The sequence below is a fragment of the Azospirillum sp. A29 genome (genome assembly GCF_042604625.1).
Taxonomy (GTDB): Bacteria; Pseudomonadota; Alphaproteobacteria; order Azospirillales; family Azospirillaceae; genus Azospirillum; species Azospirillum palustre.
In genome coordinates this window covers 55821-113491 of record NZ_CP170465.1, presented here as the reverse complement: position 1 = coordinate 113491, position 57671 = coordinate 55821, and the positions used below count along the sequence as shown (strand labels likewise).

The 57671-nt window shown below is 66.8% G+C and carries 34 protein-coding genes and 4 pseudogenes (2 of these 38 cut by a window edge); 8 read left to right on the top strand and 30 right to left on the bottom strand.

All coding sequences use genetic code 11. The annotated features are described in order from the left end of the window. The 21 genes and pseudogenes from ABNQ38_RS14790 to ABNQ38_RS14690 all read right to left on the bottom strand — a co-directional run. Positions 1 to 1719, bottom strand: the 5' portion of a protein-coding gene (locus ABNQ38_RS14790) for a DEAD/DEAH box helicase (RefSeq protein ID WP_377807937.1). Its footprint begins 930 nt before the window's first position; only the first 1719 of its 2649 coding nucleotides appear in the window; it begins with the start codon at positions 1717 to 1719; the stop codon falls past the left edge of the window. After that, positions 1716 to 3644, bottom strand: coding sequence for a hypothetical protein (locus tag ABNQ38_RS14785; RefSeq protein WP_377807936.1), 1929 nt, complete (start codon positions 3642 to 3644; stop codon positions 1716 to 1718). Before ABNQ38_RS14785 ends, ABNQ38_RS14790 begins: the two co-directional genes overlap by 4 nt. After that, positions 3637 to 4893, bottom strand: a complete 1257-nt coding sequence (locus ABNQ38_RS14780; protein ID WP_377807935.1) for a hypothetical protein — start codon at positions 4891 to 4893, stop codon at positions 3637 to 3639. The genes ABNQ38_RS14785 and ABNQ38_RS14780 overlap by 8 nt, the downstream gene beginning before the upstream one ends. A gap of 488 nt (positions 4894 to 5381) precedes the next feature. Beyond that, a complete protein-coding gene (locus ABNQ38_RS14775; protein ID WP_377807934.1) occupies positions 5382 to 6350 on the bottom strand; it encodes a hypothetical protein in 969 nt (322 codons plus the stop codon). After that, positions 6343 to 7092, bottom strand: coding sequence for a hypothetical protein (locus tag ABNQ38_RS14770; protein WP_377807932.1), 750 nt, complete (start codon positions 7090 to 7092; stop codon positions 6343 to 6345). The genes ABNQ38_RS14775 and ABNQ38_RS14770 overlap by 8 nt, the downstream gene beginning before the upstream one ends. 12 nt (positions 7093 to 7104) lie before the next feature. Then, positions 7105 to 7593 carry a hypothetical protein gene (locus ABNQ38_RS14765; protein WP_377807931.1) on the bottom strand — a complete coding sequence of 163 codons (489 nt, stop codon included), beginning with the start codon at positions 7591 to 7593 and terminating at the stop codon, positions 7105 to 7107. A gap of 1338 nt (positions 7594 to 8931) precedes the next feature. Next, on the bottom strand, positions 8932 to 12498 hold the full coding sequence (locus tag ABNQ38_RS14760; RefSeq protein ID WP_377807930.1) for an AAA family ATPase: 3567 nt from the start codon (positions 12496 to 12498) through the stop codon (positions 8932 to 8934). 9 nt (positions 12499 to 12507) lie between these two features. Next, positions 12508 to 13752 carry an exonuclease SbcCD subunit D gene (locus ABNQ38_RS14755; protein WP_377807929.1) on the bottom strand — a complete coding sequence of 415 codons (1245 nt, stop codon included), beginning with the start codon at positions 13750 to 13752 and terminating at the stop codon, positions 12508 to 12510. A gap of 543 nt (positions 13753 to 14295) precedes the next feature. Further along, the gene (locus tag ABNQ38_RS14750) at positions 14296 to 14649 is read right to left on the bottom strand and encodes a transposase (RefSeq protein WP_377807928.1); all 354 of its coding nucleotides are present in this window, start codon (positions 14647 to 14649) and stop codon (positions 14296 to 14298) included. A gap of 176 nt (positions 14650 to 14825) precedes the next feature. Further along, positions 14826 to 15071 (bottom strand): transposase, encoded by a 246-nt coding sequence (locus ABNQ38_RS14745; RefSeq protein ID WP_377807927.1) that lies wholly within the window; start codon positions 15069 to 15071, stop codon positions 14826 to 14828. 123 nt (positions 15072 to 15194) lie between these two features. Continuing rightward, positions 15195 to 15428 carry a hypothetical protein gene (locus tag ABNQ38_RS14740; RefSeq protein ID WP_377807925.1) on the bottom strand — a complete coding sequence of 78 codons (234 nt, stop codon included), beginning with the start codon at positions 15426 to 15428 and terminating at the stop codon, positions 15195 to 15197. Between the two features lie 166 nt (positions 15429 to 15594). Continuing rightward, complete coding sequence (locus ABNQ38_RS14735; RefSeq protein WP_377807924.1) at positions 15595 to 19857, bottom strand: AAA domain-containing protein; 4263 nt, start codon at positions 19855 to 19857, stop codon at positions 15595 to 15597. A gap of 204 nt (positions 19858 to 20061) precedes the next feature. Next, positions 20062 to 20226 carry a hypothetical protein gene (locus ABNQ38_RS14730; RefSeq protein WP_377807952.1) on the bottom strand — a complete coding sequence of 55 codons (165 nt, stop codon included), beginning with the start codon at positions 20224 to 20226 and terminating at the stop codon, positions 20062 to 20064. 16 nt (positions 20227 to 20242) lie between these two features. Next, a pseudogene (locus ABNQ38_RS14725) lies at positions 20243 to 21034 on the bottom strand (transposase); the annotation flags it as partial. Positions 21035 to 21042: 8 nt separating this feature from the next. Continuing rightward, positions 21043 to 21903, bottom strand: coding sequence for a tyrosine-type recombinase/integrase (locus ABNQ38_RS14720; protein ID WP_377807923.1), 861 nt, complete (start codon positions 21901 to 21903; stop codon positions 21043 to 21045). A gap of 98 nt (positions 21904 to 22001) precedes the next feature. After that, positions 22002 to 27083: a hypothetical protein gene (locus ABNQ38_RS14715; protein WP_377807922.1), complete on the bottom strand. Its 5082-nt coding sequence runs from the start codon at positions 27081 to 27083 to the stop codon at positions 22002 to 22004. Positions 27084 to 27344: 261 nt separating this feature from the next. Beyond that, positions 27345 to 31853 carry a hypothetical protein gene (locus tag ABNQ38_RS14710; protein ID WP_377807921.1) on the bottom strand — a complete coding sequence of 1503 codons (4509 nt, stop codon included), beginning with the start codon at positions 31851 to 31853 and terminating at the stop codon, positions 27345 to 27347. Positions 31854 to 31964: 111 nt separating this feature from the next. Next, the gene (locus ABNQ38_RS14705; RefSeq protein WP_377807920.1) at positions 31965 to 33722 is read right to left on the bottom strand and encodes an ATP-binding protein; all 1758 of its coding nucleotides are present in this window, start codon (positions 33720 to 33722) and stop codon (positions 31965 to 31967) included. Between the two features lie 11 nt (positions 33723 to 33733). Continuing rightward, a complete protein-coding gene (locus tag ABNQ38_RS14700; protein ID WP_377807919.1) occupies positions 33734 to 34762 on the bottom strand; it encodes an SIR2 family protein in 1029 nt (342 codons plus the stop codon). A 1057-nt stretch (positions 34763 to 35819) separates the two neighbouring features. Further along, a complete protein-coding gene (locus tag ABNQ38_RS14695; RefSeq protein WP_377807918.1) occupies positions 35820 to 36674 on the bottom strand; it encodes a hypothetical protein in 855 nt (284 codons plus the stop codon). Between the two features lie 359 nt (positions 36675 to 37033). Continuing rightward, a complete protein-coding gene (locus ABNQ38_RS14690; RefSeq protein WP_377807917.1) occupies positions 37034 to 38290 on the bottom strand; it encodes a replication initiation protein in 1257 nt (418 codons plus the stop codon). Positions 38291 to 38907: 617 nt separating this feature from the next. Here ABNQ38_RS14690 and ABNQ38_RS14685 point away from each other — a divergent pair. The 4 genes from ABNQ38_RS14685 (at position 38908) to ABNQ38_RS14670 (ending at position 43280) form a co-directional block, all read left to right on the top strand. Then, entirely contained in the window at positions 38908 to 39600 is a 693-nt protein-coding gene (locus ABNQ38_RS14685) for a hypothetical protein (protein ID WP_377807916.1), read from the top strand. 380 nt (positions 39601 to 39980) lie between these two features. Continuing rightward, positions 39981 to 40970 carry a helix-turn-helix transcriptional regulator gene (locus ABNQ38_RS14680; protein WP_377807915.1) on the top strand — a complete coding sequence of 330 codons (990 nt, stop codon included), beginning with the start codon at positions 39981 to 39983 and terminating at the stop codon, positions 40968 to 40970. Between the two features lie 247 nt (positions 40971 to 41217). Then, entirely contained in the window at positions 41218 to 41904 is a 687-nt protein-coding gene (locus ABNQ38_RS14675) for a hypothetical protein (RefSeq protein ID WP_377807914.1), read from the top strand. 317 nt (positions 41905 to 42221) lie between these two features. Then, on the top strand, positions 42222 to 43280 hold the full coding sequence (locus tag ABNQ38_RS14670) for an HIRAN domain-containing protein (protein WP_377807913.1): 1059 nt from the start codon (positions 42222 to 42224) through the stop codon (positions 43278 to 43280). Positions 43281 to 43565: 285 nt separating this feature from the next. Here the strand turns inward: ABNQ38_RS14670 and ABNQ38_RS14665 are convergent, their stop codons facing one another. Further along, the gene (locus tag ABNQ38_RS14665) at positions 43566 to 43883 is read right to left on the bottom strand and encodes a hypothetical protein (RefSeq protein WP_377807912.1); all 318 of its coding nucleotides are present in this window, start codon (positions 43881 to 43883) and stop codon (positions 43566 to 43568) included. A gap of 181 nt (positions 43884 to 44064) precedes the next feature. On the opposite strand from ABNQ38_RS14665, the gene ABNQ38_RS14660 reads away from it, so the two are divergent. The 4 genes from ABNQ38_RS14660 (at position 44065) to ABNQ38_RS14645 (ending at position 46848) form a co-directional block, all read left to right on the top strand. Beyond that, positions 44065 to 44922: a 3'-5' exonuclease gene (locus ABNQ38_RS14660; RefSeq protein ID WP_377807911.1), complete on the top strand. Its 858-nt coding sequence runs from the start codon at positions 44065 to 44067 to the stop codon at positions 44920 to 44922. A 41-nt stretch (positions 44923 to 44963) separates the two neighbouring features. Continuing rightward, entirely contained in the window at positions 44964 to 45818 is an 855-nt protein-coding gene (locus ABNQ38_RS14655; protein ID WP_377807910.1) for a phosphorothioated DNA-binding restriction endonuclease, read from the top strand. Positions 45819 to 46053: 235 nt separating this feature from the next. Further along, entirely contained in the window at positions 46054 to 46611 is a 558-nt protein-coding gene (locus ABNQ38_RS14650; protein ID WP_377807909.1) for a hypothetical protein, read from the top strand. Positions 46612 to 46698: 87 nt separating this feature from the next. Continuing rightward, the gene (locus tag ABNQ38_RS14645; RefSeq protein ID WP_377807908.1) at positions 46699 to 46848 is read left to right on the top strand and encodes a hypothetical protein; all 150 of its coding nucleotides are present in this window, start codon (positions 46699 to 46701) and stop codon (positions 46846 to 46848) included. Here ABNQ38_RS14645 and tnpB read toward each other — a convergent pair. The 8 genes and pseudogenes from tnpB to ABNQ38_RS14605 all read right to left on the bottom strand — a co-directional run. Next, on the bottom strand, positions 46845 to 47069 hold the full coding sequence (gene tnpB / locus ABNQ38_RS14640) for an IS66 family insertion sequence element accessory protein TnpB (protein WP_377807906.1): 225 nt from the start codon (positions 47067 to 47069) through the stop codon (positions 46845 to 46847). The two genes, ABNQ38_RS14645 and tnpB, sit on opposite strands and share 4 nt — an antisense overlap. Before the next feature lie 203 nt (positions 47070 to 47272). Then, a pseudogene (locus tag ABNQ38_RS14635) lies at positions 47273 to 47449 on the bottom strand (transposase); the annotation flags it as partial. 420 nt (positions 47450 to 47869) lie between these two features. Further along, positions 47870 to 48313: an AAA family ATPase gene (locus ABNQ38_RS14630; RefSeq protein WP_377807905.1), complete on the bottom strand. Its 444-nt coding sequence runs from the start codon at positions 48311 to 48313 to the stop codon at positions 47870 to 47872. Positions 48314 to 48318: 5 nt separating this feature from the next. Next, positions 48319 to 49500 (bottom strand): hypothetical protein, encoded by a 1182-nt coding sequence (locus ABNQ38_RS14625; RefSeq protein WP_377807903.1) that lies wholly within the window; start codon positions 49498 to 49500, stop codon positions 48319 to 48321. Then, positions 49497 to 54872, bottom strand: coding sequence for an AAA family ATPase (locus ABNQ38_RS14620; protein WP_377807950.1), 5376 nt, complete (start codon positions 54870 to 54872; stop codon positions 49497 to 49499). The genes ABNQ38_RS14625 and ABNQ38_RS14620 overlap by 4 nt, the downstream gene beginning before the upstream one ends. Positions 54873 to 56153: 1281 nt before the next feature. Next, a pseudogene (locus ABNQ38_RS14615) lies at positions 56154 to 56273 on the bottom strand (hypothetical protein); the annotation flags it as partial. Beyond that, positions 56254 to 56877: a hypothetical protein gene (locus ABNQ38_RS14610; protein WP_377807949.1), complete on the bottom strand. Its 624-nt coding sequence runs from the start codon at positions 56875 to 56877 to the stop codon at positions 56254 to 56256. The gene ABNQ38_RS14610 and the pseudogene ABNQ38_RS14615, both read right to left, overlap by 20 nt. A 383-nt stretch (positions 56878 to 57260) precedes the next feature. Then, positions 57261 to 57671 (bottom strand): annotated as a pseudogene (locus ABNQ38_RS14605) (IS5 family transposase) (its annotated part continues 344 nt past the right edge of the window); the annotation flags it as partial.

Here is a 57671-nt window from a genome sequence, read left to right as displayed (position 1 = left end):
GCCGGTCAGGGTCTTCTTCTCCTCCTCCTTCTTCGTTTCGTCCTCCCGGCGCAGCTCCGCGTAGGCGGCAAGCAGCGCGCCGAGCCGTAGGTCGTGGTGGACCAGGACCGGCTGCCCGCGGTCGAGACAGCGCACGACGTGGCGGGCGTTCACCATCGTCTGCAAGGCCTTCATTGGCGCCGTGAAGCGCCCGAAGACCAGGACCTTCTCCGGCGTGCCGGCGCACTCGGTGCCGAGCCAGTGCTCGATGCGCGCCAGCGCCGCGCGGACGCGGGGATGCCGCCACAAAGGATTGTCCCCGGCGTGGGCCGGGGTGGTGACCGCCTGCTGCGCCACATGCCGCCAGTACTGCGCGCGATAGGATTTGGCGGCGTCGGCGTCGGCTTGGGCCGGCGGCTTGGGCGGCGCATCCACCTCGACGTCGAAGCAGGGTAGGCCGCTGGGATAGCGGCTGTCAATGCGGCGGGACGAGGTTCCGTCGCCCGCCCCACGCGATGCCGCGCCCGCAGCCTCCAACGCCACGGCCGCATGGCGCCACTCCTCGGTCAGGCTTTCGAGGAGAATGGGCTCGACGCTGTACTGGCGATGTGGGTGGGCTCCCGTGGCGTCCAGCCGCGCGTCGCGCATCTTCTTCAGCAGCGCCAACATGTCCGGTTCCCGGATGCGGCGGCGGCGGCACACGATGCCGCGCAGAGCTTCGGTGAAGCGCGCCGACGCGGTCTCCAACCGCTCCAGCCGCTCGGGCACGTCCGGCGCCTCCGACGCCTGCCGGAGCGCCTTGCCGAAGCCGGCGATGGCCTCGCCGATGCCCGCGCTGGCGGTGTGGTGGCGGGGAAACCCCACGCGCTCCAACAGGTCGTGCCACTGGTCCACGTTCAGCTCTACCGGGGTGGCCGTCAGCGCGAGGCTGCGGCTCGCCTTCGACCGCACTAGGATGTCCTGGAGCAGCCGGCCCAGCAGCTTATAGGGTTGCTTGGCGTCGTCCCGGCTCTTGTGCGCTTCGTCGATGACCAGCAGGTCTACGGGGCCGATCAGCGATCCCATGAGTTTCCCGAGCAGCGGGCGGCCCGCCTCGCCCCGGATCTTTTCGGGAAGCCGGCGATGCTCTTCGTGCCAAGGCCGCAGGTCCGGCAAATCTCGCAGCATGTCCTCGACATCCTGGGAAAGCCATCTCGCCAGATGTTCGGCCGCCGCCCACTCCTCCTCCCGATCGGCGCAGCCCGCCTGCCAGCCCGTGGCACCGAACCAACGCTCTCCCAGGCACCAGCGGACCATCCACGGCAGGCGGTGCCGGGTCGGGCTGTTGGCGCGGATGACCGGGACGCGGAACTGATGCGAGATCAGCGCCAAGCGGTTCCGGGTCAGGATCGGGAAACTGCCGCCGAACAGGTCCTCGAAGCGGCGCAGGTGCCGTACGTCGCGGCGCGGGTTCATGGTGATGAACCGCTCGAACTCCGCCTCCCATTGATAGATCAGCCCCGGCGGCACGACGACCGCGGTCCGGCCGCCGCACTCCATCACGGCCGCCATGACCTCACAGGCGATGCGGGTCTTGCCCAGGCCGACCTCGTCCGCCACCAGCACGCCGTGATGGGGCAGGCGCTCGGCGATGAACTCCAGGCTGCGGCGCTGCGACCGCCTCAGCGATGGGTTGCGGGAACGCGTCCGCAGGGCTTCGGCGACGGCGGTCCACAAGAGGGATCGGTTGCGAGCGGTCACGGCATGGCCTCTTCCGGTGATAGCGCGTGGTGGATGCGGCCGAGCGGTGGCAGGCCGGTCAAGCCCCACGCCGCCCGCACCTCGTCGAGCATGGTCGCGTAAGCCTCGCGCGTCTCGTCGTCCGGCCAGACGGGCGGGGCGAAGCCGGGCTCCGCGAGGCAGTCGAGGAAATCGACCCGCAAGGTCTGCCACGCCTCCACATCCTGCCGCAGCAAGCCCTCCCGCAGGTTCCAGTGCAGATGCCGCACCCAGCCGGCCAGCGCCTCGGGGGGGATCCGGTTGTTGCGGTCGGCGATGCTTTCCACGAGCGTCATGGCCCGATAGACCGGCAGTCCGTCACGGCAGTCCGCTCCGTCCGCTCCCCTGCCAAGTGGGGTGGGCGCCGGCTCCGGCAAGTCGTCGTCGGGCGCGTCGTCCGGCCCGTCATCGTCCGGCGCGGCCGGGTACATCAGGAGCCGGTCCAACGCGTCGGAGAAGGGCAGGGGAGCGGCCGGGACGCGGCAATAGCTGCCGTCGGACTCCAGCACCGGCACCACCGCTTCCCCGCCCGCCCAGCGTATGGTCAGCACGGCCGGCATCGTGCCCGCCCATGGCAGGACCGGCGCGCCGGCGGCGAGCGGGACGGCGCCCCCGTCGGCGGCGATGACCAACACCGGCACCGGCGCTACTCCGTCCGCCCACTGCACGGTCAACAACGCGTCGCGGTGCACGAACCCGAGCACCGGCGGAGGCGGCAGCGGCGGTCCCTCGAAATCCTCCTGATCGTCGTCCTCGTCGGCTTTGAGGGGGCCGTCCAGCACCGTGCCGAGTGGCAGGTGGTGCTGGAGATCCGCCAGAGGCAGGCGCGGCACCGGCAGCAGCACAGCAGCCTCGATGTTGCCCCCTTTCCCGGGCGGGAGGATCATCCCCCGCCGGCTGAGATTCCCGGAACCCAGCAACAGCCATCCGTCGCTCAGCGTTCGCCCCCAGCGACGCCCGAGGAAGACGAACTTCGCGTGCAGGCTGGTGCGCTCATGCCCGCCGGGATCGGCCGGGCTGCGGACGATCCAACCGCTCGCGCGCGGCCCGCCTTCAGCGATCCAGCCGCGCAGGACACCGCAGGTGCCGGGATTGAGGACCACCTGCCTGTCCTCTCGGCGCAACTCGACGATGGCCTTGGCATTCTTGAGCCCGTCCACGAGGATCCGCAGCACCTGCGGTTCCTCGTCCCCGCTGCCGGTTCCGCTCTCGAAGAAGCCGGAGCCACAGACGAGCATGTTGCATCCGCCGGCCTGCCGCTCGCGCAGCTTGGCGGTAAATCCTTCGATCAGCGGCTGGTCGATGGAGGAAAGAAACCGTGTCGGCGCGGTTGGGCGCCCGGCCATCTCGCCGGCCCGTGCCAGCAGGGCGTCCGCAGGGGCGGAGCCGCTTGCCGGCCGGATCTCCAGGTAATTTCCGCGCAGCGTGCGGAAGAACCGGGCGACCGCCTGGAGATCGGCCCGGTCCGCCTCATCCGCCTCGGCGCCGACATCGATGCTCCACACCAGATCGAGCAGACGGTTCGCCGAATCCTCGGTCCAGTTGCCAGTCGAGACAACCAGGCGGAAACACTCCGTCCGGTCGCCGCGCCCGAACCCGAGCAGCGCGACCTTGGCGTGCATGGAATGGCAGGGCTTCGGCCAGTCGACCACAGCCCGTGCCGGCGCATGGTAAAGGCCGGCGGCCTGGTGCGGCGGTATCCGCGGCGCGCGCGGATCCAGGAACAGCTGCAATGCCAAGCGCCCCCGGCGCCGGCGCGTGGATTCCGTATCGCCGGTGAACGCCTGCAGCACCTGTTCTAGGAAGCGGGGCGTGGCGGAGTAGCCGCAAAGCAGGCCGAAGGTTCCGGTCATCCGCTCCGGCGGCGTGAACAGGTCCAACAGGTTGGGACGGGGGGTTTCAGTCATGGGCGGTCGCCTCCCTCACCAGGGTGGTGAACTGGTGCAGTCGCCACGGCCGCAGGGCTCCACCCCCAGTGTCGTCCGCATCCTCGTCCTCCAAGGCCGTCCGATCCGGATCGGCGGGACCAAACCCTGTGCGAAAGGCCGGTCCGCCGGTGATCTTCCGGTCGAAGGCAAGGAGGATGCGGCTGTCGCAGCGCACGAGCCCCAGCAGACGATCGGCCGGAGCAAGCGTTCCAAGCTCAGCGAACCGCCGATCGTCGCCATGCGCCTCGCCGTTCCGCCGGAAGGCGTCCAGCAGACGGCCGGACGCCGCGGCGAAGGCGTCGAGCGCCGCGGCAATCTCCGCGTTCGCCGCCAGCGCGTCGGCGGACACCGCGGCGTGCCGGTCGACCAGAGCCGTCGCGGTGGCTGACAGGGCGCGCACCGCCTCGTCGCGGGTCTCCTCGAAGAGAATGGCGGTGCGGATGTCACGGGCGTGGCGCCGGCCGTTCTCGTCCCTGGCCTCCAGCGCCTCGCATACCGCCTGGACGTCAACATCGCCGCCGGTCCGAAGCAGAAGATCCATCAGATGGCGGCGGCGCTGTTCAGGGTCCGACAGCTCGGAGCAGCTGCGCAAGCGTTCGGCAACGATCCCGCGTTCGGTAAGCGACGCGTCTCCCGGCCCTAGCAGCCGGCAGAGCTTCCTCATATCCGTGTCTTCGTCGATGGCGGCCTCACCGGCCAGCCAGGGCTCCAGCCAATGACGCAGGTGTCGCCCGTAGCGCTGGGTAAGAAAAGCGTTCGCCAGCGCCTCGCCCGACGGCGTGAGCGTCATCGTGGCGAAGCGGCCCGAGCCTTCGGTGAAACCGAGCCCATGCAGGGGCAACGCCCGCGTCGTGGCCTGACGGTAGGTCTGCACCACGTAGTTCGATCGCTGCGCTAGATCCCGGTAGGTCCAGCGCCGGGACCCGGTTTCGCTTCCGAAGCGCCGCCGCCCCTTGTAGCGCGGCGCGTCCTCGGCATCGCCCGTGACGACGAAGTGCAGCTTGCAGGCCAGCGCCTCGATGGCGTTGGCGTGGTCCTTGGCGCGGCCATGATCGATCCCCGCGAGTTGCAACCCGGCAACTGCCCAGCTGAGCTGGCGCACGAAGAGGACACCGCCCACCCCGGGGACCACACGTTCCTGGTGCCAGCGCATGGCGGCCCGCAGTCCCAGGCTGAGATCCATCCGCGTCGATGGCAGCACGGTAGGGGAGGGGACAAACCAATCCATACCGATCCTTTCTTCACGTGACCGGGTCAGCGTTGCACTGCGGCGCTGGGGAGCGTGGCGTTCGTAGGCTGCCAATCCCAAAAGCTTTCCCAGGGTTGTCCGGCATGTTGCTGATTCTACCGGGGTCGGGCGGCGCAAGGAAGTGTTCAATGATGTACGCTGGAGGTAATCTGCACCTCTTGGCTGTGAGGGCTGTTGCAGCGTTCCCGACCGAACGGGAATCGGGCATGACCTGATCCGTTTCTGCGGCTGAGATAGCGCCACGTCTGCAAAACCGCCGACGGTGGGCAGTCAAGCGGGGCGCGGGGCGTCCACCGAGGGCGAGACCGAGATGATAGACGATATCGTCGAGCCGCGCCGTTCGGCGGGCCCATGGTTTCAGAACATCCGGATCGAAGCCCTCAGCGAAAATCCGTCGACGACAGGTTGGGACATCGCAATGGAAGCGCCGCGCCTGAAGGTGCAGGGAAGCCCTGCGGATCACGCGGTCACAGGGTTGTTGCCGCGGGTGGCCAGTGCCGGTGCAGCCGCCACACCCTGGGGCAGATGCCCATCCGGCGGAGCAGCGGCGCGCCCAGGATGTTGATCATCCTGGCGATGACGGCCGGGGACAGTTCGAATGCCTGATTCTCGGCACGGCGGGCATCGCACAGGCGCGCGCCCGGCTGCTCGAGGATGTCGTTGCAGACCCCCTTGCCAAGGAACACCTCCCGGCCGTCGAGGACTAGCCGGCGCGGCACGCGGCAGCGAGGGCTCAGGACGATGCCGTTCGCCCAGGCGCTCAGCGCCAGCGCGGCGAACAGCCGCGGCCGGCGGGTGGACTGGATCGGCTTGCGGCGGATGTCGGTGGCAGCGCGGGCGAAGCATCGCCGCGGCCGCTTGGTGTGGTCGATGGGGATGGAATCCATGCTCATGCCGGGCAACTCGCGGAACCAATGCGCCCAGATCGCGTGGAACGGCCCCCTCAGCGTGTCGCCGCGCCGCGCCAGCGTCTCGGCCGAGAAGGCCGGCGGCCCGTCGCCACCCTCGCGCAGATTGCACAAGATCCCTTCAGGATCCCGGTCCCGGCGGCCGTAGCAGCGGATCAGGAACTGCTCCCGGCGCTTCGCCTCGATCTTGGACGCGCTGACGAAGTCGATCTCGTACAGGATCTCGCCACCCTGCCGTTCGATGCGGCGAATCTCCCGCAGGAGCATCCCGTTGCACGATGTCGCACGGTTGCGGTGATCAAGCGGCCGGTCGTCGGTGCCGGAGTAGCCGGCGTAGATTGGTACCCCGTCCGGGGCGCACAGTACATAGACGTAGTGGCAGGCGCCCGCCCGCGCGCACTCCATGCGGTGCATGGTGCGCAGCCACGGCTGGAAAACGTGTTCAGGACGCGCGGCGGTCCTGATGCGCGGAGGGTCCTCGGTCCAGATGCGTAGCCCTTCGAGGTTGGCTGCCGTGGGGTCAGGCATCGCGGCGTTTCACATCGGTCCGGTGCCTGGCCTGCTGTGCCAGGAAGTCGTCGACGACGCGCTTGGCGTCGGCCAGCCGCTGGTCCTTCGTCAGGCTGCGCTGGCCGTTGTGGTAGCCGTACACGACGTCGATCACCTCCGTGTCACCGCCCCTGGGCAACCGGAACGTTTTGCCCTGGATGTCGTAGCCAAGGGTCTCCAGGACGGCGTCGATGCCTTTCCACAAGCCGATGACGTGGCTCGGTCGAAGGTGTAGGAGTTGGTAGGCCGTGTAGGTTTCCCAGCAGCGCTGCGTTACGGCTTCGCCAACGGTGTCGAACGGATCGGCGCTGGCGGACGTGGTCTTGCACTTCACCACGTTGATGTACGCGATCTCCTCGATGTCGAATCCGAGGGTCTGGCGGTGCGAGGCGCTGACCACCTGCTTCCACTCGAGCATCGACGTGGGCAGGAACTTCATTAGGGCGTGGAAGGCCGCGGCGTCCGGTTCCTCACCCACCTGCCGCATCAACCGTTCCATGAGCGTGTCGTTCGCCGTCTGGGCGCCGTTGGACCCGTTGCCTGGGTTGGCGCCGACGATCACCAAGCCGGCGTAGCGCGGGCCGATGTAGTCCGGGCTGGGCGGCCGCTCAGGGATCATGGTGCCGCAGTCGCGCAGGCAGGTGTCCCGGTGTGCACAGGTGGCGACGCAGCGCACGGCGGCGTGGAACTCGGCCGTGATGGCCGGCAGGTCGGGCTCCACGGTGTCTGCTCCTCAAATCGTGGTCGGCGTGTGTGTCGACACCCAGTTTGCGACATACGCGTTCCTCCAGGGAATCACGCAGAACGGGGTGTCCTCTCCGACGCGCGTCTCCACCCAGGCGAACTGCTCCTCTCCGGCGTAGAGCGCCAGCACTGGGCGCTCTGGTGCTGGATTGGCACCGCTCTTGGTTCCCGTGCCGGTGCCGTAGCACAGGTGGATCTCGCCGGCGTCGCCGAGAGCCGTGCGATGATGTTTGCACAGGTCGTCGAGGACCGCGGCGACGCCGCGCGCCACTTTGGCGTCGGCTGGCGCCGTCGTGGACAGGGCGCCAGCCTTTGTCCGCAGCATGCCGGCGGTGCTGGCCAGGATGTCGGTCAACACCGAGACCTTGGTGCCGTAAATGAGGCGCATATCCCTGTCTTGGGTGAGCAGCCACGTGATGCCGCGGTTCACGGCATCAAGATCCTCGCCGTCGGACTTGCTGACGATGTACTTGGTCATGCTGCGTTTCTCCGATGCCACGCGAGTAGGCGACTATAAGGGTGTTGCGCCCGTATGGCGAGAGTGCGGTGACGCCACCACCGGAAGTGGAGTGGGGCGGATCGCCGCTGTGGTCCATGCTCACGCAGGCACCGCCAGTGCCGCCTCCCTTTGCCGTCTCGAAGGTCGACTGGCCACCAGTAATGGACCGGCTCGGCCGGGAGGATTGTGCGCCGCGCCGCACGCATCAAATCGGCGCTCCATGCACCTGAGTGGCCCATGTACGCCGCCCAGGCCGACGCCAGCGCGTCCCATTGGTCCGAGGTGTTGATGGGGGCACCCTCCGGGTGGCCGAGCGCGTCCAACAGCCATCGGCAGATGTCCTGCTCGGGCTCCCACGTTTCTGCCTCCGGGTAGGTCGCCTTGCGGAGCGCGAAGTGCAGGGCCTTGGGATGGGTCTCGGTGATCGGCATGGCGGGCCAGCGCTCGCGCAGGCGGATGGCGGCCGCCATGCCCTGGAACAGCATGGATCCCCGCAGGCTGTTGGCCGACTGAACGGATGGAGTCCTGCACTGCCACTCCTGGAACGCCCGCCCATGCCGTTCGGCGATGTGTAGGCCCGGCAAGGTCGGGGTTCCTCATTGGCGTGAAGACCCTCGATCCTAACCGCGTTCACCGCTCCCGCCAGCAGCGTCCTTTCCAAGCGGAAGGACGCCGATGCCGCCGTCGTGTCTTCGGCCGGGCTACGCCCGTCCTCCGTCACGACGGCGGCATTCCATTCTCATCCTGATTGACGCCGGTCTCACCGTGATTGTCGCGCCATACCCGACGTAGATCCGGCTCGAACCCATGGGGACCTCCGTAATCGAGATGGCCGCGGTGCCGGCCATTGCTGCCGTGTGGTGCTCGGAGCGACGGTGCCAAGGCACCCGTCGCCCGTCAATGTGCGGCTGGTCGGCCATGGCAGGTTTCCGTCGCCGGCTGTCGGGCACTCCGGCGACGGCTTCAACGGCGGGGCCGCATCGGTCAGCCGGCGAAGCCCCGCGGGGCGGACACTCCTGGACGAGTTCAACCAGCGCCTGGACGCGTTCGAGCACCCGCTCGACCGCGGCGGCCCGCGTGTCCCGCGACAGGTCGAGTCCGGCGGCGGCGAGGGCGCTCAGGTCGTCGTAGCCGTCGGCGAACGGCTTGTTTGTGTGTACGCCCAGCCGCATAGGGCTACGCTCCGCCGGAGTGGGTCAAGGCCCTGAAGGTGGAGCTCGGAAGCATTCCGGCCTGGTGGGGGTGATAGCCCGCGGCGCCGATCGCGCGACTTCGCGCGCGATCGGCCGGAACGAGAGACGCCCGACTGGGAACGGGCTACGCCGGCTCCAGGGCCACCCGCTCGCCCGCGAGGGAATGGACCTTCACGTTATGAGGGGCCAGGGCGCTCACCGCAGAATCCACGACATATTGGTGGTGGGTGAAGAGGATCACCTGGGTCTTCTTGCCGAGTTCGGCCAGCGCCCGGATGCCCGGGATCGTCCGTTCCTCGTCGCTCGTGATGAAGAGGTCGTCGGCGATGAAGGGGAGGGGCTCGGCCGTCTCGACGTACCGCTCGATCGCAGCGATCCTCAGGGCGAGGTACAGCTGATCCAGAGTGCCGTCACTCATGCCAGAGAGCTGCAGCTGGCTGCCATCGCGACGGTAGGCGACTAAGGAGGGGCGGGCCTCGTCGGCGTAGTCCACCGACAGGCGCGTGATTGGGTTGTCCGATGTCCCGGCCATCGCCGCGAAGATCGCACTGGCCCTGGTCACGAGCGGATCCTGGTTCGCGGCGCGGTAGCGCTCGATCGCTGCCGTCAGGATCACCGACGCCGCGCGCAGCCGCATCCACCGCTCAGTCAGAGCCCCCATTTCGGCTGCGGCATCGTTCATTGTCTGCACGGCGTCGCCGATGCCCTGCTGCTCCAGGAGCCGCTTCACCTCGTTCCGGGCATGGGCCAGCGCCTGGGCGACGGCTTCGAGCTCCTCCTGCAGCCGGCGCGAGTCGGCCTCGAGCTTGAGGGTCTTCGCCGCGGCGCCGTCGGCGTCGGTGGCGTCGGCTTCCTCTCGGAGCTCTTCTTCGCCCAGGCCGCCACCCTGGCTGGAGAGGTCTGCGAGGACCGCCTCCAATTCCTTGCTCTTCTGACGGCGGTCCGCGGCACGGCGGGACAGCGCGACCACGTCATCGTCCGCGGTCAACCCATACCTCAGACGCAGTCCGGCAACGTTCTCCGCAGCGTCCTCAAGGTCCAACAGCGCTTTGGCATGGGCGGCTTCGGCATCCGCCAGGCGGCGTTGGGCGTCGGCACGCCGGGCTGTCAGGCTGCCAGCGTCGCGGAGCCGCTCCTGGAGGATGGGGACGATTGTCGTCACGTCGGCCTCGGGATCGAGGTCGGCCGCCCCATCCCCGAGGTCCTTGATCAGGTTGCGGACCGCTTCCCGGTAGCTGCCGACGGCGTCCTGCAGTTGGTCGCGGCGCTTACGCGTCTGCGCCAGGTCGGCCTCGAGGACCTCAATGTCCCGCCAGACGTCCAGGGCCCCCTCCGCTTCGGCCACGGATGCTGTCGCGGCCAAGCCGATCTGGGACATGGTCTCGGACCACGCCGTCTGCCATTCGGCCATCTTCGCCTCGGCGTCCCAATGCGCCTTCCGCCGGGCCTGTTCGCCGCGGGCGCAGTCGGTCGCGGCCTTGCGAAGAGCGATGAGGACCGTCCAATCGTCCTTGGCTCGGGTGCAGGCGGCCTTCACCCGAGCCAGTAGGAGATCGGTGGTGGAGGCATTCGGGTCGGCGACCCCGAATTGCTCCGCCAAGGAGATCAGGAGATCGCGCGCGTCCTTCTCCTCCTGCGTGCGGGTATCGAGGGCGCTCGCCGCTTTGACCAGCGCCTGGCGGAGCCTGAGCACCGCGTCCTTCTGGGCCAGCCAGCCGCGCATCTCGGTCGGGGTCCCGAATTCGATGCGGGTCGACGCCCAGAGCTCCTCCCAGCGGCGGCGCGTGTCCTCATGGCGCCTTGCGATTTCGTCGAGGTCCCGGTCGTCCACCTCAATATCGGAGCGGGTCTTCGACAGCTGCGCCGTCAGGCTGGCGTACCGCTGGACCCGGGCAGCTTCGCGCTCCTTGCTGTCGACGAGGTGGTCGGCGGTCTGGACGGCGGCTTCGTAAGCCGTGGCGATGTCCCCATCGGAAGAGAACCCCGCGAGTTCCGAGTCGTCGATGGGGACATTGTCCACATGGCGGCGACGGATCAGGCGCCAACCGCTGTCGCGGTGGGTCCGGGCCGCTGCGATCGCGGTGGCTGTCGGGATCTCGCCGGCCGCCTTGAGAGTTTCCAGTTCCGCGGCGAGGCGTCGGGCCTCTTCCTCGTGCTCCTTGCGGCTGGACAGGGCGTCCCTGCGCTCCGTTTCAAGCGCGTCGAATTCCCGCTCGAAGCGGAGCACGACCCCGTCGGAGGGGAGCGCAAGGGCCGCGAGCTCATTCGCGCTGAGGGCTCCGCGCCCGAGGCTCGCCATCTGGTCGGAAAGCGCTTGCTGCGCGATGGCGACTTCCGCCCTCGCTTCCGAGACGCGTCTCGCTGAATCCGCGAGACCGTGGCGGCCGTCGAGCGTCGCCACCGCGACCGATGGGTCGGCCGGGGTAGCGGCGGCTGAGAGATCGGCTTCCGCGGCCTCGCGCCGCTCGATGGCGGACTTCAGCTCGGCAAGCGTGGACTGCGACGCGGTGTCCAGCCGCGTGTGCTCGGTGATGAGCGTCCGGACCTTTGAGGTCGCGGCGGCCGTTGGCATCAGCTGGACAACTTGGTCGGGGTTCTCGTGCGCGAGTCCCAGGCGGCGCAGGAGATCGGCCATCCGCTTGCGTCCTTCCATGAGTTCGCGCTGCCTGTTGGGAAGCGACCGCTCGTGCGAGCGGTATTCGCCAAGGGCGGTGATCAGGCCCTCGATCGCGGCCTTGTGCAGAGGCCAGACGCCGGCGTCGCCCAACTCCTCCAGGCTTTCGCGCGTGGCATTGAGGTCGTCCTGGCGGGCTTCGCACCTCTCCCGCGCGCTGCGCTCCTCCTCGACCGCGTCGCGCCAGGTGTCCTCGAAGCCATCCGGCAGGTCCGCGCCGCCCTCGAGTACCTGGAGAGCGTCTCGGAGTTCCGAAATGCGGCGGAGCAGCGGGAGGACGCGTCTGATCCGCTCGACGGCGTTGCGCTCGGAGGCGATGCGCGCGAGCTGGTCGACGATGGCCTGGCGCTGCTCCTCCGTTTCCCGCAGCTTGCGGGTCGCGGCGGTCCACGCTTCCGGCTTCATCGCGTCCGATCGGATCCGGCCCAGTGCATCCGTGAAGCGCTCGTGCGCGAACCAATAGGGCTTCCCGCCGGCCTTCCTGCCGCCAGGCGACCCGAGGCCATCGGCATCTTTGGCCAGCGCCTGGACGACATCGGCCAATCCGGTGGTTCCGCTTCCTGCTTCGAACAAGCTGCGCCCGATGTCGCCGTCGGCTTCCAACATGGCCTTGCCGCCGCGGCGGAGGCGCTCGTGGTTCAGTCCGAACAGCCGCTCGTATTTGTCGCGATCAACGCCGCCGAGGAACCGGGACAGAGCGCTGTCCGGGAATTCCCCAGACTCGTCCGGCTTGATGAGGGTGTTGCCCTTGCCCTTGCGGCGCTTGAAGGAGAGGCTCTGGCCCGCCGCGTTCACCAGCGTGGCTCCGATCCGGAGGGTGGGGCTCTCGTGCCGGAAGTTGTACGGCGTGATGTGGCCGAAGCCAAACAGCAGGTCGCAGATCGCGGACAGCGCCGTCGACTTGCCCGCTTCGTTCGGGCCGTGCACGATATGGACAAGGACGTCTTTGCCGGTGAAGTCCAGAGACAGGCCGGCGAACCGGCCGTACTTTTCGAGGCTGAGAGTCTGGAATTGCATCGTGGCCCCTCAGCGCGCGTCGAACAGATAGTGGCGCAGGGTGGCCCCGGCGCCTTCGAGAACGGCAGCCAGCTGGTCGTCGTCAAATTCGGCGAGGCCGGCGAGCTCCCGGGCCTTGGGCGGCATCCTGTCGAGGCCGCTCCGGAACTCCGCGGCGAGCGCCGCCGTCAGGGCCGGGTCGGCCTCAAGCTCCTGGATCGTGCGGAAGAGCTCCGCGAAAGCATCGGCCGACGCGGCGGCCGGGGCATTTGGTTCCGCCGTGCCGATGACGACCTTCTCCAGCCAGATGTCCCCGCCGCACTGATCCAACAGGCTGGTGCACTCCGCATGCATCTGCGCGATGTTGCCGGCGATCCGACGATGCGCCGCCGTCTTCCCTTCGATGGTCAGCCGGACGGCGAGCGTCCGCCCGTCCGCCTCATCGAGCGCGCGCGTCAGCTGCTCGCGGATACGGTCGAGGACGGTTTCGAGGTCGGCGCAATCGTTGACATCGGCGCGGACCTGGGCCCAGCGCACGACGTCGATCGGCACGTGCTCCACCGATGCGATCGATTGGGCGTCCGCCGTGATGAGGGTGAAGCCCTTGTTTCCCACTTCGTTCGCGTGGCGGCCCTGGAGGTTGCCGGGGAAGACGATCCAAGGATCCTCGCTGAGGACCGTCCGCTTATGAACGTGGCCCAGGGCCCAGTAATCGTAGCCCTTGCCGGCGAGATCTTGGACGGAACAGGGCGCATAGGGCGTGTGGCCGTAGCCTCCGTCGGCCGCGGTGTGCAGCATACCGATGTTGAGCAGTCCGGCAACCGGTTCCGGGTAAGCGTGCGCTAGGTTGTCGGTGACATCGCGCTTGGGGAAGCTTTGGCCGTGCACGGCGACCCCTAAGTCCTCAAGGATGTAGGTCTCGGGCTTGCGGTGTTCGAAGATCCTGACGTTCCTGGGGCAGGTCAAGGATCGCGTCATGAGGTTCTCCGCATCGTGGTTGCCCTTGATGATCATGACGCGGATGCCGGCCCGCTCGAGCCGGGCCATCTCGGCGGCGAAAAAGAGACCGGTTGAGAAGTCCTTCCAATCGCCGTCGTAGAGGTCGCCCGCGATCAGGACCAGGTCGACAGCCTCGCGGATGGCATAGTCAATCATCGCCGTGAAGGCGCGGCGCGTGGCGCCGACGAGATCGTTCGCCCTGTCTCCGGCCTTCGCTGCCAAGCCGGCAAGCGGGCTGTCGAGGTGAATGTCGGCGGTGTGGATGATCCTCAGCATGGGGCGCGACCTCCGGAAAGCGCCCGATCCTCGCAAAACGAGGGTGAGTAGACAAGAGCCCGCACAACGACAAGACGATATGACGCCGCGGGACATGCCTTATCGGGGAAGGCCATATTACTTCGACATTTTGCGGCACTCCCGGGCCGAGCCCTCCGTCCGGCCGGCGCGGCCGGACTGCGGCGGCGGCGAGGAGGTCACCCGTCGTCGCCTCGCCATCCGGGCCAGAGCGCCCGGATGGTGCCGGCAAACTGCGGATCTGCCTGTCGAGAGCGCCGCCTCGACGAAGCTGATCGCGACGATCTAGTGACAGTGCGGGGGGAGAATCTGGCGGTCCGGCATCGTCTCGATGTCGAGGTAGAGCAGGACGCGGATCGAAAAGATCAAGAAGGCCACCCGCGCCGCGATCGCCGCGCAGCCGGAACGCGACGCGGACGGATTTCGGGCGTCCGGACCTCCACGGCGACCGAGATTTTCGTGGCCTGCACCTTATCACTGTGGAAGCGCAGCGGTTCGCCCACTAACCCGCTTGAAGCGCCCGATCTAGGCCTCCACCAATGCTCGCAAATTGTATCCACTGTCGCGTTGCCAGCTTAACCGCCTGGTTTCGGCGGTGTCGCTGAACCCGGCGTCGACGCGCGGCGGCACGATCACTCCAGCTTTCGGGTAGCGCGCCGTCATGTCGGCGTAGATGCTGTTCCGGTCGTAGGCTCCGTCGCCCAGCAACGCGGTGACCGGGTCGGCCACCTGATCCAGCAGAGGGCCGGCCTGCGCGGCGTCATCGACGCCCCTGTCAGTCAGGGTCGCGGCGACAATCCGGCCGGTCACCGCATCCATGCCAATGTGCAGTTTCCGCAAGGGTCGCCGCTTCTTCGTGCCGTGTTTTTGATCACTCATTCGCCGGGTCCGCACAACGTCCATCCGGTGCTGTTCACCAGCAGACGGATTGCACCGCCGCTGGCCTGTGGCGCCGGCTAGGTGACGGTCCGTGCGCGCCGGCCGAGCGTGGCGTGGTCGGGCACCGGCAGATCCCGGCCGAGCAGCTGCAGGATCGGACCGAGCAGCCCCTCGCTCTAGCGCAGGGCCAACCGGAACACCGCACGAAGCATCAGCGCCGTCGTGATCGCAAGATCCGAGTAGCACGGCTGCCCGCCCGGCGTGGTCCGTGGTGCCGCCTTCCACGCCGCGATCGCCGCGTCCGTGAACCAGACGGTCGGGCTGCCGCGTTGCCGCAACGCCGCATCGTACCCGGCTGAATTGATCACGCGCTGCTTAGGTCGCGGAATATGGCGTCGGGCAGCATTAGCCTTGTGCGGCATCGGGAAACGATCGGGTAGCGGAACAGCAGCCCCTCCCTATCGCTGCCGGGCGCCTCGATGCAGAGCGCGACGAGGTCGAGGCACGCCAGCGCATCGGCGAGGTTGGTGCACGCGGGGTCGCGGTCAAGACTGGTGACGAGCGCCCACACCTAGGCCGTCGGCATCCTCCGGCTGCGCGGCGATCGCGGCGCGGGTGGCCTCCTTGGTCTCCTCGATCCGCGTCCAGCCACAGTTGACGTCGTCGAACCATCCCTCCGGTCGCGCTCCGAGGAACGAGCCGAACGGGTCGTCGAGGCTGCGGGTGTCGCGAAGCAGCGACAGCCGCGGAACGCCAGGATCGCTGGCGGTCAGCAGCAACGTCCCCAGGCGTGAGGACGGCGTCCCGCTCGGGTCCGAGCGCCGAGGCCAAGCCGTGCAAGAGCAACGCGGCTCATCGAGCTGGAGGTTCGTATCGAGGAGCGCGTCGTCGTAGCCAGCCCCGACGTCAGATGACGGCCGGGGCTGGTCGCTCTTGTTCAACCGGCTAGGCTTGGCGGAGCAACGGGTCCGAATCCACACTCATCTCTTCACCCACATTTGGAAGACGGACCTGCAGTGCGTCCACCGCGATACTGCGCGCTGTTCCGTCCTCATCACTGACGGTTACGTGGAATGGCGAACCCTCCAGCTGCCTGTCCGCGTACCGACGCAGATGCTTCCATATCCGCATCACCTCGAACGCTTCGGGAGTCGACGGCGTGTAGCTGAGGAGATCCTTGGAAGCGATGACGATGAGGCGCTTCTTCGACCGCGACATCGCAACATTGGAGCGCCGCAGATCGATCATGAAATCCTCGAAGCGCGTCAAGGCTGCTGCCGCCCCCGTTGCCGAATAGATGACTGTCGGCCGCTCGGCTCCCTGCATGGAATCCACAGTTCCGACACGCGCTTCCCCGAACTTTGCTTCCAATGCATCCTCTTGCACCCTGAATGGTGCGAGAATGACCGTCTGATCAAGCATCGCATCGGAGCCATTCTGGAACAGCGCGTCGATAATGGCGATCTCGATCGGATTGACTTTGTAATCGCCCGACCAGCGCACCGCGTCGTAGGTCAACAGGCACACACCCTCCCAGTCCACGGTGCCGCTCAGCAGTTCGGTTGCACTGGTGGGATGCGGCGCATGGCCCCGAGAACGTCCATGGAGCCGCACCCCATCGGCTTGGTAAATGGAAGCGATCAGACGCCAAGCGTCTTCCTGAAGGCGAAACGTGTAAGACAGCGGTTCTGGGCGGACATGATTGCCCACGAAATCATAGAAGCTGCCGTATGGCCGGTGAAGGCGTACAAGGTAGCGAAGGTCGGCGTCGCCGACGCCTTTCTCCACAGGGCCCAATTGCCGGTGATCACCGACCGCGAGCACCTGCCCGCGCTTGTGGTCGAGCAGGGGAAGCGCGAGGAGGGCATCCTGAAGCTTCGTCTGACTCGCCTCGTCGAAGACCATGTAGCGGAAGGGCTTCTCAACGATGGGGGCGTCTGCAGCCAGATTGGGCAGTTGCGCCGTGACACACCCGACGATGCGTATGGCGGCCCTGGCTCGGATTTCCGACCATGCATCCGGCTGCTCGTCGTAGCTTTCCGCCTGAACATGTCCCTGAACAGCGGCGATACGGGAATCGACAATCGAAAGGCGGCCTTCCGGCCCGGCGAGGGGCGCGTCGAGCAACTTATGGTCCGGCTTGATGGACCACCGGTCGATGCGGATGGCCGCTGCGGCTCGCCCTGTCGCTTCCCTATCACCGGTCAGCGGTGACGTCATCCGCCAAGCGCCTGCCAGCAGCGGGGCGACCATCGCACAACGGCGGAGAACGTTCGAAACCGACTGGTGGGAAACGCCGGTCACGAAAACTGCGGGGAGATCGTCCGGGGTACGTTCAACTTGGATTAACGCCCAGACGAGTATGGCCAAGGCGGCGAATTCTGTCTTCCCTGTTCCCGGCGGCCCCTGCACGAGGCCGAGGCGGCGGGGCAGCATTTCGATCACAACGCGCTGCGCGGCAGCCGCAGCGGTCTGTTCGTACGTTGGTTCTCCAGACCCCCCGGAGCGGTCCGGGTCGTACCCTTCGACGACTATTGTAATGGCCGCTTCAAGTGTCGCCAGGCTCTGGCCGACGGCATCGGCATCTCGGGTGCGTTCCAGCGCAGTCCGGAATGCAAGGAACTCGTTGTTGCACGCTTCACGTAGATGGGCGTAAGCCTTGAACGTCGTTTCAAGACGGTGCCGCTCCACGTCGGTCAGCTCGACGTCCTTCGGCGGCGCGTCGGATTTCCACCAGTCGAGCGCGCCCAACGTTGTGTCGAAGCCAGCGTCCGCGAGCTTCGCCAGCGCAGCCCGGACGCGCGGGTCGACCGGCTCGAAATCCTTGATGACGACGAGTCGCTTCACTTCCTGTCCATCGGTACGAAAAAGGGGCGTTCCCGGCTCAGCGCCCCGCCAAGCATGCTCCCGGCTTGGCACGCCGTTCGCCTGTGGCGACTGGCGCGGGATTGCCTTCGCCACGGCCCAACTGCCCAATCGCAGCTCTTCGATCTTCAGGTCTGTCAGTTCGATGCCTTCGTCGACAATGTCCTCGGACGACAAAATGTCCTGGTTGGGCGTGACCGGAACAGCCCGGAGGTCGGTGCGCAGTTTCAGCTCAGAGAGCTTTTGGGTGGCCTTCTTGCCAAGCGCCTTGAGCTGCGCCGCCTGAATTTCGTCCGTTCCGCCGACATCTCCAAGCGCAACCAGGGCCTCCGCGTCGACGTCGGCTTCCAGCCGAAGCCGTTCGTCGCCCCTTTTGTAGTTCGCCCATACCGGGTTGGTCAGTTCGATCGCCGTTCCCGAACTGATGAGTTCCTCGATGCTGTTGAAGTGCTTCGCATACCATGCGCGACGCACGTTGTCCTGCGAGCCTTCCAAGTACTGTCGCGCCGCTTCGACCAGGGGCCGTGCGGCATCCGTAAGTGGGGTCCGCACGGGGTTCGTCCGGTGCACGGGAACCGCGGGCATGGTATTGGTGCTGTGGAACTTCATCAGGGCGGCTTCAACTGCTGCGAGCGCGTCGAACCAGATCTTGATGAACGCCTTGCGGAAAGCCTCCTCCTCCTGTATGCGCTCGACCATCGTCGGTTCAAGGCGATCGAAGAAGTGCGGGTGCTGGCGCAGTCGCTGTCGCACGGCGTCCACGTCCAGCGAATGGTCCGCTTCGTCAACTCCCAAGCAGCACGCCAGAACCGGCCATTCCGCCAGCCAAGCAGAATCGGCACGGCCGGGCCAGTTCAGGAACGAAGCCTCGAGAAGCGAGACGCCGATGCTCGCTACGTTCGTTCTTTGCTGAACGTATGTCCTCAAATAAGTGACTCGCGGAAGGCGGGTGCCCAGATAGCCTTCCAACGCATCCCGCTCAGTCAGACCGGCGGCCAGCATGAGGAGCGGATCGTTGGACTGACCTTGCGCACACGCATGAAGCCGATCGACGAGAAAGGTGAAGTCATCCTCGGACCAGAAATACGCATGAAAGCATACATTGCCCGTTTGCGTATCCGGCGTCAGCGCCTCTTCCAGACATTGGGCTATCGTGATCAGCGCCTGCCGCTCCGACGCGTCATCCCAGAAGCCGCCCCAGGACCTGTCCAGAACAGTTTGCGCCGGCTCGCCGCGCGGCTCGACCAGCACGCGAACCCCCAGCGCGGCGATCCGCCGCCGTTGGGCGTCGGGCACGACCCGCAAGAACACCTTTCTCAACGGCTCTTCTCCAGCCGAGGGAAGGCGGCCACTTCCCCGGGGGAGTACTTCGTCGCGCCGCCGTTCACCATCGGCAGCTGAAGTGTAATAAGCGCTGCGCAGGCGATACAGCCGCTCGAGCTGTGCCTTGTTTCGGCGAAGGCCACGGCGAAAGGCGGCCTTGACCTTGGCGCTATCTACTACTGCTTCGGCGTGGGGTGCACCCTCCTGCACCAGGGCGTCGCGTTCGGCGGGCGGCAAACCAAGGACAGCCCAATCCAGCCAGCCGGTGATCGCTTCCTTGAAGCATGGCTCGATGTAGGGGCAGAACTCGCATCTTTCGGCAAAATGCGGCGCTGGCCGCTCCTTCTCGACCAGTTCGATCTGCTGGCCGATGATCGACTTGGCGTCGGCAAGCCCGACCTCCAGATCCAGTTCTGACAGGCTCGCTTCGAATACGCTCTCGTCCGTTACCTGATCGGTGTCCGCATCGCGTACCACGATGTTTGCCCGGACCTGCGCCCTGTCCGAAAGCTCATCCCGCACAAGCTTGACGTACAGTGCAGTCTGCAGCAACGCCGCGCTCCATACCCGGCCGGAGCTCTTGCACTCGAACACCGTGAGGCGGATGTGGCCTGCATCTTCGTCGGGTTCAGCCGTCAGCACATCGATAAGGCCGGAAACCTCAACGGTCTTCGAACCGACCACGAAGCGTCCGCGGGCAGGACATTGTGTCGTATAACATGGTCGCCCTGATTCCATGGCGCTTGCGATCAGTTCATGGGGTCCGTAGCAGTCCTTCTTGTCGAAGTGCCTCTCTTCGAGAAGATCTGTGAGCATGGTCTCGGTTTCCCGGCCCCGGCGCTCGGCATGAGTTTCCCCTTCGGCATCCACCTGATTGCCGCTGCCCGGTCCGGGCTGTTCAGCTGCTGTGAAGTGCAGAAAGCGCTCGCAATGCCCCAAAGACACATAGGCCCCGATTTTCGAAGGCTGAACGATCATCACAATCCCACGTATTGCCGCAATTTCGTTGTCTGACGGCATGGCCGTTATCATTTTGGGTTGAGTTCTGCAAAGGAATTTCGGTACGGTCGATGCCCCCCTACGACACCAAGGCTACGAGGAGGACCGGCACTACGTGGCATTGGAGCGCAAATTGGGAGTTTGGTGATCGAGGAGGACAGCGGGTACCGGCATTGTCACGGGAACCGAGCCGGGGTGCAGAACTCCCGGAATTCGCAGCTCTGCTTACGCTGCGACGGTCGCGGCCTGCCAGTCGGCCCTGGCCTGCGCCCGGAAGGTGCGCAGGGTGCGGCGGGAGACCAGGTGGCGTTGAAGGTTGAAGCAGTTGTATGCGGCGGCGTGCATGGAAGTGAAGCGCTGGGCGGACCCGGGCGACTTGAAGCGCTGCATCTTTCCCGTCGTCGCACCGGCTGTTGGCGATCGCCACCCGGTGGGTGTAGCGGCCCAGGTACTCCAGCACGGTTTCCGGTCCGCCGAACGGCGGCTTGGCGTAAACCACCCAGTCGACCCGGTGCAAGGCGGCCAGCTGCGCGGTAAACGCCTCCGGATCACCAGCACCGATCAGGGCGCCGGCCCGATGGGCGGCCGCCAGCTCCTCCAGAAAGCGGCGCCGGTACAGCTAGAACAGGACGCGCACCGGCAGGAAGAAGCCGGGCCGGCAGCCTACCCAGCGCTGCCCATCGGACGCCGGCCCGCTGCCGGGGACGATGCAGTGAAAGTGGGGATGATGCTGCAGGGTCTGGCCCCAGGTGTGCAGCACGGTCATCACCCCGAGCTCAGCCCCGAGATGGCGCGGATCGGCGGCGATCGTCCGCAGCGTTTCCGCCGCCGTGCGGAACAGGATGCCGTAGACCATCGCCTTGTTGCGCAGCGCCAGTTCAGCGACCGGTCCTGGCACGGTGAACACCACGTGGAAATAGGGGACGGGTAACAAGTCGGCCTGGCGGTCCGCCAGCCATTGTGCCTGTGCCAGCCCCTGGCACTTGGGGCAGTGGCGGTTGCGGCAGGAGTTGTAGGCGATGCGCACCGCGCCGCAGTCGGCACAGGCTTCGGCATGGCCGCCGAGCGCCGCCGTCCGGCACGCCTCGATGACGGCCAGGACGCGACGCTGCGAACGGCTGAGCTGGCCGGCATGGGCGGCGCGGTAAGCGGCGCCGTGCTGTTGGACGATGTCCGCCACCTCCAGGGCGGGCCGCATGGCCGGCGTCAAGCCGTGCCCGGGTGCCCCGTCGGCAAGCGGTCCAGCGGGCTCGCCGTGCGCGCGATCAGCGCCGGAGTAACCTGCGTGTAGAGGGCCGTCGTGGCGATGCGGCGGTGGCCCGGCAGCACCTGGATGATGCGCAGGTCGGTACCGGCTTCCAACAAGTGGGTGGCGAAGCTGTGCCGCAGCGTGTGCATGGTCGCCGGCTTGGTCAGCCCCGCCTTATGCCGGGCCACACGGCAGGCGTCCTGCAAGGTGGCGGGGCTGACGGGGCTTCCTTTCTGGCGGCCGGGGAACAACCAGGTTTCCGGGCGTTCCTCCCGCCAATAGGCGCGCAGAATGGCGAGCAGTTGGGGCGACAGCATGACATAGCGGTCCTTGGCGCCCTTGCCCTGCTCGACGCGGATGACCATGCGGTCGCTGTCGATGTCGCCGACCTTCAGCGTGGCGACCTCCGAGACGCGCAGCCCGGTGGCGTAGGCGGTGGTCAGCGCGACGCGGCTACGGGCCACCGGCACGGCGTCCAGGAACCGCGCCACCTCCTCGGCGCTGAGCACGACCGGCAGCGCGCGCGGCTCGCGCGCCCGGGCGATGCGCTCGGCCAAGGCCGGCTGCTCCAGGGTGATGCCGAAGAAGAAGCGCAGGGCGCAGGCGACTTGGTCGATGTGGCCCCAAGACCGCTTCTGCTGGGTGAGGTGAAGCAGGCAGGTGCGTATCTCCTCGGCGCCCAGTGCGTTGGGCGGACGACCGAAGTGCCGGCTGAAGTTGGCCACTGCATAGACGTAGGACTGCTGGGTCGCCGGCGAGAAGTTGCGCAGCGTCATGTCCTCGATCATCCGCTGCCGAAGGGGGCTGATCCGGGGCATCGTGGGACCTCCTGTCTGGAATCAATCCCATGCCCACATTCCGATGGGTCAGAGGTTCCCCTCTGCTGCCCCTATGCCGCGTCAGCGGCTTCGTTCAATCACTCCTCCAGCAGTTCGTGAAACAGCCTTTCGCTGGCTTCGTCCAGTCGGTCGATCTCGTCTCGAGGGTAGTGCTCCCAGTTCGTGGCATTGAACAATCGGGATTCGATCAGCAAGTAAGATCGTGGATCGCGCTCCAGCACCCGCACGATATCCTCGCGGTGAATCCACTGCATGGGTGCGCTCAACACCGCCGCAAGGCGCGGTTGCCATCCCTTGATCCTGACGAAGCGGAGGTGTTCGGTGAGGAGCCGAAAGCCCCGCCAGAGTGAGATGTCATCCCCGTTGGGGGAGGCTGATGCTCTCGGCTGAAAGCGCTGCGTCCAACGGTAAAGCAGACCGGCCAAGACCGTGTCGATCTCCGGCGCGTTCACCCTGAGCGCCAAGGCGCACAGACCTTCGAACAACTCGTCCGTGCCGGACGACACGTGACGTGCCAGAAACGGGATCATGCGCGTATCGACATACTTCGATACCAGCGGCATCCCTTGTCCGCACAGGTATGGAAACAGTACATGCTCGTGCAGGGCAAGCTCGTCATAGAACCGGTTGCTATCGTTCTCGGCGCACAAGCAGGCCAGGAAATCCCGAACGTAAGTCTCCGCAAGGAAACCGGCCATCTGTTCTTCGTGCCAGGGGATTGGCAGTCCGAACCGGTTGGCCGCCGCTATCGCGGGCCTGATGAGCGCTCCCGCCGACCGGCTGCTCCCTGAGTATGACAGTTGCAGTTGCGCGACCTCGTGGCCATCCGCAGTGAATCGGATGCCTGGGACATAGGTTTCGATGCCATGGCTATGGTCGTTCGCCGGGTCCGCCAGCCTGATAAGCAGTTCGCACTGTTCGGCCGTGATCGATTTCAGCACCAGAGGAGGCGCCGCCGTGAACTCGGCATCCGCATCGGAAAGGACGCGAACCGCGTCGTCGTAACTGAGATACGACGCTGGTCTCGACATGTCCTGTTGGGCAAATGCATCCGGTCGACTCCGCAGCGGGGCCGCGCGCCGCTGGTCGATATCGGCAATGACGTTGTGCAGCCGCGCATTTCCTTTGCACGGTGATGCTTCGACCCGCGCCGTCAACCTCGATGCGAGCTCCGGATCCTCTCCTTGGGCCCGGAAACACTCCTTCACGCACTTCGTCGCGAACCAGAGGTGATCGGCGGCGGCAAGCTGTTCCTCGATCAGGTCGGGGCGCCCGCTGGTGCGCAACGAGCGCAGCACGGCGCTGTGCAGCATGGGGACGTGCAACTCGTCGAGGATGAGGTCGGGTGCCTTCGGGTTCGCTGGGCAGCCTTTCTCGACCAGCCGTTCGAAAAGCCAAGCCGCTGCCTCACTCCCGGAAGGAACGTCTTCCGTAAACAGCGCATCCTTCCAATACTCTTCTATAAGATCTTTGAAGAATCCGATGAAACCTTCTCTTCCCAGAGTAACGTACTCCGTGACAATCGGAGCCGCATCCAGAAGAATGGCGGACAAGGAGGCGTGGCAACGCAAACTCCAGCTTCTGTCGATTACAAGTGGAGAACGCTCCGCCAACACGACGGGCGCAATTCTCGTCATCGCCTCCTCATAGGGCAGCCGCCCCGCAGCAAAGACGGCAGCCCGCTGGACCTGCCAGTGCCGTGCGGGGTCACAGGCAATGGCTACGAGCCGGTCCGCCATGCTCACGTCGCGCAGCCGCATCGCAAGAATGCACTGCCAGAGCTGGATCACCGGCAAGTCAAGACGGCCTTGCAGATCCGACATGGACCGCGGACCTGAGGCCACAATCGCCGTTGCAAGCCCGACCGCCTGCTCCTCCGAGTCCTCGCGCGCGTAGCGATCAACCAGCCGCCTCAAAGCCGCGCGGGAACGCCGCGCCTGGAGCCCGATGAGAGCGCAGCGACGAACCTGCGGGTCTTGGTGATCCACCGCACCCAGGAGCATGTCCGTGGCTGCCGGGAGAGGTAGATTGCCCAAGCTGGCAAGAGCCCCGATCAGGGGAAGGCTACTCTTTCCATCCGCAGATCGCAGGGCCTCTTCAAGCAACGGGATGGCGTCTGGGAAGGGCGACTGTACGCACAACATCAAAAACCAGAATTCCAGGAACTTGAGCTTCTGTGGATCGGCTTCGATCATCTTCAATTTCCGGTAAATTTCACCGAGATCCGCACCGGACGACGCAAGGACGAAAAGAGATGACGCGCGGTCTTCGGGTGTGGCGTTGCTGTCGAGCAGGCGCGCCTCGTACCGGCTGCGGTCATACAGGGCGGGAACCAGCGCCGGAACTAGCTTGGCGAACGCAGCCAGTGTATCCGTCCTGGTCATCAGCGGATCGCACAGGGCACAGACCGAAGGCTCAGCCAGGAAAATCAGGACGCGGATGGCGTTCTCCAGGATCCGGCCCTCCATGGAGCCATCCTGGAGAATGTCGATGGCGTGCGTGCGGAGCGCCGCTCGCTGTTCCCACACCAAGTTTTCAAGGGAGCCCAGCAAGGCCGACCGCGCAAGGAACATGTCGGATGGCTTCGCGGAGGGCAGCGCCGCGAGAAACTCGACGGCGTCATCCCGGCTGTCGATCTTCAGTGAAATGAGGTGGCGTCGGCGCGCATGGCCCGGCTGCTCCATCATCTCCGAATCAGATACAAGGAATTGAAAGACGTGCCGTAGCGTCTCCCGGCGCCGGTCGAGCGTCAGAACACGGAGAAGCTGCCGCTTGGTCTCCGGCGGCTGCCAGTTGAAGAAGTCGATCGTCCGCGAATCAACAGGGACTCGCCGGCGAAGCATACCGATCGTCAGCGCGGCCAGCGCCGAATCCCTTGCGGCCGGATCGCGCACGGCGATTGCTGCATGAACGATGAGATCGTGCAAGCGCGAAGGGTCGGATGCGAGAATAGCCTCGACGATCGGCGATGCCCATCGGTGGTCACTGAACCGCTCCGGCTGCTGCTGGAGGAGTTGAAACAGTCGGTCGGCGGGCGCCTGCTCCCCCAGGCCGGCGAGTATCCTGGGCAGAAGCCAACCGTATTCGACGGGTTCGGCGCCCGCCCACGCACCAATGACCTCGTCGGCCGACACCAACTTGCGGCCGAGGACAAAGGAGGAAAGCGCTGCCCAATGCTTCCCGTGGAGGAATTCCTCGCGCGCCCGCACCTGCGCTTGATCCGTCTCGCCCGCCGCCTTCAGGTGGAAGATTTCCTCGGGAGCCAATCCCTGAGCGCCATACCAGGTCGCGAGCGCGCGATGGGTCGAGCGGCGGATACCTGGGGGGACCAGGTCTTCGAGCCCCGCGCGCGCTGTCTCGTGCATTTCGAACGAGTCCCCGTCGTGCGACCGAAGCAGTCCCTGCTCCAGCAACTCGCGAATGGCCAGTCCGACATGGTCGTCGGGGAAAATCTCGGCAGCGTCGCGGTGTCTGAATGGCAGAGCGAAGCACACCAGCTTTTCGGCAGTCCGCCGGGCATCATCGCTGATCCGGCGAAAGCGCCTCTGGTCCGCGTGCGCAAGCATGTTCTCGATGGGACCAGCGGCCATTTCAGCCATCTCCTCCATGGACGACGCCCGGGCGAGCGACCATGCCAAGCCGGCGGGCAGCCCTGCCGCCCGGCCAGCCGTCACACGCTGGTAGATGTCCCGAAGCACGCTCCGGTCGGGCTTGGGATGGCGGCGCGCGACCAGAGCCACGAACTCTTCATACCGAAAACCCGGAATATCCAGCCGGCCGATGCCGTGCGCGTTCCGGTCCAACTGGCTCAGGGTGCGCAGAGCGCTCTCCTGACCGAACACGGCGACCCGGCACACCGGGGATGACAGGCCGCAGACGAACGTGGCGAGATCGTGGGCGAAGGTATCGGTGCACGTGCCCTCGACCAGATCCAGCAGAAGCAGAACCGCTTGCGGAATGCCCGAGAAGGAACGCGCGAGCCGCGATAATATCTCCTCCCACGCCAGATGGCCGTTAACGGAAACAGAGAATGGTTCGCTGATGCCCGTGCGCCGGAGGTGGAAGGCCACACCCGTCAGCACGTCCCGCAGGCCGACACTTGGCCGGACTTCAGCATAATACACGAAGCGTTCCGGATCGGTGGTCCGTGACCGTTGCGCAACCTCGCCGGCGAGCTTCGTTTTGCCAGAGCCGGACAGTCCGACCGCCTCGATCGCTCGGCCGGAGCAGCGCGATGTGAAGCGTTTGGTCAGGTTCGGCCTGGCGACATGCTCCGCCGCGAGCGGCGGTGCCTCCTTGACGGGATTCATCGTCGGCCAGACGCTGCGCAGTTCGAACTCGAACTCCTCCTGACGGAATGTTCGCCCCGGTTGTTTGGAGATGTCGCTGATGAAGCCGCGCAGGTTCCGGAACAGCGTGTGTTCGATGACCGCCCGCTGGAGCGCGTATTGCTGTTCCAGCCGGTCGTAAACGCGCTGCCTGACGTCCTGCTCGGTGCCGTACGTGGGTTCGATCCGGATCCTGGCCAGCACGTCCGGCAGGCAGCTGTGCAGATGCGCGGACCTAGTGCGGTAATGTCGACCGATGTCCTCGGCGCCGATGCTTTTGGCGAAGCCGCAAAAGGCGTCGGCGATTAACGACGGGGTATGCGCCGGATCGATCGGAGGGGCGGCTGGGGCTCTCCAGTGCAGAAGCTTTTTCCGAACCTCCGCTTTCGGTTTGAGAGCGATGAGCGCTTCGTTGCGAGCAAGTCCGTGCACTGCCTTCCAGTAGGATCCACTCAAGGCCGTGGGAGCGTGCGCACCGGCATCGACAAGCGCTTGGACCGCAGGATCGACCTCATTGCCAAGGATCCAGACCTGCTCGTCGGCGTTGCCGGACAGACGCTTGATCGTGTTCGGAAGCAGTTCGGCGATCACATCCAAAAGCGTCCAGACCGTAGGCTTGGGATTTCCATCCTGGTCTTCGGACGGCTTTTTGATCTGCAGATAGCGTCGTCGCTTGAGCGCGCCCACCATCCACGTCAAATCGAGGTCGTCATCGCCCTCCGGTCGCACTTCCGCTTCTTCACCATGCTGATCGAAATGCCCGAAAATGCGGTCCAGAATAACAGTTGCTTGGTAATCGAACCCTTTGATTGCGCTAATTCCGCCGGACATGAAATGAATGCCCCAACCTGAACGTGTATGGTACACAGATAAATCTTCTCTTAGGACTATGCAAGCATAATTGCCGCGCCTTTGCTGTGAACCCTTCAAGGTTTCTCTCGGGTAACATGCGCCGGACTTTAGAGACGGTGCGTGTCGCCATCGCGACATGAGGGAGCAACCGTCAGCCTGAAGGGCAGCCGGGGCAATGCTGGCGTGCTGTCGGGCTGCGCAGCCATGCACCCGACTCCCCCAGGTTTGCGACGTTATCTCTCAGGCTCGCCTTCGCTCGTCGTCTTCAACCTTCCTCCGCCGCTCACCCAACCTTTCCTCGGCCCACAGCCTGTATTCTGGTGGGAGCGACCGCAACGCGGACCATAGGCACAGCGGATCGCCGTTACGGGTAAGCAGGCGCGGGTCTGCGACCTCGATCAGCGCCGTCAGCAGGCTCCAGCGGCGGGTGCTGCCCGCGTCCGGGATCGCGTCGAGAAGCGCGCGGGCCGCAGTCTGCCTCCGGTGGCGGTCCAGGGCTCTGAGCGCTGCGGCCTCGACGGGGCGGGCGCGGTCGTCGGCGAGGCGCGATAGCACCTCCGCCATGAATTCGGGCGTCTGCCAGCCGATGATCTCCGCCGCCGCTTCGCGAACTTGTGTCTCCGTTCCGGCGGCCATAGCGGTCAAGCGCTCGGCCAGCACCGTTGGATCCGCATGCTGCCGCAGTGCGAGAGCCGCCGCTGAGCGCATGGCTTTCGACCCCGACCCCGGCATCCAGCGCAGGAGCTCCTCCACACCGCGTTCCGCATCGATGCGCATCAGCGCCTCCGAAAGCGCGGTACGGTCGGGCTGATCCAAATGCCGGCGGGCCAGGGAGAATGCGTCCTCGGGATCGTCCCTTGCGATGGTCCAAATGGCGTCCAGCCACCCGCCGTGCTCCCCATCGCGCTGAACCGCGCACGCGTGCAGGCGCGGCCGAACCATAGCGTCTCCATTCTCGTGCAGCGTCCGCAGGATCTGCCCTTCCATGCCGAAGCCCAACCCGCGCTCCAGCACCCGGCGCAGGAACGTCAACGCGCCGGTCCGGCTGTCCTCATGGCGCGCGAGGATGAAGGCCAGTTCGGAATCCGTGTGGCTCAGGCTGTGGAGCGGGTGGCGTTCGAGATCCCGGACGAGTGCGGCGCGTCCCTCCACGCCGCCATGGCGCAGCAGGTAATTCAGGGATCGCAGGCGGTGCGGCGTGGCGAGCATGGCCGTCAGGCGCGGCAGCAGGTCGGGCGTGAAGCTTTCCAGCGCGTCCAGGGCGAACACCGCCAAGCCGGCTTCCCGGCTGTCGGGAGGATGCCGCGCGAGCGTCGCCGCGAGGTCCGGAAGCGCCCCGGCGTTGTTGGACACGCCGAGCAGGATCAACGCGCGCTCCCTCTGGGCAGGATCGTTGCTTTCCAAAGCCGCGCGTGCGTTCGCGACCACCGCCGCACTCAGGAGTGGGCGACCGCGGCGGAGATCGAGGATGGATTTCACGACCGGAGCCCCGTTGAGCACGAAATGGGCAAACGCGTCGTCCTCGCCGAGTGCTGCTAGAGCGTAGCCGAGAAGGCGTGCCTCCTGCTCATTGGAGGGCACGGTTTCGGCCATTGCGCGCAGCCGTCGGCGGACGGCTTCGGTCGGGCACCACAATGCCGCGCGCAAGCCGTCGATGCGGGCGAAGGGGCTTGGCCGCGCCAGTTCGGCGTCGACAAGCTGGCCGATTCCCTCACCACCGATCGCGAGAAGCACGTGGCGGTACGCATCGCCATCAGGATCGGCTCCCAGACACACGCGCCCTCGGCGCCGGGAGGCGCGCCGAACCAGCAGTGTTTCGAAGCGGCTGCCGCGCTGCTCTTCCAGCACGGCCAGCAGATCGGGCCGGTGGAGGGAAGCGAGGCAATTCAGCAGGTGGCCTTCCCCTCGCGGTTCCCAGTCGGGGTCGTTGTCGGCGATGGCCAGCCGCTCCTCCAGAGCGGCCACGATGATTCGAACGATGGGGGCGCTCAGGTAGATGCGGAGGCCACCGAAGACCAATGCCAAATCGCGTCGGCGTTCCCAGTCGCCATCGGCGTGGATCGCCAGCAGTTCGCGACCGACAGCCTCGCCGATGCGGTGCGCTAGTATGGGCAACCACCAATGTCTGGTGAGCATCAGTTCGTCGCGTGGCGCCGTGCGCATGTAAGCGAGCGCGTGCTCGGGAGCGAGGCGTGCCAAGGCCTGTAGCGCATGACCGTAAGCTCTAGGCTCATCCTCGCCGGGCGCCCAAGCTTCGAGGCGCCCGATCTCCCTGCGATCGCGGAAGATGCCGATCGCCTCGGCAAGGCACCGGCGGTTGCGATCCACCTTTTCCAGGAAGTCCGCCTTGCTCCGCCGCCAGAGCCCTTCGCCGATGGTGGGGTCCATGTTCGTCAGAAGGTAGACAAGCTGGTCAGCCCGTTCGCATGGCCCTGGGATCGTGATCCGGTACACGATCCACTCCGGGTCCGCCGGCACCGCACTCGCCAGAGCGTCGAAGCTCAGCTCCGTCCTATGGTGGTGCTCGGCCCAGGTTTCGTGCGTGTGCTCATCGAAGGCCCGATGGTGTTCCAGATGGATGGCCCATAGCCGGTCCAGCAGATCGGGGGCGGCAACGGTGCCGAGCGCGACCAGCGCCGCCGTCCTGGCTTCCGGCGTGCCGAGATCGAGCAGCTGCCGCGCGGCTTGCACGACGGAGGCCGGTTCGTTGCGGCCGATGGCGGCGAGGCACCGTCCGACGTTGCGGGGGAGCGACCAATCCTCATTCCTACCGAGCGGCTGCTGCACCAGCAGCACCAAGGCCGGGACGATCCGCGCGCCCAGCGTGTCCAGCGCCCCGCCATCGAACAGCCCATTGTCGCCGAAGTGAGAGTGCCGGTCCTGCACCAAGGCGAGCAGAACAGGCACCAGGCGCTCCGGCGCGATGCGGCCCGCCAGCAGCCAGAGCAGGTCCATCGGCACATAACGAAGCCTCCGGGCGGCAAAGTCCCGGCTCCAGTCCGCGTCGATGCGGGTGATGCGCCGCAGAACGGCTGTCAGCCCACCCATGTCCAGAAGACCGTCCTGGAAGAGGTCGGCCAAATGCTCGGCGACCGCCCAGTTCAGCAGCCTGTCGTGGACGGCCGCCACGCCGTCGGCCTCGTTCTGCAGTAGCCCGGCGGCGACCAGCCGCAGGCGCATGGCATCGTCCATTCCTTGGCTGAGCAACATCCGATACGGCCAAGGGTAGGCAGGCTGGTCGCCGAGCACCGTTCCGGCCAACTTCTTCATGGCCTCGACGTCGGCGCGGTAGTCGTCCTGGCCGCGCCGCTCCGCGGTGCTATGCTGCCAATAGCGCTCCATCAGCGCATACTCGTTCACCGGCACCCAACCCGAGCCGCTGCCGATTTCGCGGTAGAGCCACGCCATCAAGGGCTGACGCAACAGCTCAAGCACATCGTCCGGCAACCGGGTCCAGTCGCGCCCGGCCGCGGTCAAATAGCATCGCAACTCCGGCAGGGAGAACGGGTTCACCGGCTCGACTTGGGCATCCCTCAACGGTCGCAGCCCGCCGCCGATGCGATCCTGCGCGGAGAGAGCCACCCGGATGCCCATGCGCCGCCAGCGGGGCGCCGCCAGCTCATCGGCCAGGACTCGATCCTGAACGTCATCGACGCACAAGGTGAGCCAGAATCCGTTCTCGCCCCGCAGCATCGGCCCGACACGGCGGGCGACGACCTCAAGGTCGAGAGGCGCGTCGTAGCCGGGCAGCCAGACGCGCCGGACCACCTCCTGCTCGATGCGCGCCAGACCGAAGCGGGCCGGGAGAATTGTCACTGCATGGCCATCCATGGACAGCCGGTGCGCCACCCGGCAGAGCCGCCACGTCTTGCCGGTGCCGCTTTCCCCGGCCAGCGCCAGCAGCGCCTTGTCCCGCGGCCAGTCGATTTCGGCACGGCGCGCGTCGTCTCCTGGCACGTACCCGAGCGCCCGCATGTCCTCGGCGAGCCGTTCGCCCAGAAGGGAAGGCAGGCGCACGGCGTGCCTCACGCGGTCCGGGTCAAGTCCGGCGGCCCGGAAGAGCTCTTCGTGGGTAAAACGCCGGCCGTCCCTGGCAAAATGCAGAAGGATACCGATCAGTTCGTCTCGCTTGCTCCGCACGTCCTCCTGGTGTTCCGCTATGATCCGCAACAGCGCGTCGATGGCCTGGAGGGCATCGGTCTCCGTCATTCCGTCCTGGATCTCGAACTGCGCGAGGAGCCGCCACACCCTGGCGAACACTTTCGGGGACCGATCCAGCCTCTCGCCGATGTGGAGGAACAGCGCTCGGGCGGTGACTCGTTTCTGGCCGATCTTGTAATCGCGCCGGGTGTCATCCAGCGCCATCACGGGACGGTTCGGAACGGGGCGGTCGCGGAAGAGGTCAAGGAATGTACGGAACTCGGACAAGCCGACGGCGGCATCGGTGGAGAACACGCACTTGGCCGCGCCGTCCTCGACCGTTTTGAAGAGATCGGGCAGCACTTCCCGGATGAGATCACCCTGTCCCCAAGGTGTCGCTCCGCGGCGCATCTTAAACTGGATGACGGTGCGCCGCCCCGGCTGACAAATGCTCAGGTCTCCGCCGCGCGTGGGTTCCGTCTCCAGGATGGCCTGAAACCCATCCTGCTTGGGAGAAAGCCGGACCTGCGCCGCGAACGAGGCAGCAAACTCCAGAGTGCGTATGAGCTGATAGAGAAACCCGGCGATGGCCGTCTGTCCGCCCGTCATTCACGCCGATCCATAGGTGAGCCGCGTTGCATTCTAGGGGGACGGATGACAGAGGCCACGGCGGCATTTTACACGGTGGACTGGGTGCTGCAGCCGACACGACGGCTGTGGTCACGCGGCGCCTTGCGTCTGCCGCCGCCAGCCGCTGACCGCCTCGGCAGCGGCGCCCACGGGCGTCGCATCCGCCCACTTGTCCCAGAAATCGATGGTGCCGCTGTTGGGGGAGTGGGACGGCTTAGCGATGCGGATGCGGCTCGGCAGGAGGCTGGCGTCGCCGACCACCAGCGCCTCACCGGTGTCCAGGATCGGCAGCAGGTCGCCGAAGCTGCCAAGGCTGTCCGGCAACAGGCGCTTGATCACGCTCTGGTCCTCGCCGTTGGTCAGACGCATGGCCACCACGTTGTTGCACTGGCTGAGCACCGTCCGGTTGACCTCCGACGGCCGCTGGCTGATCACCACCAGCCCCACCCCGTACTTGCGGCCCTCCTTAGCGATCCGCTCGAAGATTCCGACGGAGATGTCGTCCGCCGCTCCGGCGCCCGCGCGCTCGGGAATGTACAAATGCGCCTCGTCGCAGAACAGGGCGATCGGATGCCGGCGCCCGAGCGCGGTCCACTGCTGCACGGAGAAGGCGAGCTTGGCGACAAGGCTCACGATGAGCGGCAGGATGTCGGAGGGCACCTCGGAAAAGTCGATGATCTTCAAACCACCCTTTCCGCCCGCCTGGTCCTGGCCGCCCGCGAGGAGCGCCGACACCAGCCGTTCCAGCCAGTCGAACGCCATCGCGTCGGCGCCTGGGCGGAACAGAAAGCCGAGGCGCCGATCCGACCGCTTGTTCTCCAGGCGAGCGATGAGGCGGCTGAGCTTGCCGTGGTAATCGCCCTGCTTCTCCTTACCGCCCGCGCCCTGCACCATCTCGGCGTTGAGCGCTGCGAGCTCATCGAGAACAGCGCTCAGATCAAAGGGAACCGGGCTGTCGATGGTGAAGTTGTTGAGGACGTCCTGATACCCGCCACGCTCCAGATAAGCGCGCTTGGCGCCGGTTATGGCGCGCTGCATGACCATGGTCTGGTTGGGCGCGTTCTGGTCGCTGCGGTCGACGAACATGGTGACTAGCGCCTCGTAGCCAAGCAGCCAGTACGGCAGGTAGAGGACGCCTTCCGCCAGCGAATCCGCTTGGTCGAGATCGCCCGGCCCGGCGATCCGGAAATGCCGAATGCCATCGGCCTGCAGCGTCTGGTACTCGCCGTGAATGTCGAAAACAATGGCGTTCGCGTTGGGCAGCGCCGCCACCTGTTCGAGCATGCGCGCCGTGGTCCAAGACTTGCCCGAGCCCGTGCTGCCGACAATGACCGCGTGCCGTTGGAAGAACTTGTTGCCGTTCAGGAAGGCTTCCGCGCGGTCGTCGAGGGTGTAGCAGCCCAGTGACAGGCGTTGCCCGTCGCTGGCGATGCTGGCGATCACCCGCATGAAGTTGGTCAGGCGCTCGCCTTCGACGGCGTAGCAGTTCGCGTCGATTTCAGGGACGGTCTCCAGCGTGCGCAAAAACACGTTGCGCTGCTCGCCGAGCCGGTCGACCAGGGTGCCGATCAGCGCGATGCGCACAAGATTCAGCTCCGGCGCCACCTCGTCCTCATCGGCGCCGATCTCGCCTTTGCCCCGGGCGCGCGGCGTCGCGGCGCTACGCGTGATCTTCTGAATGATGCCAACCAGATGCTGACCTGGCCGGCTGCTCTGCAGCACGGCCAAGCGGTTCACCTGCAACTGCCGCAGGCGATCAATGTCGGCGACCCTGACGACCACGATGGTCGTGTCGACGGACAGCACGCTGCCGAGAGCGTCGGAGTCCTTGAAGTCGAAGATGCTCACGCATGCTCTCCCTACATCACCATCTTGAGAAACTCGTCAAGGCGCCAGACCGCGTGATCCGGAATGTCGACGCCACCAGGGTGCTCCGCGCTGTAGAGGCGAGAACCCGTGCCACTCTCCTCCAGCGCCATGAAGCGCCGGCACCCTCCCCTGAGCAGGAAGTCCTTGGCCATGGGCGACACGGCCTTGGTGATCAGCACCAACGGCACCGGCTGGGCCCGGCAGCGCTCCAGAAGCTTCGTCTGGATGTGCCCGTCGTTGAACCCGTAGCCGATGCACAGGTATGCCCGCGCTGTGGAGAGTGCGGTGTCGACGCCCGCCAAGATGGTGCGGAACGGCTCGTCGTGTGTGATCCGGTACTTTTCGACGCCCGGCGTCACAATGACCGGGGTCATGCCGGCCGGCCGGCTCGGCAGGATCGGCAGCCCCACGGTGGTGCCTTCAGGATCACGGAACCAATCAAGCGAGCCATGAACCTTCCAGACGTTGACGGTGCGCGCCGGGCGCTGGTTCTGCGTGAACTTCAGAGGGTGGTCCGTTTGGCGCAGCCGCAGATACCCGTGGCCGAACCCGGTGTGGTGGCAGAGGCCGCCCGCGTCGGCGGCGTACTCGGCGAGCCGGTCGTAGTTCGGGGTAACCACGTTGACTTCGGTGTGGGTGCTCTTCAGAAGGTGCTGGAACAGCCGCGTGAGCGGCAAATGGTGGCGGTCGCGGACCACTTGGTCGAACACCGCCATGTCCGCCGGCGCCAGCAGATCCCAAGTCGCGGCGACGACATGGGAGGTCAGCGCTTCCGTCAGCGTCACCGCGGTCAGCGCCTCCTCGAGATCAAGGGTCGCCGCCGCGTTCAGGAAATCCTGCCAGAGATCGAGTTCGCGCGCTGCGAGACCGGCCGGCAACGTACTGGCCACGAGATGGTCACGCAGCTGCGGCATGCCAGGGAGCCGGTGCGCGGCCGACGCGCCGCTGCCAAGCACGATCACCGGCGCGCGTTGCACGCACTCCTGGGCGATCTCCAATGCAAGCTTGAATGCCGTCAACGCGACGCCTCCAATCTCCACCCCATGGAGACGAGAGCACCATCCAGTTCTTAACAACTCGTTACAAATTTACTACTGATGAATGCCGAGCGCCATCGCCTCGACAACCAGTATACGAGGGTATGTTGGTTGCATCTTTGTTCCTCGACGGCATCCCCGGCCGGCGCCGCAAGCCTCGCTGGCCGATGCTCGGCATCTCCGTTTCCCGCGAATCGGCCCCGTAGCGCCGCACCGCCTGACGGACTGGCCCAGGAAGGCACCCACGCAACCGCGCGTGTGCATCCGGCACCGACGATGCGGATGCCGACGGACAACTCGACGGTCGACCGACATCCAGGCGGTTTCCGGCTCCTCACCGTCGCGGATCGTCATCCGGCGACGGACATCCGTCTCCTTCCGAAGGATCGCCAAGTCGCTGCCCTCAATCCAAAGGGGCATCAGCGCAGCCAACATCACGCGGAGAAGCCTCCTCCGCGTCCCTGCGTTCGCTGTGCGTTGGCACCTGCAAATCTCAGTGATCTCAAGGGCGTAGGGAGCGCCCGCGACATCGCGCTGACGCTCCGCCGGAGGGTGCGGCGCACGCTCTCCAACCGACACCTCGACCACCGTCGTCTCGACGACGATCTGGAGAAAAGCCCGAACCGGTTTTCAAGCACGCCGCGCCCTACGTCTGCCCTATGCCCTTCATACCGGAGCCGATGAGCTTGGCCGCTCCTTGGATCAGGGGAGCGTCGTGTACAGCAAGGTTATGTCGGTTGAGGAGGTGATCAGTACGGTCGCTCGAACATCGCCGGCAGAGGTCCCGACTTGCCGAGCCGACGCCGACGGGTTTCAAGAAGCTGGTAATGATTCCGCTCCAGCACGCCATGCTCTGCCAGAGGGTGACGGCAATCGAAGAGTTCCGCAGCCCTCTGGCGGAGCGGACCGAAGCCCGCCTTGATGCGGACACTGTCGGGTTATGCGCGGAGAACTGTGGTTGGCCGCGCAACTCAGCCGGTGCTCAGTCGCGATGCAGCGCCACAACGTTGCCACCAACCGTCACTTGGACGACCGGAGCTTAGGGCGCGCCCTCACCCGACCAAGCAACGATGGTGGCGGGGATGGCCGTGACCTTGCCGGACGGGCAGCGCCGCGGGTGGCTGCGGCGCCAATGCGGCTTCGGCGTCCGACGTCCGCGCCCGCCAGTACCGGCCGGCTCGTCATCAGCACCATCGGAGGGTGCCGCCACCGTCTTCGGCAGCAGCAACCGGACCGCCTCGAAAGCGGGGATGGGTGCCGTGCCGCGGCTCACCCGTGCCTTGTTCATCGCCGTGGGCGCCGCAACGGCCTCACGCTCCACGGCCGGTAAGTTGATCACCGCCAGCAGCGCAGCCAGGAAAGAGCCGGCGGTCGACAGCGCGGCACGGCAGTAGTCGCCCGCGTCCGTACCGTCCGGCGGCTGGCCCCAGAGGAGCATCCACCGCTCGCCCATCCGCAGTTCGCCCGTGCCGAGACCGCCGAGCCACGTGCCGAGGTCGTTCGTGCCGGTCGTGTAGAGGGCAAACAGGATGTGGCCGGTGTCGGGCTCCTGGACCGCATGGATGATGTAAATGTCGACGAGGTCCATCTCGCCGGTGGACGGATCGGCCATGTCGGGCAGGGTGACATCGATGAGCATGGCCGGAAAAGGCAGCCGCAGCTCGCCGGCCTGCTGCAGGTCCATCGCCGTTTCGAACAGCGCGCCGTCCCAGAAGGCGTCGATGTCCTCCTGCATCACGTACAGCGGCATCTTGCGGAAGGCGAGAGCCAGCGTCGCGCTGTCGCGCAGCAGGCGCGGACGGTTCAAGCCGGAGGCGTTGACGATTCGCTTCGCCGCCTGACGCAGGGCATCGCAGACATGGTGGACATGGGTCGGCTTCATGGCGGTGCTCATGCGGCCTCGCTGAACCAAGCGTCGGTCCCGCTGACGCGGTTCTGGACGGGCGGGCGGGTGGACGCGCCGCAGACGCCATGCGTCACGGGGAGCGACATCGAGAAGTGCATGTTGAGACGGAGCCTTCCTGGTCGGAGGGACCGATCCTGAGGACCGGGGCGGGCGTCGCGCGCCGCCACGCTGGGATGTGGTTCAGCTCCGCGCTGGACTATCCCGCCCGGCGCTGGGCAGCCATGCGTGGGGCGCGCGACGGCTTGCCCCCGCCTCCATGGCCACGCAGCCGTCGGCCCTCTCCATGCCGCACCCCGGCGCCTCCCCCGAGGCGCGCCGCCAGGGGACTATCTGATGGGCCTGAACGCCTAGACCTTCGGAGGTAGAACCGCCACCACGCTCTTGAGATGCCGCTGGACGGTGCGCTCCGCCATGCGCAGCGCTGCCGCCACCGTGCCGACGGACACCGGCAGGCCAACCGCACGCCGCGCCCGCACGCAAGCCTCGATCGCATCGCACGTCCTCTGCTGCCGCCGTGCCGCGGCATACCGCCCACCCGCCGCCATCCGGTCGGCCGGCGGCAGCGAGCGATCCGCGTTCATGACGCCGCGATGGGGTCGGATCGCCGTGTCCGCGCGCCGCTGGAGCTTCCCGCGACAGAACCTCGTGATGGAGCGCGCGAGGGCGGCGATCTCGTAGGTGGGCAGGGGTTCGGCAAACGTGTTTTGCTCCTCGAGCCACCCGCGCACAAAATCCTCGAGAACCCGCCAGCAGCCTTCCTTGGCCGCGGCGCCGTGATACTCCTCCCAGCGCTCCCGGACCTCCGCATACGCCAGTTCCCGCACTGTGTTGAACAGGTGCACATTGCGGCTGTCCGGGTCCTCCGCAGCGCCGCCGCGGCAAGGGCCGCGACCGGTCTCCAGGGCAAGTGCGATATCGGCGTGGCTGGCCAGATCGCTGAGCGTGGTGGTGTTCCCCTCAGGCCAGCACAGCACGTCGAAGCTTGGGTGGAGCGGATTCTTCACCGTCCGCCCCGTCGCGGCCGCGGCGAAGGTGAGGTCGCCGTCCAGGGTGATGGCCAAGGCGCGGCGGACCAGGCCCAGAAAGGCCAGCGGTTTTGCCCGCGCCTTTCGCCCGAGCGCGACACCGGCTTCCAGCAGCCAGATGTGATGATGATAGCCACGCCGCGCCACCTCCGGATGCGCCTCGCCGTTTACGATGGTGAGGAACGGCGCCGGCAGCCCGCATGTCCGCCAGCGGTCAACGTCGGCATGGTCGCAATCCACGACGACAAAGCGCGTGTAGGCGGGGGTGCCGGTGCCGACCCCGGGAATCGCCGCCCAATCAGCCCGCCATTTCCAGCGCTTGAACGAGGCCTTGAGCCCTGCCCGCGCCTCGGCGCGGGTCAGAGGCCGTTCAAAGGCAAGGATAGTCTTGGGAAGCAGGTCCCAGAACTCCTGCACGCGGGGATGACGATCGGAGAGGTCGATATGGCGCGGCGCCTTCTTGCCGGTCAGCGGTGCGGTGCTGGTTGGGCCATTCGGGGCGTAAGCCGCTTCCCAAGACGGGGAATCGGCGGAAGCGAAGAGGGCGAGATCGCTCGGCAAGTAGGGATAGTCAGGCATGGTGCTCCTACGGCCACGTTCATGTTGGTTCCGATATGGTCCGATCCGCGCAGACCAATCGTCCGAGCAGGCCGGGTTGGTCGCCGACTTGCGCCGCCCGCCGCGGATCACTGCGGGGCTGTTCGGTGGGGGTGTCCGGCGGCGGACGGCGACGCGCGTGCGCCGGAGAGCGTGGCCTTGACGAAGGACAGGGCGATTGGTGGCCAGCCGTCCGGCAAGGCTGTGGCGTGGGTCGTGTCGGAAGCCGCCGACGGGATCGGCGCGACGGGTACAGCGCCGACTGGATAGAGCCAGAATCCGGAGTGGTGCGGCGGCTTCGCCGTCGGCACCGCCGGGGCCGCGGCGCCGAGCACGACAATAGGGGAGGACCGCCCGTCGTGAAACGGACGCCCCCAACAACCGCCCCGCAACGTTCACCACGCCGACTGCTGGTCGGGCAGCCCGACCGAACGACGAACCGCCAAGAGCCCAACGCCGACCGGCGGATACGGCGCGGTGCCGCTCGCCGCGACCGGGACTTCAGGACCGGTGGGGCAGGGACGATGAGGCGCGAGTTTGACCGGTGCTACCGGGCGATCCAGATAGTCCGCCACCGTTCTCACGCTTCGGAGAATCCCGTGACCGCAACCGCTCCTGTACCCGTCGATCAGTTGCCCGCTGCTGCGCGCCTCGTCGCCGACGTGCTTTCCGCCTGGATGGCTGAAGCCTCGGCGCCGTTCGACGAGGAAGGCTTCCCCGTCGTTATTTGGCGCACTGAGCACCTTCCGGAGATCCCCGACGATGTACTGAATCGGCTCGACCGCGCTGCCGTCAAACAGTTGCTGGTGGAGTGTGGCTTTTGCCATCCCGGCTTGCCTGACTTTTCCCAGAAAGTTGATCATGTGCTGGGGCGTTCCGAGGAGGAGGTGGGCGCGTGCATCCATGACACCGCGCGGGCGTGCGGTGGGATTCTCTGGCTCGATGAGAACGGCCGTGTCCGCTTTTTCAACCGGGTCGAGCTCGATGAGGCCGATTTCTGGCGCCTTGAGGACTTTCTTTTGCTCCTGGCAGCCTTGGGTTGGCAGGCCAGCCGTGCCCATCTGCACCCGTCGAAAGCCCCCAGATGCTTTCAGCAGCTGCAGTCTGTGGATGTGAGGGTCAGGGCGCTGACCTTCCTTCGCAACTCGGACAACGTCGTGGAGCGGACCTGTCCGGATCTTTCGGCTACCGAACGCGCTCAGCTGTGCAGAGCGTTGCAGAACGCTGCCAAAGAGATTGTGAAGGACGGCGACGTTCAGCCTGACGGAGCGTTCGCCGTGACCGTGGCGTGAAACGCGTAGGCCATCGCGTTGGTTCTCGACGATGGAAACGCCGGCAATGGGCTCGCACACACGGCGCGGGCTCGTGACCGGTCGGGGCCGTCTTTTTCGCCCGCCGCCGCCACCGTTTCACGCCACGCGCCATCCGCGATGATGCCCAGTGGAACGCCACCCCACCCAGGACTACCGCAAGAATCAAGCGGCCTGCTCAACGTATGGGCGGACGCAATCGGACGGCTGTGGACGACGAGGGAATGTCCACCGGCTGAAGCCCAGGGGCGCGGCTCCCGAACGTGACGGTGACGATTTGTATTCCCAGGGGCCTTTCCTGGCGCTGACGGTGGAAAATATCTGAGCGGGTCCGCCCACCGGCGACACCAACAGAGGCCCTCATGACCACCCGGAACATCCAGAACGAACAGCGCGATCACGCGGCTATCCTTGCGGAGACCGAAGGCGCGATCGCGCCGGAGCCGAACACGCAGCCGGACCTCGCTCATGACTGGAACGAGGCCGACGAAGGGAGGTTCGTTACGTCTCTCTCCGCCTTCCTCGACGGTCTGCGCCACGCTCACAAGAGTGCCGACAACCTTCAGATCGCCTACGAGAGCCTCGTGCATGGCGCCTTCACCATCGCCAATCCGCCGCCGACGCTGGCGGCGGGGAACGCCCTGTTCCTGGAGCAGTACGCTCTCGCGGAACCGCATGTCCGGCGGGCGTTCGTCGCCAAGATTCTGACTGGCGACATGGAGTACGCCCTGCCCTTCGCCCTCAATGGCGTGCCTTTCCCCGTCGATGTGCCCGATGCCGGTGAGGCGTTGGCAAGCGTCGTCACCGATATGGACTGGCACACGCTTGAGGACGAGGCGGAGGCCGACGACCAGGCAGTGGACGTCGGCCAGGCCATGCTGAAGGCCGCACACCGCCTGCGGGAATACGGGCTGGCCAATGAGGCGACGATCAGGACGTATACCGCCCTGGCCTGCCGGCAGCCGACCGTGGCGCCCCTTGTGGGTCTCCAGGATCTCGCCCTTCCCGACAACGCGTACATGGTGGCGCTGCGCCTTCTGGGCGACATTCAGGCGCGCCGGCAGCCGGATGCCCTGACGGAGGGGCTGATGCGCGCCCTGGTGCGCTGGCTCTGCGGCAAGGTTCTGGAGACGATGGCCGGCGCGGACGTGCTGGCCATGCGCGAGGACGCGGGGCTGACGCCGCAGGACCTCGCCGATCGGATCGGCATCACCCGCCAGCATCTCGTGTCTCTTGAGGCCGGAGAGGCGCCCGTCAGCGCCCGCCTCGGCCGCGCGATCTGTACCGTCTGCCGTGACGCAAAAGCCGGAGCGGGGTCCGCAGCAACCGCACAGACGGTGGTGGCGGGCTGATTACCGTGCGGGCGGCGCGGACAGTGTGCTTGGGGGCGGCGTGGTCCACGCTGCCCCTACCGCCACCCAGTGGAAGAACCGGGTCGGTACGGGGTGCTTGCAATCCGGGCCGGCCGTACGGCTTCCACGCCTCTGGGAACGATCCGCTCGAACCGAGAGCCCAGGACCACGCAACGCCCGAGCCGCATCTGAACAGCGGAGCCAAGGATCCGCACACCACCATCACCTCCAAGCTTCGGAGATCCACGTGACCGCGCCCGCCCCTGTGCCCGTCTCTCAGCTTCCCACCGCCGCCCGCATCGTTGCTGATGCGCTCAACACGCGGATCCCGGCAATCGTTGCCCTGTTCGGGGAGAGCTTCACTCGCTTCACTCTTTGGGTCGACGAAAGGCTGCCGGAGGTCAGCGATGGCGTGCTAGGCCGGCTCGACCGGGACGCTATCGTGCAGCTGCTGGACGACGTGCGGGACAGCGCGGGCTCGTTTGAAGCCGATAGGCCTGACGTCTATGGCTTGGCCGATGTCATCGCGAGCTATCCAGCTGAGATGCGAGCCATCGTGGTCCGCAACATCACAAGGGACCATGACTTACTGTGGCTCGACGAGACGAGCCATGTTCGCCTTTTGGAGGAAGCCCCGCTCAGCAATGAGGAGGAACATTGGATTGATGGTTGCCTGATCCTTCTGGCCGCATTGGGGTGGGAGCCCAGCCATGCGCATCTGCATCCGTTAAGAGCGCCCGCCCTGTACCATCCGCTGTCGGATCGGGAGGAGAAGGCGTTTGCGCTGACGTTTCTTGACTATCACGGTGTGGACAACATCGTGACGCGCTGCTGTCCGGATATCTCCGGCCATGTGCGCGCCAGCCTGTTCGCAGCGCTGCTGGCCGCCCAAATGGACCACGCTGAGGGCCTCGTCGCCGCAGGGGCGCGTTGACTGAGCGCAGAGCGGATATCGATCCTTCCACATCCCTATGAACATGCCCTCAAGGAGCGGACGCTCGGTAGCCAAGCGTCCGCTCTGGGACGGCAGAACGGAAGATCACCGATGCCGATGCACCGTTGTTCATGACCAATGCATGCCTTGCGCGTCATGTATAGTATAGAGTGCGCATGATGCGCGTATAGGCGAGCGCTTGCGAATGCAGAATAACGGCAGTTATCTAAAGACTTGCTGGATTGCGCTCAGCGAATAATATCCCTTTTTTAATCGATTGCGCGTGTGTCGTGACTTCTTACAGGAATAGCGAGGCGATGAACAAGATCACGACGACGCTTGCGGGGCTGCAGTTCTACGATCTCCGCTCGCTGCGCCAAGCGCTTCAGCAGGGCACTCCGCTCCGCGCGCAGCGCGACCCCGACAACCCTGCGGACGGGAACGCGGTTTCGATTTGGCTGGACAGGGACGTGGCAGCCCGCTGCGAGCTCCTCGACCTGATCGACGACCGCTTGCGGGATCAGCTGTGCTGGCAGCTCGGACACATTGAGCGGGGGCTGGCCCGGCATCTGGCGCCGCTGCTCGATGCCGGACAAGGGCTCAACGTGTTCTTCCACTCCGGTGGCCGAGATGGCGCTTGGTCCGTCGAAGTTCGGCTGGAAGGCGCCGCCGCGGAGGCGGCTGCAGCGAAGCTGATGACCGAGCGAGAGCGCGCTCGGCTGGTAGAGAAGTTGCGCGCTGCCGCGCATGCCGAGGAGCGCCATCTGGAGCAGGCCGCTCACGTGCTCGCCGAGCGGTTCCCAGGGTGTAGCTGGGACCTCGTCCCGGTCATGCTTCCGGAGGTGATCACCGACGGCGAGCCCCGGATCGAGTACCGGCGTGGCCTGCTCGACTGTAGGAAGCACCGCCAGCCCTCGAAGCGCCCGTGGCTGGGGCCTCAGGAGTTCCGCCTGGAAGACGTCGAAGAGAACGGGCACATCCAGCATCGGCGCGCCGAGGCCACCGAGGCGTTCGCGCCGATTGTCGATGAGTGGGTGCGCACCGACGAGACGCGCCGGGAGCGCCGCCGAGCCACGGATGCCGCTCGACGCGACGAGCAGCGGTGCCGCGAGGTTGCGAACATCCTTGCCGCCGCCGCGGCCGCCGGGGTGGTGCCCCGCTTCCGCCCCCGCCATCGGGACCACCTCCCAGCCGAGTGGCTCCGGCGTTACCAAGTCGAGCAGCTGGGCCTGCGGCCGGAGCATTGCCGCATCGTCGCAGCAATCGGGACGGACTACGGGACCACCCGCTACCTCTACGCCGCGCAGGTGGACGAGAGGCGGGTCGTTGAACACCGGGAGCGGCGCAGTGTGCAGGCGCGTGAGCGTCGGATGTGAGCCCGCTGCGATGAGAGCGAGGTGCCGTTTTGACCCACGGAATGATCAGTGACCGGGCCGTCGAACGGGCCCTGGTCACTGATCCTGAGCGACGACCTTCAAGGGCACCGTGATCACCGCCGATGCGGCTTTCACGCAGCACCATCCAAGGCGAAACCGCGATTGAGGTGGTTCACGTCTTCACCAGCCTGCCGTGCCATCGGTGCCGGTGCCGCCGACTTGTTGTGCCTGTCGCGCAAAGATTAGGCGATTGAAAATCTCCTAGTTGGGCATCAATCCTGGCGCTCAGGGACTGCGGGGAAGCACGACACCTCCCGCCGAAGGGGCGATCTCGGCGAGGGCCTGCGCGACATCGGCGGGCAGGCGGACGCGGACGGGAGCCGTGCCCTCCTTCATGATGCGTTGGTTGGACCGGCGCTGGGCGAGATAGTTCTTCAACGTGCGCCAAGCGGCCGAGGCCAGCAGGCCGGCAGCGACCTCTGCGGTGTAAGTCTCGTCGAAGTCATCGGCTAGCGCCGCCGCGTCCCTCTGCTGGAGGATGCGCTGCGCCTCGGTAAGGACCTCGGCCGCCTCGTCGAGCCGAACCGTCCTTCGTCGCGCCATGCCGTCTTCCCGCGTTGTGCTGATCCCTCAGCAGAAACTGCTCCGGCCTGAACCGTCGGCAACGGGCGCCCTCCTTTCAAGGTGCTCATGCTCACGGTCAGGTTAGGAATAGCGTCTGATTGCCGCCCGCGAGCCAGATGACGTAGCGTCAGCGCTGCAATCAACCAAGGCGAGCGGCGGCATGGTGCAGTATTCACACTCGGTGCTGGCATGCCTGGATGTCGAGACCGTTCCCGAAAACGACCTGCTCCCGCCCGATACCGATTTGGCAGCGTTCCCGAAACTGCCGTACCATCGTGTGGTGGCCGTCTCCTTTGTCGAGGCGGAAATCGTGCACGAGGATGGCGGGACCGAGTGGTACCGGGTCACCGGCGTGCGTAGCGGCGGGCGCGAGGATTACACCGAGGCGCAGATCCTGAAGGCGTTCTGGCGGTGGTTCGCCGACCGGAAACCGCGGGTGGTGACGTATAACGGACGGGGCTTCGACCTGCCGCTGCTCAAGCTCCGCGCTCTCTTCCACGGCATTGCGGCGGATTCCTGGTACAGGGCGGGCGACAGGTGGTCGACCTATGGGCAGCGCTACAGCGCGGACTGGCACTGCGACCTATTCGACGTACTCAGCGACTTCGGCGCCACACGCAATCTCGGCGGGCTCGACGATGTGTGCCGGTCGATGGGCCTGCCGGGCAAGATCGGCGGGCACGGCTCCGAGGTTGCCGACATGGTGGCGCAGGGGCGCATCGCGGATGTGCGCGCGTACTGCGAAGGGGACGTGCTGAACACGTTCGCCCTCTACGTCCGTTACGCCCTGCTCTCCGGCCGGACCACGCCCGCCGGGCACAACCGGAGCCTGGAGAGCCTGCTCGAGCTCCTGGCCCATGAACGCGGTGACCGTGTCCATCTGGGCACGTTTCTGGACATATGGACCGAAAACGCCGCACGACGCGGCATGCCGCTGCTGGTGTCCGAACCGCCGGTCATCCGGTTGACCGACGGCGCCGACCGGCATCTGGAAAGCGAGCACGTGCTGCCCGTTTAGAACGGGCGTGCGACCACTGAACACGCACGGGCGGAGCAACTGTGGACGCGACGGACTTCCTCAACAGAATTGACGGGCTACGGCGCCATACCGGCAACGGCGTGAGGGCTCCTCACAAGCCTCTGCTCCTGCTGTTCGCGCTCGCGCGCCTGAAGGCTGGGAAGGCGACGATCAGCTACAGCGAGGCCGACAACGTCCTGCCGCGGCTCCTGCGGACCTATGGTCCCTCAGGGACAAGGGCGCGCGTGGCCGACCCGTTCGTCCGGCTCCGCTCCGACGGAATCTGGCAGCTGGATGCCAGACCCGACCTCTTCGACGGCAGTGGGCAGGGACGCCCCGCCGCGATGGCCGCCGCCGATCCGGAAGCGGGGTTCACGGACGAGGTGCTTGACCTGTTGCGGCGCGACCCCGGCCTTGTGGACCGGGCAGCCCGCCGTCTCCTCGACGCGAACTTCCCGCCGGGCCTGCACGACGACATCGCCGCGGCGGTGGGCCTTGACCTTGGGCCGGGCGAGGGGACCGCCCGGGCCCCCGGCTTCCGCGACGCCGTGCTGCGGGCGTACCGGTGCGAGTGCGCCATCTGCCGGTTCAATCTGCGCAGCGACGACGCCCTGGTCGGCCTGGAGGCGGCGCATCTGCGCTGGCATGCCCTGGGTGGTGCGTGCGAGCTCGGCAACGGTCTCGCCCTGTGCGTCCTGCACCACCGCCTGCTGGACCTTGGGGTGCTGACCCTCTCGGCCGACTTCCACGTCGAGGTGAGCGGAACCGTGAACGGCGGGTCGGCCGAGGCACTCAACCGACTGCACGGTCAGCCGATTTCCTTGCCAACACAGTCGGCGCACCGGCCCCGGTCAGAAAACATTGAATGGCATCGGCGCAACGTGTTTCGCGGCTGAGAGGTTACCTGCGGGGGCAGCCATCCGACTCCGTCACACAGCGCCGCTCGCATTTTTGTTGACGCAAAAGTGCGTGATCGGCTATGAAGGGGCTAGGGTTCCCAGTCCTGGCCTCCTGCGGGGTCGAATCTGGTGATCGGGAGATTATCCCGGACTTCCAATGGAATGTCGTCGGACCTCAGTAGAGGCCCGGTGAGGTTTCCGCAGGCACCGCGGCCACCAGAGGACCGACAGCATGGCCATCATCCGTACTTCATATCAGATTCGTTCCGCCGACTTCCTCCGCGACGTGAAGCATCTGCTTCGTCCGCTGATCGACGGGGTGAAGCTCGGCCACCTTGATGAAGCCGTCGCCCGGGGTTTCGGTTTCCCGAACAGGACGGCCGCACTCGACACCCTTAAAACCCGTCCGGTCACCGTCGAAGTGAACGACGCCGCCTTCCGTGCCCGGCTGGCCGAGTTCGGCGGAAAGGTCGCCTCCGGCATGTTCGCGTGGAACGTCCATGAGGCGGTGGTCGACGCCGGAACCAGGGGATCGGACATAGTGCAGGCGATCATCAACGGCGAACCGGCGACCCTGGTGCGGGAGTCGGCCTTGCGCATTCTGCGCGACGCCGACGGCAGTGCCGTTCCGTCCTTCGCTGAGGGTCTGCCGATCAAGGGAGACGAGATGCTCGATGACGACGGAATCACTGCCGAGGTAAGGGATCCGCTCGCCCCCGAAGTCATCTATGAGGACGAAGACCTGAGCACGAGCTGGGAGCACATGCAGACCTCGCGCGGCTGGCGCTGAGATCGCACCGGGCGGCGGAGCAATCGAAGGCGCTCCGCTGCGCCTCTTCGCCGAACATCAGGAACTCGACGCGAAGAGCAAGCCGCCATGGTCTCTTTCTACAACTCCCGCAACGAAACCATTATCACGGGCACCTTCAAGTCTGCCATCCTGCGCGACGGCAGCATGGTCACCGGCCAGGTGGTTGGAGCCACGGTCGGCAAGTTCGATGCCAGCGACGGCAGGCCCGAAACCTAGTTTTCACTGAGACCATCCGCGACGGCCATGCCGTTCTGATCGGCGTAGAGAATTTTCACGCGTCCAGCACATTTCCCTCGGAAGATGTAGAGGTGGCCGCAGAACGGATCTTTGCCGAGGGACTGCTGCACCAGCAGGGCCAGCCCGTCGAAGCCGCGGCGCATGTCGCAGGGCTCCAGCGCCAGATAGATGCGCACACCAGCCGGGATCGACAGCATCATGGCCGCTCCAGCACGCTGATCACTTGGCGCAATGCTTCGGCATCGACATTCCGACCGACCCGCAGCAGCCGTCCGCCGGCCAACTCGATCTCGATCATGCCGGCACCGCATGGAACTGGCGACGTGAGGGGAAGAGCCGGCGTGGTGTCCGCCACCTCCACCGGCGCAAAGACGGGCGGCGGCTCGGCTGGGGTGAGCATCTGGCGGCGCCAGCGGAACAGCAGGCTGGGATCGACCCCGCGCCGCCGGGCGACCAGCGACACGCTCACGCCCGGCTCGTAGGTTTCCGCCACCAACTGCTCTTTCTCCGCCTGCGACCAATACCGCCGGCGGGGTGCCGCCTCGACGATCTCCATCACCAAGGGAGCGCTCGCCGTCATAGGGACAGCACCAAGACTATCCCTATGACAGCGAGCGTTCACCTCCTCCGCAGCGGCAAAGCGGCGCGACCACCGGCCCAGAGCCCGACGTCCAATTCCATGGGCTTCAGCGTAGGCTTTCAGCGTCAGCCCGCTGCCCTTCCAGGCCTCAAAATGACCGCGCCAATAGCTCTCCAGATCCTGACCCGACATCCTCTTACCCCGCTGAGCTGCGACTAGCGGAATATTTCATGAACCATTATCATGTCGGATATGTCGTCACGCAACGCTTATGGTTGTTCAGACACTCATCTCATCAACCGCCAACGAAGTTGACAACACCGTGTGGGTGACGCCGATGGCGATCGCCGCCTGGACGCCGCCCGCTACCGGCCGATGCGGCCGGCGCGCTACTCCGACATCGCATGACCGCATATTCCCTCAAGCTAAAGCATTAACTGAGTGCCGCACCGCGTCCACCACCTCGATGCCAGGGACGCCGTCCCCAGCGAGGGCTTCGGCGACGCCCGTCGCGAAGACCTCGTGCCCCTCCTCGATCATACCCTGCTTGTCCGGCGCGTTGCGCCAGCCGCCGTCACGGATCTTCTCCTCGAGCGGCCGATCAACAACGACGTAGCGCACCTTCACCCACGGGGGCGCCACCGACCGGTTCAAGGCTCGATGCGCCGCCTCTAGGTTGATCGCGTCGAGTAGCGCGTCGCGCCCGCAGGCAAGGAGCTTCCGGACGCGCTCGCGCGCCACCGCAAAGACCTGGGGCTCGAGCAGCCGCGGGCTCTCCTCGCGGATAGCGTCTGTCGAGACTATACCCTCGGGGTGGTTGCGCGCCGCCCAGGTGCTCTTCCCGGCGCCCGGTGGTCCGACCATGAGCGTCAGGCGCTGCCCGCACCGCGGCCAGTCCCAGCCAACCTCCTCCTTGGGAAGCCACTCGTCGGCGGCTTCCCGAGATCTGCCAACTCCTGCACCTTCGCCAACGGCGCCGGGTCGAGATGCGCCATCATAGCCCGGAGCGCGTTGCCCTTGCGGCATAGATGGACTTCGTTCCCAGAGAGCAGATGCCCGCCGACCATGCGGATCTCCGGGAGTTCGAGCTGGAAGGGGTCGATGCGGACCGGCGGCGTCGGATAGTTCGCCGACGGCGGCCGAGACCACGGCGTCGCCGGCGAAACGAGCCGCGACAACGCCGGCAAATGGCGGCGGACGATCGCCGTGCGGACGTCGTCGAGGAAGGGAAAGAGCACGCGGACGTGGCCGCGCCAAATCCTCTTCGCGACCTCCTCGCACCGCCGCGTCGCGAGGAGCGCGAGCGTATCGACCCGGACATCGTCCTCCCAGACGTCGACGAGACCGTCTTCCCAGCACGTAGCGCGACCGCCGACGCCCTCGGCCGCGGCAGCTTCTAGGACGCCGCGCGGGTCGAATTGGAGCTCGTCATCGAGGCCGAGCAGCGCCTCGAGTAGGCCGCGGTTCCATCCCGAGAGCTCGACCGAGGCCGCCCGCGCCATGCGCGGGATCAGGCCGGTCGGCGCCGCTGCTAGCGACGCCGCCCAGGTCTCCGTATCAATTCGCGAGATGTAGCCCAGCCACTTGGCAACGGCCGCCGGGCCGAAGACGCCCGCCGTCTCCTCCGGCCGCAGGCCGCCCGGCACCACGACCAGGAGCCGCGGCCCGAGGCCTGGCTCGAGCTTGGCACGCCGGAACTCAGACACGAACAGCTGCCACCGCCGCCATCGCGCTGGGTCTATGCCGTGCACCACGAAGGTGCGTCCGTCGAGCTCCGGAGCCCGGACGAGATCCTCGACGCTGCGGATGCCGAGGCGGGCGCCGGCGCGCGCGCCGAGCAGATGCGCCGGGGAGCGGACGTCGGCGCCGTCCTCGGCGACCTCCGGCCGAATCGCGTCGGCCTCGCGTAGGCGCGCGGCCAGCGCATCGTTCAGCCCGGCAAGCCCCGCCGGGGCGGACACTGCCACCACGCCATGCCGCGCACGGCGCTCGAGGACGCCGTCGAGGAAGCGGCGCGGCCCCGGGAGCGACCACCAATCCATCCCGCTCATGCCACGGTCTCCTTGGCCCGGCGCAACGCCTCAAGGACGAGGGCGTTGAGCTCGTGCTGCCAGCGGCCGTCGACTCCCTTCCGCCCCTTCTCTGCAACGGCCTCGACGAGGCCAAGGCAGAGCGCGTAATCGAGCACGCGGTGCGGATCAGGACTATCGGATCCTCGGAGCTCCTCCGCGAGGTCGGCCAGCGTAAAGCGCCCGTCCGCGCCGAGGTAGGCGACGAGGCTGCGCAGCGCCGCTCCCAGCGCCTCCGAGAGCCCCAACTCGGCGGCCAAGCCTTCGTGCGTCGCGAGCCTGTCGCGTACCTTGCGCAGGTTCGCCTCGAGGCGCGTCTTGCTGGGTGCGTCATCGGGGAACACCGCGCATATCGGCCCGTTCCATCCGCCCGTCGTCGCGTGGATCTCGGCGGCGCGGAACGCCGCGTCGAGGATCTGCGACTGGTTGAGGAGCGTCTCCGTCATCATAATGCGCCACGGCAACAGCGTGTGGACCGGCATCTCCGCCAAGCGCGGCCGCAGGTCCGAGGACACCCAGGTCGACGCCTCAGAAGGCCCGCCGATGAAGACGACGTGACTGCGCCCCTCGCGCACCGACGTCGCCGCCGCTGCCTTCTGCACCCATTCTGCGGTCCAGCGGCACTGCGGCGGGACGACGAGGACCTTGCGGCGCTCGCCGGTCGCTTTGAGGAACTTGATCTCGGAGACGAACTCGGCTACGCCGCGGCTGCGCGCGAGCTCGATCTCTGGGCCGTTGCTGCCCATTCCTACCGGGGCGGTGCGCAGGGCCTCCGCCACTCGGTCCAGTCCCGCCAGTGGAACGCCGAAGACGAGGCGCACCGGCTCACCGTCGGAGCGCAGGAGGTCGTACTCCTGGCCCGCCGTTAGCGGCGAGCGAACGGAATCCCTGTCCTTCGACGTCGGCTCTAGGAAGCGCCGCTTGACCCGTGGGTCGAACACCTTGGGAGCCGGACGGCCGGAGAAGGACAGCAGGCCGTCCACGACTCCGTCGGCGCCGCCGAGAAAGCGCAGGATCGAGCGGGACCGCAGCGTCCAGCTGAGGTCCGACGCCTTCCGCAGGAGCCCTAGCCCCTCCATCTCGTCTAGAAGGCCGGCAACATCGTCGTCGGTGACCACCCCGTCGCCGAACGTCTCCTTCCAGTAGCTGCCCGCCAAGCGCCGGACCTCGCGCGCCGTGAGCCCCTCGTCGGAGAAGCCGGCCGACCCGCGCTCGACGACGTGCTGCGCGACCACGTAGGTCAGCAGCTCGTAGCGCCCCTGGTCCAGCTTGAGCGTCTTGTCGAACGCCTCCTTGATGTCGCGCAGTGTGCTCTTATCCTCAAGCACCTTCGACACTGTCTCCGCATCGACCTGCCGTACAATGCGACGCTCTGTCCGCGCCCTTTCCCGCAGCGTCCGCACAAGGTTCTTGCAGAAGAGTTGTATGAGGACGGGGTAGTAGTTGCAGGCGCTGAGAATGCGCCAGACGTCGTCGCGGTTTTCGAAGGTCACGCCCATCCCGCTGAGCGGTCGGGTGACGAGACGCTCCGCGTCCGCGGCGTCGCGGCCCATCAGGGGGCCGATCCGCAGGACGTCGCGATCAACGTGACTGACCGGCGAGTTCTCGGAGTTGCGGACCATGCGGGCGATGTTCTGCAGGCCGGCGAGGACGACCTTGAAGCGCCGTCCGGTACGCGTCATCAGGCCCTGCAGCTGGCGAAAGGTCCCGAACTGCTTGCGCTCGTCCTCGCTGACGAAGGTGTTAGCCTCATCGACCAGCAGTAGGACGCGCCGCTTGGGATTCTTTGCCAGCCACTGCTCGATGCGGCCACAGAACATCTCGCCGTCGTGCACCTCGCGCCCGGGCCCGAAGATATCGGTCATGTGGGCGGAGGCGAGCTGCCAGATGCTCTTGGCCTCCGTCTCGTAGAGCGAGACGTAGACGCAGACCCGCTCGTTGGACGGATCGTGCTCGCGCGACTGCACGTAGCGCAGCAGCGCGGTCTTGCCGAGACGGCGCCCGCCGTAGACGAGGAAGCCGCTGTCGAGGCCGACGATCTTGCGGATCTCGTCGGCGCGGCCGACGAACATCTCCGGCGGGACGGCGCCGTTTCCCGAGTCCTCGTAGGGGTCGGCGGCGCTGAACGCCTGGGCCACTTCGATAATCGTCAGCGGTCGGAAGCGCCGCTTCGACAGGGCGTAGAGGAACAGCGTCTCGTCGACGATGAGCAGCCGGCGCCCCTCGGCCGTGAGCCGCAGCGCCGCCTCCTCGCGCTGCCGCGAGGACACGGCGCCCGCGACAAGCAAGAGCACGCCGACGTGGCCGGCGTCCCCGCACAGCTCCAGCAGCACGCCGACTTCGGGGATTCGCTCCGTCACGCACAGCCGCCAGGCGCTCTGCGTCTTGCTGCCGAAGTCCGGCAGCATAAGGCTCCCCTCCCCGCCGAGGCGCATCGTGATGTCGCCGACGAACATCGCCTTGCGCTGGTTCGAGCGCCCGGCGTCCATCTCATTGCCGAGATCGCAGCGCAAGCCGAACGCCGTCAGCATCGATGTGGCACCGGCCAGCACGCCCGCCACGTTGCCGCCGCCGCCGCGGACGACTTGTCGGAAGTCGCGCCAGTGGCGGAGCAACTTGCTCGCCTCGTCCGGCTCCTCGATGGACGAGAAGTGCAGGCCGCGGAAGTCCTTCCGCTCGGCGATCGCCGCCATCACCTCGTCCAGCGTGTAGCCCTTCTCCGGCAGCGCGTCAGGGACTGCGGGGAAGTACTCGTTGAAGTCTGCGGGACGGATCATCCCGTCTGCCGCCTCGCTGCCATCCTTCTCAACGTGGTCGAGCATCTCCTCCGCCGTTGCTAGATCGGCCATGTCGAGGAGCTTGCCGATGCCACGCCGCAGCTCGTCGGCGCGCTCCGGCGGCAGCGCCGCCGCGATCGACGCAAGCCTCGCCCCGAGTACCTCGCGGGGCTCCGCGAGCAGCGCTGCCACACGGTCCTTAACGTCCGCGACGCGACGCTCGACTGCTGCGAAGTCGAGGAGACGCTCGGCTGCGCCGGTATCGGGCGCCATCGAATCGATGTCGCTCGGCAGACGTGAAATGTCGACCTCCCCGAGGCGCTGTACGAGGTCATCCAGGGACTCGGCGCCCGGCGGCCCGAACCGCTGGGCGCGCATGACCTCGCGCTTGGCCTCCTCTACGCGTTGCTCGAGCGCGCCCCGCCGGACCGCCATGCCTCCGTCTATGTCATCCGCCATCTCTCTAAGGAACGAGGCGGGCAGGCCGTACCAGCGGCCCGCACACACCAGGAGCCGGGCGGCGATAAACGAGCCCTCGCGCATGCGCTTTTCGATGGCCGAGCGCACGGACCGCTCGGTGGAGCGCTCGGCCAGGGCCGGCGGGAGGTCGTCGAGCATGGCACCGATGATCGCATCCGGTTCGTACGGCGACGGCGTCCAGCCGCCCGCGTAGAGGAGGCCGGGGATCCACAGCAGCGGGCCATGCAGGGCGACCAAATGACGCACCGGCTCGACCTTGGGCGTTTCCTCGCCCGAGGCGATGCCCTTGAGGCGGGCGAGGACCCCATCAGCCAGGGCGACCGCCGCCGCGACGACCGCTCCCCGCTCCGCCGCTAGCGCCGCCAACTCGCGCCGGGCGCGGTCGGAGCCGGCGACGATGATGCCGCCGATCTCGCGCACCACCTTCTCGCGATGACCCAGCCCGTCCATCGGGCTTGCCGCCTCGACCCACGCCTTGCAGTAGCTGGCAAGCTCGCCGAGGTTTGAGATGAACCGCTCGCGCACGTCGCCGTACAGCTCCGCCGCCCCGGACTCCTCCTCACCGACCGAGATGAGGTTGTTCGCCTTCTCGTAGCTCAGGCAGAGATCAACTATCTCGCGCGCCTCCGATAGGCCATCGCCGCGGAGCATCGCCGCCTCTAGACGGCCGACCGGGCCAGCCTTGCTACTCAGCCAGTTGCGGACCTTGGTGGCGGCTTTGATGTCCCACCGTCCCGAGCCGATGACCTTGGCCTTCTCGACGACATGGCGGCGCACCTCCTCCGCGTGCCGCCCGTCGCTCGACGGCGCGGCGGCATAGAGGTTCGCGACCGTCAGCGGGAAGCCCTCGTCGCGGTTGCGCGTCACCGCCCTGGCGAGATCGAAGAAACAGTTGCCGACCCCGCTCTTTACGAGAGTCCCGATCGTCTCCACGAGGGTCCGGTGCGACGCTCCGCCGAACAGCGCGGGCTCGATGAGGGAGGCCAGCATGGCGATGCGGCGCGCCGTCCTTAGGTCCGAGTGCACGGCGGGCGAGCCGGTCATCTCCTGGGCTATCGTCGCCGCCTCGTCGAACATGGCGATCTGGCGCTGCGTCTCCACGTGGGAGAGCCCGTGGCCGATGCCCGCCGTAGCCGCCAGCCTGAGCTCGGTTTCCGTGAACGGCATCCCGGCGTCCGGCATCGACATGCCGGCCGCCCGGCGAAGATGGTAGGCCGCGCCGAACTCGCCGGCTGCGAACAGCTCCTCTAAGCGCCTCGCTACATCGCCGGCCATCGGCACGGCCGACTCCAGAGCGGCCGCCCCGGCAATGGCCGCCTCCGCTGCGGCCCGCTCCAAGCGCACAGCCTCCGCCGTCGCGTCCAGCTCCGCCTGCCCAGCCGGGCCGGCCTCGGTCGGCGCCGCCTCCTCCGGGTCGTCGAACTCGACGACCTCTGGCTCCTCCGCCGCGCTCCGCGGCGCAGGCTCGGGCTCTGGAACCTCCGCGGGCGCTGTCGGAGCCTCGACCCTGATCCCCAGCGCGGCCATGCCGTCACTGCTCGGCGACTTCGGCTTGGGGGCCTCTGTCCCTCCGGCTACGCTCTCCGCATCTGAAAACGGCGCCGGCCGAACTGGAGGGGCCGGCGCGACGTCCGGCGGCGACGGAGCGGCATCGATCAGCACGGTCGCAGCCTCACGCGCGGCGTCGTACCCCGCGCTGCGGGTCTCCTTGAGGCGGGCACCGATGCGGGTCAGGACAGCGCCGAGCTCGTCGAAGTCCTCAATCGTGCGCCGAGCCTCCTGGCCCGACTGGAATACCTCCTCCGCTAGCGTTGTCTTGGCCTCGGCCCGGCCCACCACCGTCTCTGCCTCGGCGAGCGCGGCGCGCGGGACGCAGGAAGGCGCCTCGCCGACCAGTATCCCAATCTCCAGCTCGGCGGGCTCCGCCTTGCCGAGCACCGAGAGCCTCCCGAGGACGATCTCCAGACGCCGCAACAGGTCGCCCGTATCTGCGAGGGGCGGGCGAACGACCACCCACAGGTCGGCATAGTGCTTCAGCACCGCGACCTTCGCGGCGACCGTCTCCACGTCCGAGCCGTCCGGCGCGCCAGCCTCCATTGCCCTGGCCGCCTCAATGAGCTCCTGAAGCTCCCGCCGCCAAGATCGCGCCAGGTCCTCCTCGCTCATCCCCTCGACCAGCGCGCCGGGCGCCACGTCGGGCCCCGGACGGAGCGCCGCTGCTGCGACGGCCTCGGCGACCGCCGGCCCCACCTCGCGGCCGTCCTCCTCCCGCTTGCCCTCGTCGCCGTCCGCCTCGCCGTCCCGCCCAGTCCCTTCGCACGACTCGTCGAAGGTCTCAACGCCCATGGCCGTGTCGGCCTCCTCAGGCTTGCCCTCCGGGATCCACGATGCGCTCGCGCCGTGTCCTGTCACATCGGCACTCCAGTCGAGCGGATAGGCGGCCAATACTTGGCACGCCTCGAGAATCGACTCCGCCGAAGCCCCGAAGCAAGCCCGCCGTTCCGCAACTAGATCGGCCAGGGCCGGATGGTCGAACTTAGTGTACACGAACGCCGCGACCCAGGCGAACTCGGTCGCCTTCGCGGGGTCCTTGTCAAGCATGGCCCGGATTTCGGCGAATGGCGGTTCGGCCGTCCTACCGCCCCTCGGCGCCTTGGGAGCTTCCTTGGGAGGCTGGGGGCCGCGGTAGCGGTGGTACATAATCTTCTTGCCGCGGCGCGCCGGCGGCCCGCCCATCACGGCCGTGTAGAGCCCTCGGAAAGCGGTGTAGTCGTGCCTCTTGCTCGGGTTCGGGATGCCGTGGAAAACGGCCTCGCGGTAGAACGCCCGCAGGAAGAACGGATAGCGCATCCCCTCGACGACCAGGCGCTCCCACTCACCCGCCTCGGGCACCCGGTCCGGCCAGCCCCTGAAGCCGGAGATCCGCGCGATCTCCTTGCGGCCGGCCGTTGCGCCGCGCACGTAGCACTTCAGGAGCGCCATCTCGCGACGGACCCACTCCGGGGTCACGAACTCCGGGAGCGCCAAGCACGGCTCGCGCATTTGGATTCTCTCGGTGACCAAACCATCCATCCCGCCCATGTCCTCTCCCCCGAACGATGCGCGCTCCAGGCGCGCTTGAACCAGGCTCGGCCCGGCCGGCCGCGGTGTGGCCGGCACCGGCCCCTCCTCGACGGCCTCCTCGACGACAGGCCCTTCCGCCGGCACCTTGCGCCGCCCGGGTCGGGCCGGCGCCGCGGCCTCCTCGGGCTTGGGCTCGTCGACCGCATCGAGATCGCCCTCGCGCTCGTCGTCGAGGACAAACCGCGCGAGGTAGCAGGTCCCGTCGACTCGCACGACCCGAACGTGCCGCCATGCCGTCTCGTCGACCTCGCCGGCGGGCAGGCGTGGAAAGGCCATCGGCGTACCCGCCGCGTCGTTCCGAAGCCACCGCCAGAGGTCGCGGGACGATGTCGCGTCGACCAGCACCAGTGGCCTGTTACCAAACGACGCCTCTTGGGCGACAACGTCGCGGACGAACCGCTGGTAGGGCGCCGCACCCTGCGCATAGCTTGATCGACCGGTCCGGCCATACGGCCGCGGCGGGGATGTCTCGGTAGAACCCCTCAATCGTCCGCGAGGCCGCGGCCCGGCCGCCGCTCGCGCAGAACCTCTTGAAATCCGAGATCGCGACCACCGGTCGGCGCACGATGAACTCGCGAACGTCGCTGTAGGCTTGCTTGCGCCGCGGCGCTGGGAACCCGGCGACCACCGCGCGCAGCCGCTCGTGCTGCAGTTCCTGCAGTATTTCCGTCTCGCCGCCTGCGCGACCGAGCTCGACGCAGTCGTCCGTCGGCACGCCGAGGCCGCTATCGACCAGGACGACGTCCGCGTGGATGAACGGCGGTCGGAAGGCGGCGAGCCCCCAGTCGCGCGCCGGACGCGCCGCCATGGCCATTGTCTCATGCACGCAGCAGCCGAGATCGTCGACGCCTTCGGCCAGGTAGAGGCCCGAGAGTAACGAGAGCGCCCGCCTCAGGCGCGGCGGCATCGTCCGGTCCTGACGGACCGTCGCATCCGCCCGGTCGACGTCCGCAAGGTCCAGGAGCCCGCCCGCCAGCATAACGAAGGCAACATCGGGTGAAGGCGTCGGCATCCTGTCTCCAGTCAATCTCTCACGTGCACAGCGATATCGAGCCTTTTTGCCGGCAGCACTTCCAAACCTTTTAGCGGATTACCTCAACCATAAATACGCACTCACGCATCGTCAATTACCATCGATAACAGCATCAGCCTCATGATGCCATAAATGCTGGTTGCGGCCCCACGAAAGCCCGCAGTGGGCGGGCGCGGGCCACCTGGCACGCAACTATTTCTCAGTTCCACCCTCAGGTGCGAGTGATGCGACCAAAGAAGCCGCAAGGCCGCGTACGAGATCGGCGGTGGACTAGCACTACTTTGGCAGTTCCAGCGTGACGGCGCGAGGTGAGGGCTGTTGTGCAGCCCAATCCTCTGGATGTGGCGGTCGCGTTGGCTGGAGGCATTTCCGGTCGTGGCGCTCGGCACCGCCGTCGAGCGCGGCGGGATGATCACCTCCGCCGCAGGGCTGTGGGCGGCGACCGCACGGTAGACCGGCTCACCGTCATACGCCCCGTCGGCTAGCACCGTGCCGATCTGACGGGCGATCTGGTCGAGCAGTGGGCCGACCAGCGAAGCGTCCCCCTCCTCGTTGGACGTCAACGCCGAGGCGAGGATCACACCGCTATCCGGATCGACGGCCAAGTGCAGCATTCTCCACGTCCGGCGCGCGTGGCTGCCGTACTTTTCCAGGTGCCACTCGCCCCGGCCGAACACCTTCAGCCCGGTGGAGTCGATGACCACCGTCACCGGCCCGTCCGGGCCAGCGCCGACGCGACC

Coding starts and splice junctions, on each gene's coding strand:
- ABNQ38_RS14785 (WP_377807936.1), bottom strand. CDS start 3,644: ATGACTGAAACCCCCCGTCCCAACCTGTTGGACCTGTTCACGCCGCCG.
- ABNQ38_RS14780 (WP_377807935.1), bottom strand. CDS start 4,893: ATGGATTGGTTTGTCCCCTCCCCTACCGTGCTGCCATCGACGCGGATG.
- ABNQ38_RS14775 (WP_377807934.1), bottom strand. CDS start 6,350: ATGCCTGACCCCACGGCAGCCAACCTCGAAGGGCTACGCATCTGGACC.
- ABNQ38_RS14765 (WP_377807931.1), bottom strand. CDS start 7,593: ATGACCAAGTACATCGTCAGCAAGTCCGACGGCGAGGATCTTGATGCC.
- ABNQ38_RS14760 (WP_377807930.1), bottom strand. CDS start 12,498: ATGCAATTCCAGACTCTCAGCCTCGAAAAGTACGGCCGGTTCGCCGGC.
- ABNQ38_RS14755 (WP_377807929.1), bottom strand. CDS start 13,752: ATGCTGAGGATCATCCACACCGCCGACATTCACCTCGACAGCCCGCTT.
- ABNQ38_RS14750 (WP_377807928.1), bottom strand. CDS start 14,649: ATGAGTGATCAAAAACACGGCACGAAGAAGCGGCGACCCTTGCGGAAA.
- ABNQ38_RS14745 (WP_377807927.1), bottom strand. CDS start 15,071: ATGCCGCACAAGGCTAATGCTGCCCGACGCCATATTCCGCGACCTAAG.
- ABNQ38_RS14735 (WP_377807924.1), bottom strand. CDS start 19,857: ATGCCGTCAGACAACGAAATTGCGGCAATACGTGGGATTGTGATGATC.
- ABNQ38_RS14730 (WP_377807952.1), bottom strand. CDS start 20,226: ATGCAGCGCTTCAAGTCGCCCGGGTCCGCCCAGCGCTTCACTTCCATG.
- ABNQ38_RS14720 (WP_377807923.1), bottom strand. CDS start 21,903: ATGCCCCGGATCAGCCCCCTTCGGCAGCGGATGATCGAGGACATGACG.
- ABNQ38_RS14715 (WP_377807922.1), bottom strand. CDS start 27,083: ATGTCCGGCGGAATTAGCGCAATCAAAGGGTTCGATTACCAAGCAACT.
- ABNQ38_RS14710 (WP_377807921.1), bottom strand. CDS start 31,853: ATGACGGGCGGACAGACGGCCATCGCCGGGTTTCTCTATCAGCTCATA.
- ABNQ38_RS14695 (WP_377807918.1), bottom strand. CDS start 36,674: ATGAGCACCGCCATGAAGCCGACCCATGTCCACCATGTCTGCGATGCC.
- ABNQ38_RS14690 (WP_377807917.1), bottom strand. CDS start 38,290: ATGCCTGACTATCCCTACTTGCCGAGCGATCTCGCCCTCTTCGCTTCC.
- ABNQ38_RS14680 (WP_377807915.1), top strand. CDS start 39,981: ATGACCACCCGGAACATCCAGAACGAACAGCGCGATCACGCGGCTATC.
- ABNQ38_RS14670 (WP_377807913.1), top strand. CDS start 42,222: ATGAACAAGATCACGACGACGCTTGCGGGGCTGCAGTTCTACGATCTC.
- ABNQ38_RS14665 (WP_377807912.1), bottom strand. CDS start 43,883: ATGGCGCGACGAAGGACGGTTCGGCTCGACGAGGCGGCCGAGGTCCTT.
- ABNQ38_RS14660 (WP_377807911.1), top strand. CDS start 44,065: ATGGTGCAGTATTCACACTCGGTGCTGGCATGCCTGGATGTCGAGACC.
- ABNQ38_RS14650 (WP_377807909.1), top strand. CDS start 46,054: ATGGCCATCATCCGTACTTCATATCAGATTCGTTCCGCCGACTTCCTC.
- ABNQ38_RS14645 (WP_377807908.1), top strand. CDS start 46,699: ATGGTCTCTTTCTACAACTCCCGCAACGAAACCATTATCACGGGCACC.
- tnpB (WP_377807906.1), bottom strand. CDS start 47,069: ATGATGCTGTCGATCCCGGCTGGTGTGCGCATCTATCTGGCGCTGGAG.
- ABNQ38_RS14630 (WP_377807905.1), bottom strand. CDS start 48,313: ATGGTCGGACCACCGGGCGCCGGGAAGAGCACCTGGGCGGCGCGCAAC.
- ABNQ38_RS14625 (WP_377807903.1), bottom strand. CDS start 49,500: ATGAGCGGGATGGATTGGTGGTCGCTCCCGGGGCCGCGCCGCTTCCTC.
- ABNQ38_RS14620 (WP_377807950.1), bottom strand. CDS start 54,872: ATGGAGGCTGGCGCGCCGGACGGCTCGGACGTGGAGACGGTCGCCGCG.
- ABNQ38_RS14610 (WP_377807949.1), bottom strand. CDS start 56,877: ATGCTGGCGGGCGGGCTCCTGGACCTTGCGGACGTCGACCGGGCGGAT.